Origin of the sequence: Bacillus sp. V3-13 (assembly GCF_002860165.1) — a bacterium.
Classification (GTDB): domain Bacteria; phylum Bacillota; class Bacilli; order Bacillales; family Cytobacillaceae; genus Bacillus_BJ.
Map to the genome: position 1 here is coordinate 1 of NZ_PGUZ01000028.1, position 57,671 is coordinate 57,671.

Genomic DNA, 57,671 nt, shown 5'->3' on the forward strand with positions numbered 1-57,671 from the left:
AAGGCTAGATGCGGCTCGATGGGTACAACTCGCAGTCCATTCATGGTAGCTTCGCTCGTTGCTTTACCACTGAGCTACTGCGGAATATTTATATCTGAATAAAGCTGAACTTCCATCATTATCGACTCTTACTATTATAAAAACCTCAAGCATATAAGTCAAGATGATTTTTCATATCTGTGGATAGTTAAAGGTTGCATCAGCTTAACGTTTCATTAAGGTAATGCAACCTCTTTCACTTTTATCAGTCTGCCTTTACATTTACCGCAAACGTATTTAGATGTGTTCACTGTCCGTTTCCGGTTATAAAGCTGTCCGCAATGTTTGCATTGGTATACAAGCATTTTACTGAACGTTTTCTTTTTAGGTTTTTCCGGCAGTGTGGAACAAAAACGGGGCGCATTTACTTGTTTAAGCAGGGTCTTGAAATCATAATCACGATGTCGGTAACCTTTACCCTCAAGGTGGAGATGATAATGGCAAAGCTCGTGCTTAATAATGCCAATTAACTCTTCCTTGCCGAGCTGTTCAAAATACTTCTTGTTGATTTCTATATTGTGGGAGTGAAGGAGATAGCGTCCGCCCGTTGAACGGAGACGCGGATTAAAAGTAGCCTTATGCCGAAAGAGCTTATGAAAAGATTGAATGGATATTTGCTCGACCAATCTTTGAAGTTCATCATTATTCATGGTGCGTCTCTCCTTTGGGTGAACATGACAACCTATTATAGCATACATTATATATACCTTTTGAAATGAAAATGATTAGGGAGGTATCATTATGCCGGCCTGGTTCCAGAATCAAATGAAAAAGGCATTTTATGAAAAAAATAGTTACCAAATTAAATTATTAAATCAATGTTGGTTTTTTTACCAAAAAAAACACTGCTCTTAACAGGCAGTGTTTTTTCAAGGGCGATCTACTCGGCAGGCGCAAGCATCGTCAGCGCCACCCTGCCTTTTTGTTTGTCGACACTGTCAACCCAAACCGTGACGACATCCCCAACAGAAACGACATCCAACGGGTGCTTCACAAACTGGCGGCGCAGCTTCGAAATGTGTACCAAACCATCCTGTTTGACCCCGATATCGACAAAAGCACCGAAATCGACGACATTTCTTACGGTTCCCTGAAGTTCAAGTCCGGGCTTTAAGTCTTCCAGCTTGAGAATATCCTGCTTTAACAGTGGTTTTGGCAATTCATCACGCGGATCCCGCTCCGGCCTTACCAAAGCTTCGACAATATCCTTTAAAGTGAGCTCGCCAATTTTCAATTCAGCGGCAGTTGCTTTAATATCCAAATGATTTAGAGATTCCTTTAACGCTTCTGTGCCGAGGTCTGTTGAGGTGAACCCAAGCATGCCTAACAACTTTTTAACTTCAGGATAACTTTCCGGATGGATTGCAGTCCGGTCAAGGGGCTCGCTCCCGTCAATAACCCGAAGGAAGCCGATTGCCTGCTCATATGTCTTGGCGCCAAGACGGGGTATGTTTTTCAACTGTTCCCGGCTCAAAAATTTACCTTCTTCATCACGTTTTTTAATTACATTGTTGGCGACCGTTTTCGATAAACCGGCGACATACTGCAACAGAGACGCTGATGCTGTATTCACATTGACGCCGACCTGATTTACTGCTGTTTCCACAACGAATGTGAGCGACTCAGATAATTTTTTCTGGGACACATCGTGCTGGTATTGGCCGACGCCGACTGATTTCGGATCAATCTTAACGAGCTCGGCTAAAGGATCCTGAAGCCTGCGGGCAATCGAAACTGCGCTTCTTTCTTCCACCTGGAAATCAGGAAATTCCTCTCTCGCAATATCTGATGCCGAATAAACACTTGCCCCTGCCTCATTGACAATTAAGTAGAAAATCTCTTCCTCAATCTCTTTGAGGACATCTGCAACAAATTGCTCTGTTTCCCGCGAAGCCGTTCCATTGCCGATTGCGACCATTTCGACGTTATATTGCTGGAGAAGCTTGATTACCTTCTCCTTTGCCTCTTTTGCTTTTGAAACGGGCGGATGCGGATAAATGACTCCTTTTTGCAAAACTTTTCCGGTCTCATCGACAACCGCCAGCTTACAGCCTGTCCGGTATGCAGGATCGACTCCAAGCACAACCTTTCCTTTTAATGGTGGCTGGAGCAACAGGTTGCGAAGATTTTCAGAAAAAATATGGATCGCCTGCTCCTCAGCCTTTTCTGTTAACTCATTGCGGATTTCACGTTCAATCGACGGTTGGATAAGCCGCTTGTAGCTATCTTCAATAGCTTCCTCTACGAGCTGAGCTGTAATTGAATCGCAGTTTTTTACCCATTTTTTCGTCAGGAAGCCAATGATTTTATCAGCGTCAGGCTTGATGGTCACGCGGATAATATCTTCCTTTTCACCACGGTTTAAGGCGAGTATGCGGTGCGGAACGATTTTGCTTACCGGTTCACTGTATTCATAATACATTTCATAAATGTTTTTTTCATCTTTATCTGCATCTTTTACGGCCGTTTCAATTAAGCCTCTCTGACTTGTTTCTCTGCGGATCCATTTTCTGCTGTCTGCATCATCAGAAACGATTTCAGCAATGATATCTTTTACACCGGCAATCGCTTCTTCAATCGTAAGAACTCCTTTTTCTTCGGATAAAAACTCATTTGCTTTTTCATCCACTGAACCTTCCTTTGGAAAAGCCATGATCCATTCGGCAAAAGGTTCCAACCCTTTTTCCTTCGCGACAGTCGCCTTTGTCCGCCGCTTCTGTTTATAAGGCCGGTATAAATCTTCGACTTCCTGCAGCTTGTTTGCCTTTTCGATTTGCGTTTTCAAATCATTCGTGAGCTTTCCCTGTTCATCAATTAAACGGATAACCTCTTCTTTTCGATGCTCCAAGTTTTGAATATATTGCCACCGATCCATAATATCGCGGATTTGCACTTCATCCAGTGCTCCTGTCTGTTCTTTTCGGTACCGGGCGATAAACGGGACCGTATTCCCTTCCTCCAATAAAGAAATGACACTGCCTACTTGTTTGCCAGTAATCTTTTGCTCCGCTGCAATCAAATTTATATATGTAACTTTTTTTTCAATTGTTGTCTCCAAACTTTAAGCCTCCCGCGAAAAACAAAGTGTTTTATCCCATTTTACAAAAAGTTTGCATGCTTTGCACGATTATACAAACAAAAAAGAGCTTACTGTGTTATTGAAGTAAGCTCCCGATTATAAAGGTAGTGTCATCGCTTGTGGTCATATATTTCGATTTAATTTCATTAGCGATAAGTTCGAGCGGAAGAAATCCTTTGAGCAAAGATTTTGCTCCCTGCAAATGTAAACCGTCAGAATGGATGAGAAATTTCGAGCTTGGCTCATAAAGAAACCGTTGAGTATGAAAGGACTGCGGTCTTCCTGATAAATAACCAGTTACCGGCAGGGGATATGTGAGCTTACCGGAGGGGGAATAGAGAAAAAACCGGATATTGCCTACGGAGCTGTATACAAATTCCCGTGTTTTAAAATAAACCTTGAATATCGAGACGGCAGCGCCTCTTTTTTGCAACAGCGCTTTATTGCAAAGATTCATAAGTGTTTCTACATCATCCCCATGATGTTGTTCTACCGCAGCTATAACAGCGGACGAAGCTTCAAATGCATGTTTCCCACTTCCGAGTCCATCTGCTACAACACAGATAAAATATTCTTCGGTTTCCTTATAGTAATAAGCATCTCCGCATTCCTGCCTGCCTTCTTTTGCGGTTTGGTGGGCTAAAATTTCGACCTTTTCTTTGGCTGAATTGTTCATGAAAGGCACTCCGAGTTATTCACCTCAGCATGGATGGCTTCTTGCAGTTTCTTGATGGCTCTCCTTTGCAAACGCGAGACATGCATCTGAGAAATTCCCAATTTGTCACCTGCATCCTTTTGGCTCATATTTTCCAAATACGTATATTGAATGATTTTCTTCTCACGATCGGTCAGCACATGCAACACTTTTTCCAGCACCATTCGCTGGTTAACCTTTTCGTAGCCTTCGTCAATATTTCCAACAATATCAAGTAAGGTGACCGTGCCACCGTCAGAATCCGCCTCGATTGAATGATCAACAGACAGGGCCTGGTAGCTTTTGCCCATTTCCATTGCTTCGAGCACTTCCTCTTCGGAAACCTCAAGTGCAGCAGCAATTTCTTCAACTTTAGGAGAGCGATGCAGCTCCGTCGTTAAATTCTCCACCGTTGTCTTGATTTTTGGGCCGAGTTCCTTGATTCTGCGCGGAACATGGACACTCCACGTTTTATCTCTTAAAAAACGTTTGATTTCGCCAATGATTGTCGGTACTGCAAAAGCTTCAAAGCTTTTCCCGAAAGTTTCATCATAGCGGCGGATCGCCCCAAGCAAGCCAATCATTCCGACTTGGAAAATATCTTCATGAAATGATCTGCCTTTTGAATACTTTCTTGCGATTGTTTCGACAAGGTTCTGATATTGAAGGACGAGCTGATTTTGCGCTTCTTCATCCTGATGCAGCTGATATGCTTTAATTAAGTCGTTCGTTTCTTGCTTGGATTGGTTAGGTTGAGAGTGTTTCTGCATCCATCTCCACCTGCTCTCCTTCCAGGTATTTGGTCATGAAGACCGTCACACCCTCTTTTTGATGGATTCGAACTTCATCCATCAATGTTTCGATAAGATAAAGGCCTAAGCCTCCTTCGCGCAAAAATTCAACAGAATCGGTTTGTCCGTATGGTCCAAGGCCTTCGCGGGCAGATTGGAAGTCAAAGCTTTTGCCGCTATCTGCAACCATCACTTCCAGGCGGTCAGGATACAAGCCGAAGCCGATTACAACCTCACCCTGTTCATTTTGCCTGTATGCATGTTGAACTGCATTCGTACATGCTTCACTCGTAGCAATCTTCAAGTCCTCAATCTCATCATAAGAAAACCCCAGTCTGCTGGCAATTCCAGATAGGGTTAACCGAATAACTCCGACAAATTCCGGTTTTGCAGGAATTTTCATTTCAATATAGTCAAACGGCTGATTCATTGCACTCCACCTTCTATCTCGCTGTTTATATCAATAATATCGGCAAGCCCCGTAATCTCAAACAGCCTTTTTAACCGTTCAGACAAGCCCACCAGTTGGAATTTCCCGCCATGCGAGCGGACATTCTTAAAGGCTCCGACAAACACACCTAAACCTGTACTATCCATATAGGAGACTTCGGAAAGGTCCACAAGCATTTCAATCCCCTTTTTCTCGGACATCGGGAATAGGGCTTCGCGGAGTTTAGGCGCAGTGTATGCATCAATTTCGCCGCTTACTTTTACTTCGACCACAGTTTCTTTTTCATTTACATCTATTGTTAAATTCATTTTTTTGACCCACCTCTTTATCTCAATTGCTCTTTTTGTTTACCCTTTTCTAAAAACATTAAACATCTCTTTTTAAAATGATTAACGTAAAGTCGTCACGCAATTGAAAATGCTGAAGCTTTTCAAGTTCCTTATATATATTATTTACAATCTCCTGAGCACTTAAGTGATGGTATTTCCTGATATACCCGATTAATGTTTCTCTTTCGATAAATCCCTCTTCTGTCCGGCACTCTGTTACTCCATCCGACATCAGGACAATCATATCTCCCGGCTTGACTGCCTTTTTGAATTGGGCGTATTTTGTACGCTTGTCTACTCCGAGCAGCAAACCCTTCGCTTCCAATTCAAAAAATGCATCCTGTTCCGAACAGTAATAAAAACCAGGCTCGTGACCGGCTGATGCATAATAAAAAATATTTTCGACCGGATTAAACATACCGTAAAACATCGTAATAAACATGCTTGGATCGACATTTTGCTCGACGACACGGTTGAGGTTTTCGAGAATCACGCTCGGCTCATTCCGATTTTCAGGCAAACTGTCCATCGCATATTTGATCATCGACATGCAGAGAGCGGCGGGAATTCCTTTTCCAATAACGTCTGCAATCGCAACGCTTATATAATCATTTTCATCCTGGACAAAATGATAGTAATCCCCATTCATGTGCCTGGCGGGCACACTAATTGCTCCAATATCCAGCCCGTCGATTTGCGGAACTTTTGTGCCAAGCAAGGTTTGCTGGACGTTAGCGGCAATTTCCATTTCCGACCTTAGTTCCTGCTGCATATGCCTTAATGTTTGATGTTCCCGGTAAGCTAAGCCATATCCGATCATCACTTCCAATAAAATATCAAACGAGTTCATGACATCGTTCGGAAGATCGGGATAAAGTTCAGTAAGAAGACCTTTATGAAGGCTGATAATTTCTTCCGGTGAAATTTTATGTTCAATCGTTTTCCGGCTGAATTTTTGACTTGCATATAATGCCTGTTCATTCTGTTCTTTTAAATAACTTTCTAATATTTCCCGGTACTTTGACTCCATCGAATCGCGAAAATCCATGATTTACCCCCTAACGGAGCCATTTTGTTGCTTTTATATCTGTTCCATTTCCTGGCGATGAATCGATATCAAATTCATCCATTAATCGCTTAACACCCGGCAGCCCGGCCCCCAGTCCGCCCGATGTTGAAAATCCATCTTCCATCACTTGGCGCAAATCACTTATCCCGGGTCCGCTATCCATCGCATGAATCAGCAGCCCTGGTTTTCCGCCATCATATATTTTTTCGATGCAAATTTGTCCTTGCCCGGCATATAAATAGATGTTCCTTGCCAGTTCGCTTATCGCCGTTGTAATTCTTGCCTGGTCAACTGTTCCGAACCCAAGCTCTTTTGCAACATTCCGCCCAAGCTGACGGGCTGCAACAATGTCCCACTCATTTATAATCTTAACGCAGGATTGGATTCCCATACAGTCAATCCCCCAGTTCCAGTTGCAATTTCTCCAACCCTTTTTCTAAATCTAAAGCTGTGAGGACATCATCCAACCCAATCCCCAATTCTATCAGCGTAATAGCAACGGCAGGTTGTATTCCGGTAATGACAACTTTTGCACCCATTAGCTTGGACATGCTAATGACATCTCCCAATACTTTTGCAATAAACGAATCGATAAAATCGATCGAAGTAAGGTCGATCACGACTCCGTTTGCGCTTGTTTCATGAATTTTATGAAGCAAATCCTCTTGGAATTGGAGTGCGGTTTGGTCATCCAACTCCCATTGGATGGAGACTAATAGACAATCATGCAATTTTAGAATAGGTATTCTCACTCTGCTCCCTCCACATTCACAATTTTGCGGTTTGTAATGGCTAATGCCGCTTCAATTCCCTTTTTCAAGGTGTTTTTCGTCGTAAATTGATTCAATTCAATTCCTAAATTCACAATGGTTTGGGCAATTTCCGGACGAATTCCGACAAGCATGCATTTGGCCCCGACTAAACGGACAGCATCTGCTGCCTGGATAATATGGTGCGCTACCATCGTATCAACCACCGGGACTCCTGTTATATCAATCAAAACCACTTCCGAACGGTGTTTAACAACGCCGCTCAACAGGTTTTCCATAATCTGCTTGGCCCGTTCTGTATCGATCGTACCGACGAGCGGCATCACCGTGATCTTTTCAAATACGGGAATTAACGGTGCAGATAGCTCTTGCAACGCTATTTTTTGCAGGGAAACGGTTCTTTCCCAGGTAGTGGAATACATGCTGACGATTTCATTTGTCATCGGTGTCAGCCATTTATCAAAATCGTAAACGATATCCATCTGATTTTCCCGGGTAATAAGGCCTGCTTCTTGCATTCCCTCAAAGACAATTTTCCCGAACGTCTGCAAACCTTTCGTTACAAACGTTAATGGCCAGCCCAACCGGACCACCTTTTCAGCAAAGTCAGACAGTTTTGCAATAAATTCTTCGTTGGAATCTTTTATATTAGATACAATCAAATCAATAAATTCGCGGCTTGTCCCAATAAACACCTGTTCGGACGCCACGCGCATAATGCGTTCATCGGCCTGTTCCTTTATTTCCTCGATCCAGTCCGTTAGGATTGCTTCTCTATTGGTTTGAATGTAATCAACAATTTGTTTGTTCATTAAACAGAACCCTCCCCAATTCTATCACAGAAAAATTAACCGTACCGATTTCTTATACACTGTAAAATAAATTTAAATTTGTAAACTAACTTCAATAATCCGTATCTGTATTCCTTACAACTATTTAATGATAACAAATCCTCTTCGTCAAATTAAATACTACAGGAATGAAGGGATTTCCTGCAAACAACAAACCTTTTAAGAACAAAAAAAGCAAGCTGTCCAAAACAGCCTGCTATGCAGAAAAATGAATCTTCACGATGATAAATAAACAGTATGGCGGCTGCCCCTCTGAACTTTCTTGCACATCAAGGAAGCGTTTACCCCCGCACGGGTCAACTTTTCACCGTGTCATCATTATGATAACTTTATACATTTAAAATTCCGTCCAGCGGCCAATAGTAATCCAATTAAAGTTATTTTCGGCAAGTAAACGAATGGAATCAAAGCCATAAGTTTTATAGGGAACCCAATATCTTCTGTTCATGCCGGATGATATGCGCAGTGGAGATTAAACAAGCAACAACTTTTGTTTTGGAGAAGTGATCTTTTGGAAGCACTCATTGTGTTCAGGAACGCTACTCTGCTTTCTTTTTTCAGTAAAAAAACGCCCTTTCACCAAAGAGCGTGCTTGCAGTTAAAATTCGATGAGACCCAAACTTATCTGCAAGGCTTCATCCACTTTTTCCATCATTTCGTCATCGAGATGTGTAATCTTATCGGTTAACCGCTGTTTATCAATAGTACGAATCTGTTCTAATAGGATGACCGAGTCGCGTTCAAAACCATATCGTTTCGCATCAATTTCAACGTGAGTAGGCAACTTTGCTTTTTGAATTTGTGCTGTGATTGCGGCTACAATGACTGTCGGACTAAACCGATTCCCGATGTCGTTTTGGATGACTAACACTGGACGGACTCCACCTTGTTCTGAACCAACAACTGGGGATAGGTCCGCAAAATATACGTCACCACGTTTGACAATCAAGGGATTACCCTCCGCTTACTAGACGTTCAACTGTGTGTTCTGCCTCATATTCTGCCTGGAATGCTTCAGATGCAATCGTCAAATTAATTTTGGCCATTTCCATATAGCCCCGTCTCATTGATTCACGAATTTGTCTCTTTTTTCGCTCACGCAAATACATTTTCGTAGCTTGGTAAATAAATTCGCTTCTGTTTACATTTTCTTGCTTAACAAATCCATCTAATTCGGTTAAAAGATGTTGCGGCAATTTTACCATGATTTCTGTTGTTGCGCCGGATTCTGACACAAACATACACCTCCACCATCGACTACACACCATTTTTAGTCTCTACTATTTCTAATATTATCACTATTCAAGGTCCATGCAAAGACTATTCAGCAATTCTTCTGTATTATCGTCCAAAAAAATCAACTTTTATGCATAAAAGCACACCGAATCCCTCCTTCCAGTGCAAAATAAGCAACTTAAAAGGTTTGTCATCGGTTATTTTTTTGCTTTTTAAAGGGATCGATCCCGCCACTCCTATACTATGTCAGCAAAGCATTGTTTATGGCTAACATTTTTCCGTTTTGTTTAAATATCCTCGGTACCCGGTTTGAAATCACGCAGAGAATTTCATAGTTGATCGTTTCGAGCTTGGAAGCAATCTCGTTTATGGAAATTGTTTCCGTTTTTTGCGAACCAATCAGGGTACACTTTGTTCCAGGCGGCACATAATCCGGCAGCTTGACCATGCATTGGTCCATACATATCCGCCCAACAATCGGCACCCTCCTGCCTTCCACCAGGACATCCTGGCCCTGAAGCTTTCGGATCCAGCCATCCGCATAACCGATCGGCAGCGTGCCGATCCATTCATCTTCTTCAGCTTCATATGTTGCACCATAGCTGACCTTTTCACCTTTACTGATTTTTTTAACATGGATAAGCCGCGAATATAATGAGAAAGCTTCCTTTAAAGAAATCGGCAGTTGAGGCTCAATTTCAAGCGACGGGGTTAACCCGTACATGGCGATGCCGACGCGCACAGCATTAAAATGAGCTTCCGGAAATCTCATCGATGCCGCACTGTTGCTGCTGTGGATATAGCGTGGACGGTTGTCCAGAACGCCAAGCAAATCATTGAAGCGTTCCAGCTGCTCCCTAAAATACGACAGGTCCAGCTCATCCGCTGTCGCAAAATGAGTATAAATACCTTCCATGCGAATTTGGCGGTTATTCGTGATCGCCGCTTCGAGTTTCTTAAGTTGATCCCTGGTGCCGACGCCAATTCTGTTCATCCCGGTATCCACTTTAACATGTACCGATACTTCCAAATCCGGTTTTAAAATGCCCGCAGCCTTGAGAAGCCACTCCTCTTGAAAAACAGTCAGGGTAAGATTTAACTCAGCTGCGACATTTATATCTTCCGGGCGGCTTGCACCGAGAATAAGGATCGGAGCTGTGATTCCTTTCCTCCTCAGTGCGATTGCTTCGTCCATAAAAGCGACAGCCAGCATCGATGCACCGGCGCGAAGGGCTGCTTCAGCGGTTTGAAAATCGCCATGTCCATAGGCGTTTGCCTTTACTACAGCAATCATTTCCACCTCGTCAGGCAGCAAATTTTTTATTGATTTCAGATTATCTTCAATATTGTTTAAATCTATCTCAACCCAGGTATCCCGATAAAAACTTCCTTCATATTCCACCTGCTCCACTTCCTCCTGAATCCGTTCAACGCTGTTTATTTATCTTTAAAAAGCTATATCCTTGATTATTATGCTCAAGCACCGCCGATGTCAAATGAAGAAATTACTATCCAGCCCGGTTCGCGGGTCGCGTTCCGCTTCTCGCAAGGCTTTTTAACCTCCAATCAGATTCCTTGAGACTTTTAAAAAACGCTCCAAATAGACATAAAGCAGGCTCCCGGTCGGAGCCTGCTTGAAGCATTGTTATTATTTGCTTACATTCCCTTGTACAGAACGGGCGATCATGACCATTTCTTCTTTTGTTAAATCGTTGGAAGCGACCATATAGTCGACTCCCTGATGAGTCCATGTCACCATATTGTCAGCCAAAGCTCCAATCGTAAACCCCAGATCGACCGGATCACCATTCATTGTCGTGGCCGAGGCTGTTGACTTCACCACTTCCGCCTTTTCTTGCACAAACGTGAACGACTTTTCTCCATCATAAGTTAAAACGACCCGCTTTCCATCCGCAGTTGCAATTTCCTTTTCATCTTTCAAACTGGCCCCAGGAATCTCTGCTGTTGGGTACTTTACTGTAAATTCGATGTCGTTCAGGTTGGCCATCACTGGCACCTCCAATTGGGCACCGGTCATATTTTTCTTCATGTCAAAGTCGTTTTTATCAAAAGTGGCATCGAACTTTACATTGGAAAACTCCACCGTTACTAATGCTTTCCGGTCAGGATCCATTACTTTGACACTGACAGGGGCCAAGTCTTTTTTGTTTAAGGTGATTTCTTGTAAAGGAAGCATCTTATTATTTTGGTACCGTGTCTTTGTTTCAAAGACATAACCGTCTTTCGTTGCTTTAAATTTTGCTTCATTGTCTTCAATTATGTCCGTAATTAATGATTCATATAAATAGGCCTGGCTGCTGTTTTGCGGCCATTCACTCTGGAAACGGAAGCTCTTGTTAAGAGCGGGAGTCAGGACAAATACTCCTTCTTCGTTTCGGAGAATCATCTGGCTTTGGTCCTTCTGGGCATTTTTTAGATTGACCCGGTAGAAATCAGGTTGTTTATGCCAAATTTGAACATCATACTCCTGCGGCTCCGTCCCCATTTGCAAGGTCATTTTTGCATCAGCCTTGTAGCCCTTCATTTCCTCAAGCTTGCCGTTCAGTTCCCGCACAACATCCTCCTGTGATTTTGAACCGCATGCAGATAAAACGAAAATGACCATTAGCCCGGCGAGAAGCAGCAACCATTTCTTCTTCATTTTTCCAACCCCTTTTGTCTCATTTCAAACACGGTTTACGGAGAGTAAAAGGATGATCAGACATTGGCGCCAGAAAGATTTCCCGATCTGTTGGAGTGATCCTTTAAAAGGGCTTACGCCAATGTTCCCGCCTTTTTGCCTTGTCTCTCCCGTTGCACACTATGAATATATGAGACAACCTTAATGAATATGCCGGGCCGGATGACAAGCTTTTAGTTTTCACAAAATTTTTTCTAAGACAACCTGGGCTACCGCATATTGGCGGCTATGGGAAATCGACAAATGCGCGTTCGTTTGGAAAGGCTTAATGAAAAACGGCTTTCCTTTCTCATCAACAGCCACCTCGATATCCAAAAAGGACAGATCTTTTCCGATTCCGGTTCCTGCCGCTTTCGCAAAAGCCTCCTTGGCTGCAAATCTTCCTGCCAAATATTCGATTCTTCTTTTAGAAGAAAGCCGTTCAAATTGCTTAATTTCGGCATTTGTCAAAACCCGCTCGATAAATTTCGGCTGGGAAGAGACGATTTCAGAGATCCGCTCCAGCTCGACAATATCCACTCCAATGCCTGAAATCACATTCATCATCCTTCTATTTCAAATTTTTATTGCATAAACAATAGTACAAATAATGGTTTTCCTCTATCGTTCCGGGATAGAATGTATGTATATCAATTCGGGGGGTTAATTATGTTTACGAGAACCGAAAGCTTTCGGGAGTTTATCCGATTTTACCCAGTTATCACCTTTATTCTCATTTTACATGCAGTACTGTATCTATTAACAGCTCTTCCTCTATTTCCCCGCATACTTTTATTTGAAAAATTGGCCGGAGTGAATCTGTTTATAGCTGAAGGACAATGGTGGCGCCTGTTTACACCTATGTTTATGCATGCCGGCTTTGCACACGTCCTTTTCAACAGCTTCTCCCTTGTATTATTTGGACCACCCCTCGAGCAAATGCTCGGCAAAATAAAGTTTATTCTTTTATACACGGTCAGCGGGATTCTTGCAAATATCGCCACCTTTATATTGATGCCTTTAACATATACACATGTTGGATCAAGCGGGGCGATTTTCGGGCTCTTCGGCTTTTATCTGGCGATGATCACATTTAGAAGACATATGCTTTCCCAGCAAAACGCCCAAATTATTTTAACTATTTCTATCATCGGAATCGTAATGACGTTTTTCCAGCCAAATATCAATATAACCGCACATCTTTTCGGACTTATAGCTGGATTTTTAATCGGGGCTTTCTCTTATTCCGGCTCAAAAGATATTTACAAGCAAGTGAGAGGCAACAGTTCATGGAGGCCACCGGGGAACCGAAAATCTTTCTGGCAGATGCTCCTTTGGGGCAGCGTTGTCTTGCTCGCTATTCTCGGGCTGGTTAATCGGTAAGCTTCAACAAGGAGAAAAGCACCCCTGTACGAGGTTTGACAGGGATGCTTTTATTTGCGTCTGCCTTTGTCTACTTTCAATCTGTTCCGGAATACCATTTATATATTTGAATTGCATCGTGTTTTTCGATGTCAACGACTTTTCCTCCGCCGGCACCGATTCCCGATATCACGAACGCTTCAACTGTTGCCAAGTCTTTTTTCTTTTGAAAATAGCTTTCTTGATTGCTTAAAGATTGGATTCTTGTTTTTTTCATATACACAGTATTTTTAACAAGCCCCCGGTATCTTAAGGCAAGCTGCTGATTCTCCAGATTCCATCCCGCATCTTTATACATTAACAATGACCAGATGGCTGCAGGAAAAAAGAGCAGCAGGGACAAATATCCCCAGGGATGGAAGAAGAAAGCCGGCACAACGGCGAATGGAAAAGCAATCAGCAATCCTCTCGTCACATATCTCGCTTTCGCCCTTTGCGGGGCCGGGACAAAGATTGCTTCAAGATGATAGTCGTTCAAAACATTTTGCAAAAGACCGGCGACCTTGTTTTTTCTAATGACCGGCAGCAATAAAACCTGCGATTCATCTCCTTTTTCGAATGATCCTCCGCCGCTTTCCAATGATACAGAAGCATAACCAAGTGACTGCCTGATCAGGTTCTCTCTAATTCTCACAGCCTGGATCCGCTTTAACGGAATCGTCGTCTGGCGCTTTTCCAAAAGGCCCCTTGAGATCACTAAATCATCGTTAATTCTTTTAACAGTAAAATCAGCATATTTAAACATCGTCCCAATTACGGCAAGCACCCAGGCAATGATAAACCCGATGAATATGAGCGTGCTTACAAAGACAATTCCGCTTTGAATAAATCTTTCAAAGCCCGCGAACAAGCGCCGATAAGGAATGATTTCATCAAATTGAAAAAAGAACGCAATCACGGCAGAAATGACTACCCCGACACCTCCGGAAGTAGAAGCAAGCAGGAGCAGTTCAGATGGAGTGATTTTATAAATGAGTTCTTCTTCCGTTTCATTCAGTTTGTCGACGGTGGTGCGGCGATTATTTTTCGCGGACATCAAAATCTGTTGAATGGCATCTGCTTCTGCCTTTGTAATCGCGGTTAAAACAGCCTCCGGTTCGTTCAAGCCCATTCCTCCCGCTGTTTCCACTTTTACTTTGACAAGCCCGAACGGACGATGGAAAATCCCTTCTGAATAATCAAGACTTTGAATTCGTTCAAAGGGAATATAGCGTTTTTTTCTAATGATGATTCCGTGTTCAATCCTCAATTCACCGTCTTCTACCCGGTAAGTAAACCTGAGCCAGGAAAGTACGCCCCCTGCCAAAACAAGCAGTACCGATCCAATTGAAATCAACCAGAAAACCAAATCAGCGTTTGTTCCATTTCCACCCAAGAAAACGAAAATGATAAATGGAACGATCAATTCCTTCAGATTCCTGGAAAAATTATGAAGTGTTGAAATCGGGTGCAGGCGTTTCGCTTCAAACATCTTCATCCGCCACCCTTGCCAGTTTTGAAATAAAGAAACGAAGCTCTTCCGCTTCTCCAACATCGACGGCAGGAATTTCATGAACCGTCGCGGCAGTTGAAATCGCCACTGTCGCCAGACCGTATTTTCTTAATAGGGGCCCCTGCCGGGTGTCGACATGCTGGACCCGAATCATCGGCACAAGCGTCCTCTTAATAATAAATATCCCTTGCCGGAGCTCAATCTCTTGCTCTCTAACCTCGTAGCGCCAACGCTTCCAGCGAAGGGAAGGAAACAAATAAATATTAAGATAGCTGTAACTGAGCATGACAATGACTGCTGCTCCAATAATCCAAATCGGCCAGGAAAAAATAAGCGATAAAATAATAAGAGCAACTCCAGCCAGGCTAACAAAAACAGACTGGATTGTACCTGAAAGTCTCCACACTTTCAACGCCTGTTCAGAAATTCTTGTTTGCGGTTCTAGTATCACGGCAGTATCCTCCTGCGTTTTCCTTTTATATCCCCTTTAAGTATACATGAACAGAATACATTTAAAGAAGATGCTGTTATTATTACGCAGAAGCTATGTTAAAAGTTTTATTAAAAAAAACACCAAATTCTCACGTCATTCGAAAGCTTGCCTCATTAATCGAAAACAAGCGGAATCCCGAGTTTTTCACACAGGTAAGGGGTGTCATCAAGCGTGAATGCGAAAAAAAGAGAGCAAATGCTCTCTTTTTAACGGTAACTTTTTGAATTGGTTGGCTGGCTGCTTCGCTTAGTGCCGGAACGCGGCTTATAAGGGGCTTTTCTTCGATTATTGGCATCATAACCCCTTTTATTATCATAGCCTCTGCCGCGGTCATTTGAACTGCGGTCTCTCCTCGGCGGGCGGGGAGCTTCTTCTGTCAGCTTAACTGGTGTCGTATCAGGTTCTTTCGTAATCATTTTCAATACAGCTGCTACAATAGTGGCAGCGTCCTGCTGTTCAAGCAATTGTTCCGCTGTTTGTTTATACGGCTGCAGGTTATTGTTTTCAATCGTTTGGAGAATTTTATCGACAGCAGCTTTCTGCTGGCCTTCAAACGCTTCATGTTGAGTTGGCGGCTTTAACAGTTCCATCCGCCGTTTTGTTGTTCTTTCGACAACTTTTAAATAATCTCTTTCACGGTAAGTAACAAATGTCATCGCCATTCCTGTTTTTCCAGCACGGCCGGTACGCCCAATCCGGTGGACATAACTTTCAGGATCCTGCGGAATGTCGAAATTATAGACATGAGTCACTCCAGAAATGTCCAGGCCGCGCGCGGCAACATCGGTGGCAACAAGAACATCGATTGAACCCTCTTTAAATTTGCGCAATACAGAAATGCGTTTCGCCTGGCTCAGATCGCCATGGATTCCTTCCGCCATATAGCCGCGAAGATTCAATGCTTCGGCAAGCTCATCAACGCGCCTCTTTGTCCTTCCAAATACAATCGCCAATTCAGGAGATTGGATATCAAGAAGCCTTGTCAAAACGTCAAACTTTGTCTTCTCTTGCACTTCTACATAATACTGCTCGATTAAAGGTACCGTTACCTCTTTTGCTTTAACGCGGACAACTTGCGGATCCTTCATGAATTTTTCAGCCATTCTCTGGATTGGGGCTGGCATCGTTGCCGAGAAGAGAAGCGTTTGCCGCTCTGTTGGAATTTGGCCGAGAATTGCTTCAATATCATCAATAAAGCCCATGTTCAGCATTTCGTCCGCCTCATCAAGAATCGCCATTTTTACATGATTAAGCCGCAATGTTTTACGGTTAATATGGTCTAAAATCCGGCCTGGTGTACCTACAATGATATGAGGGTTTTTCTTTAAGGCGCGGATTTGCCGGTTAATGTCCTGCCCGCCGTAAATCGCCAGTACGCGGGTTCTTTTCCCATAACCGATTTTATATAGCTCCTCAGAAACCTGGATGGCAAGTTCACGAGTTGGTGCAATGATAATTCCCTGGATGACGTCCTGGTCTTTATCGATTTTTTCAACTAAAGGAATTCCAAATGCAGCCGTTTTCCCGGTCCCTGTTTGGGCCTGGCCGATGATATCTTTGTTCTCAAGGCTCAACGGAATCGTCTGGGCTTGTATTGGTGTTGCTTCTTCAAATCCCATTTTCTGAACTGATTTCATTAATGCGGGGCTTAAACCTAAATCTTGAAACTTTGTCAATTTTCATTCTCCTTCTGTTCGCACAAAAATTATAAAAGGTTTGCATCTTTTCGGAGGGGCTCCTATAGCCAAGATTGCAACCAAATCCGACTCTTCAGCTAAATTCCGCAACTAGCTGGAGCGCCTGCCAGAGTAATATGTGAAGTGATGGCTGGTCGCTTAAATCACGCATCCCAGCAAAACACAAACCTGTTCACGGTGTTTCGCAAAAAAAGACATTCTCCATCAGGAGCATGTCCGCTTGAAAAAGAAATTTCTCTCTTAGGCACTTTGATGTTAATCTTAGCATTTAACTGCACTAAATGCAATGATATCGCATGCCTCAGCACAGGCTTCTTATTCATCATAGACAGTTAAATTTAATCAGATTACAGCTGCTGGTTCGTCTGCTTTTAAAAATTGGAACACTTCTGAAAAGAGCTGCTCTTTTTCATCGCAATGGCAAATTAAATGACCCGAGTTGCTGACGTATTTAATATCTTTATGATTCGTTCCAATTTTATCATATAAGTATCTGGCGCTCTTAACGGGGACAATTCCATCCGCTTCACCCTGGGCAATAAACGTTGGTATTTGGACTTGCTTAAGGAGAGGCCGTATGCTGGCAACCAGCCGCCGGAATTGAATCGTTGCCGATAGTGGCGTGCTGATAATTTTTTGCTTATACCTGAGAAACAACTCGTTTTCTGATAAGTTCCCCTTGACTGCATCCTTGACCATTATTCCTATATCGGAAGCAAGCTGTTTCGGGTTCACATAGTAAGCTGCCGCACTGAGCAGGACCAGCTTGGCGACTGGATAATGAACGGCCAGGTAACTTGCAATAATCCCGCCCATCGAAAAACCAATCACATAAACTTTATCACATTTCTTGAGCAGCATTTGCAATTCTTTTTCTGCATGTTCAATCCACTGCTTGTAATGAATACCCTTCAAGCTAAGGGTTTCTCCATGTCCCGGCAAGGTCGGAATGGAGAATTCCCAATCCGTCCTCTCCTGCAAATAGTTAACCAACGGTTCAATTTCAAAGGGAGAGCCGGTAAAACCATGAATGCATAAGCAGCCAATCATTTTGATCACCCGCCAGTACTTCAATAAAAGTTTCATATAAACATGACAGCCGAAAGAAGCCCTTCCCCCGGTCAAAAGCTTAAATTCGATAGGAAAGGATGATCCACTTTCTGACGATATCAAAACTCTTTCCCTATTCTTTACTCGTTTACACTTATCATACTAAAGAAAAAGAAATATATCAGTTTTGAGCAATGAAATTTCACCAAACCTCTTCGCTGAAATGGACAGCCGGTTGCGGATGAGATCCGATAATAATAAAAACCCGATTTCAATTCAACCGGGATTTTATTCATGTTTAGCATATGGATTTTAAGAACAAGAATGTCCATTCGAGCCTTTATCTTTAGCTTTTGAGCCAGCACTGCAATCATTTGGCATTCTCCTTACACCGGCTTTTGCAATCCGGTAACAACATCCTCGAGCTTCATTCCGCGCGAAGCTTTTACCAGGATCAATGTTTTCCTGTCCGTATACTTTTTTAATTCCTTAATCAGATCATTTTTATCATCAAAAGCAAATATCTTATCCGCCCCAATTGATTGACGGGCACCTTCGGCGATAAAGCGGCCTAAGGGGCCGTATGTAAACACATAGTCGATCTTTTCAGGATTCAGGCCTGCACCAATTTGCCGGTGAAATTCAATTTCGAGCGGTCCGAGCTCCAGCATATCGCCGAGAACGACGATCCTTTTTGAAAAGCCCTCCAAATCCGAAATAAGCTCAATCGCAGCCCTCATCGCTGTTGGGCTCGCATTATAGGCGTCATTAATGATTCTTTCTCCCTTGGCGCCTTCGACCAGTTCCATTCTCATCTGTGTCAGCTTCAGGCCTTGAAACCCTTTGTCCATTTTTTCGTAAGCAATCCCAAAAAAGCGGGCGGTCAGCATGACAGCGAGCGCATTGAGGACATTATGAACCCCGAGAACAGGCAGATGAATTTTTCCCTGAAATTGATTTACTGTAAATTGATTGCCTTGTTCACTCTGGATAATCTCAATAGGATAAAGATCATTTTCCGGCGATTTGCCAAACGTTCCAATCGTAAACTTTGCTTCATAACCTTTCAGCCGTTCCCGGAGAAGCGGTTCATCGCCGTAATAAACAATCAGCCCGCCATCCTGCAAACCTTTGACAATTTCGAGCTTTGCTTCGGCTATTCCTTCCCGTGATCCGAGATCCTGCAAATGGGCTTCCCCGATATTTGTAATCACTACGGCATCAGGCCGGGCAAGCTTTGTGAGTAATTCAATCTCACCTTTTGCACTCATGCCCATTTCGAGAACTGCCATTTCCGTTTCCGGTTTCAACTTCAGGACAGTCAAAGGCAAGCCGATATGGTTGTTAAAATTACCTTCTGTTTTTTGGACTTTATATTCGAGGGAGAGAACGCTTGCCATCATGTCCTTTGTCGTGGTTTTCCCATTGCTTCCCGTAATCCCGATGATTTTTGTTGATAACTCGTCCCGATAACTGCCGGCCAGCTCCTGTAAAGCAAGGAGTGTATCCTCGACGATAATAATCGGCAAATGGACGGGCGGGTTTGGTGCATCCTTTTGCCAGAAGGCGGCCCCTGCACCTTTATTGATTGCTTCCTCCACAAACCGGTGTCCATCGGCGTTTTCACCTTTAAAAGGAATAAACAAATTTCCTGTTTCTATCTTTCGCGAATCAATGCTGACCCCGTTAATTTCAGTATCTCCCCATTTCTGGAGATCAATTTCGGCCTTAATCATTTCTGAAAGCTGCCTGATCGTTTTTCGGATCATTATAGTCCTCCTGTTCCAAAACATGAAGGAACACGGCGTGAAGCGCCGTGTATCCCTTTGCTGCTAGAATGTATGCTTAATGTTCTGTTTTTCTGCATGCCTTTCTTCGGCCAGCTTAACAAGACGTTCAATCAGCTCCGGGTATTCAACCCCGGTATGCTTCCACAGTAAAGGAAACATGCTGAAAGGAGTAAATCCAGGCATCGTATTGACTTCATTGATATATGCTTTTCCGTCCTTTGTCAAGAAGAAGTCGGCCCGTACCAGTCCTGAGCAATCGAGCGCTTTAAACGATCTAATCGCCATTTCCTTAAGCTCACTGTATTCTTCTTTTGTAATATCCGCCGGGATAATCATCGCGGTATCGCCGTCTTCGTATTTTGCTTTATAGTCGTAAAAATCTTTCTTTGGCACAATTTCACCAGCAACTGAACATTCAGGCTCATCATTTCCAAGGACGCCGATTTCAATCTCCCTGGCGATAATCCCTTCTTCAACAATGATCTTCCTGTCAAATTGGAAGGCTTCCTTAACAGCAGCTGCCAGTTCATCGCGGTTGGACGCCTTGCTGATCCCAACGCTGGAACCGAGATTGGCCGGTTTCACGAAGCAGGGGTAGCCCAGTTCTTTTTCGATTCTGTCATATGCTGCTTCACTGGCCTTCTCCCATTCACTTCGGGTAAACCAGGCATACTTGACCTGGGCAAGCCCGGCTTGTGCAAATACATTCTTCATCATGATTTTATCCATACCGGCAGCGGAAGCAAGCACTCCGTTTCCTACATAAGGCAGATTTAAAAGTTCGAGCAAACCCTGGACCGTGCCGTCTTCTCCATTTGGTCCATGAAGAAGCGGGAAGATCACATCCAAAGTTTGATCCTGCCCCGAAGCACTGCCCTGAAACAACGCCGGAGCGAGTGAAGCTTGGGAAGCTTCATCACCTTGAGAGAATTGCAATGCTTTCACATCCCCGACAGGACCGCTTAATTGAGGCCCTTTCACCCATTTCCCTTCATCTGTTATGTAAATAGGATGGATATCGAATTTTTCCACATCAAGCGCTTTAATGACAGCAAGGGCTGTTTGCAGTGAAACTTTATGTTCAGCGGATTTTCCCCCGTATAATAGCCCAAGTTTTGTTTTCATAATCGAACCTCCAATAAGTCATTCACAAACATGATTTTATTTTAACATGTTCTTCTGCAAGAAAAGAGTCATACACAAATGTTTTCTGATGGAAATTTATCACCTTGTCATCTAAGTACATTTCTCTAACTAAAATAAAAAATGAACCATTTTTTGTGAGCAAGTCCCGTGTGCTTGAAAAAAGAGGGACATTCCGCAATCGTGTGCCCGGTTTATATTTTACAAAAATATATTAGCCCGGATAATCGCGAAAGAAATACTATTCTAATATTATATTAAATATACTTGAAACTTTCATATTTCAGAAAATACCCAATAATTTTATTTTTAATATTATAATATTTATTAGTTAACTTTTCGATTTATTCGCGTTGTTAGGAGGACAACATGAAAATTGACCGATCATAGCGGATCGATCTTTGCTTGTTGCTGTTGGAGGGACGATGTTACCGATCCTTTCTCGCCATCTGTTTCTATTACCTGAATATTCGCACTAAATGTACATTATGATAAAATGTAAATAAAAGGGGTGTGAAATCAATGATAGGCATTCTATTTATTTTTGTTCTGAGTGGCGGAGGGACTGGCCCTGTGAAGCCCGGCAACCATTCCAATTTGGAATAGGTGCTAAATCCAGCAAAACATTTTTTGTTTTGAAAGATGAGAGCGGGCGACCATACTATGATCAAACCTCTCTACTTTGGAGAGGTTTTTTGTGTTTTAGAACCTTTGTCAAAAAAATCACGTACTAGAAAGGAAATGAAATCATGGCGGTAATCAGCAGGGAAGATCCTCTATTAGCAAAAATGAAAGAAACCGGGCTCAATTTTACAACCGAAGAGTGGGAGAGGGAAGCTGAACGTGTGCTGGAACCAGGCCCGTTCGGTTATATCCAATCAGGTTCCAGCGGTGAAGAAACGCTGAAGAAAAATACGAGAGCTTTTGAAGAATACAGTATTTTGCCAAGAGTTTTAACCAATGTAGCAAATCCGGACTTTTCGATAGAATTGTTGAATCAAACTTTTCCTTCCCCTTTATTGTTTGCACCGGTTGGAATGCAAAAGATTGCACATCAGGATGGAGAACTGGCAGCGGCAAGAGCAGCGGGCTCATTAGGAATTCCCTATATTGCAAGCACTGTATCGAGCTATACTATGGAAGAGATTGCCGCAGCCAACCCGTTTAGCTCCAACTGGTTCCAGCTTTACTGGTCCAATAATCGGGATTTATCGTTGAGCATGGTGAAACGGGCTGAAAACGCCGGCTATCAAGCCCTGGTGGTTACAGTCGATACCGTCATGCTGGGCTGGCGGGAAAAAGACTTGCACAATAGCTATTCTCCGCTCAGACTCGGTTTTGGAAAAGCAAACTATATTTCTGACCCTATTTTTCAGGCTAAAGTAAATATTGAAGATAACGAACAAGTCGTGGGCGAAATTTTAAAACAAATTCTCCATCCTTCTTTTAACTGGGATGATCTGCAATGGCTAAAAACGCAAACAAGTCTGCCGATTGTTTTAAAAGGAGTCCTTCATCCTGACGATGCAGTTGAAGCAGTTAAAAGGGGCTTCGAGGGAATTATTGTTTCAAACCATGGCGGAAGGCAGCTGGATGGAGTCATCTCCGCGCTCGATGCATTGCCATTAATTCGCAGCGCTGTCCATGAAACATTCCCAGTTCTTTTTGATAGCGGCATCCGCCGGGGCACCGATATGGTCAAGGCGCTTGCGCTTGGTGCGAATGCTGTATTGCTTGGAAGGCCTTATGTATACGGGCTGGCGGTTGCAGGGGAACAAGGAGTTCAAAAGGTTGTTTCGAACTTACTCGATGAATTTAAAGTATCGGCAGGCCTGTCCGGGGCGAAGAACATAGCTGAACTCAAAAAAACCACTCTCATTCGGAATGTCGTTGATAATGCAAGAGATTGATAAAGTACTGGCGAGCGGGCATGCTTTGCTCGCTTTTCCTTTGCTCAAGTCATAAAACATGGCTTTGGCCAGCTGAAAGTATAATGTTTTTCTAATGAAAAAGGCTTTGACAACGCTATCGTGTTAATGCTAATTTAAAGAATAACGTGAGACTGACATAAAGAAAGCCTTACCAATATCCTAATGTTTTTTAAAGGGAGGGTGGAAAAAGAATGAATAAAGAAATTGTAAAATTTTTAAGAAAAAGCTATAACATGAACCAGCGCGACTTTGCAAAGCTCGTTAATTGCAGCTTCTCGCTTATTGCCCTGGTCGAAGTCGGCAAAAGAAGGGTTACAGAAGATCTCGAAAGTAAAATTAAAAATACCTTTGACCTTGATGAAGAACAATTGCAATCGATCGCAACGCTCGTCTCTGAATTCAGCAAAGGAATACCGCCGTTTTTTTAAAATGATTATCAGTGCTCCATCAAAAAAAGATGGACCTGTTAAATCCATCCCTTTTCTTCCGCAATTGAAATTGCCTCTATTCGATTTTTACACTCAAGCTTATTTAAAATTTCTGATATATAGTTCCGGACCGTACCGGATGATAAATATAACAGGCTTGAAATTTCCTTGGCTGTTTTCCCTTCTGCGACCAGCTTGAGTATTTCCCTTTCACGAGTCGTCAATGGATTTTCTGTTCGAACGCTTCCAAAAATCAATTCCGGAGAAAATTGCTTTTTCCCCTTCATAACATTGCGAATCGTATCAGCCAGTTCATCAACTGATCCATCCTTCAGCATATACCCGTCCACTTCAGCCTTCAACGCACGCTCAAAATAACCGGGACGGGCAAACGTTGTCAGGATGATAATTTTACATTGGGAGTTTCTCGCTTTTAACACCTCAGCTACTTCGAGACCGCTTTTTATCGGCATTTCTATATCCATCAGGCAAACATCCGGTTTCTGATCCAGGATTAATTGCAGTGCTTCATCGCCATTTGCCGCCTCGGCAACGACATCAATATCGTCTTCCAGTTCAAGAAGCGAACCGAGTGCGCCCCGCAGCATTCGTTGGTCTTCGGCAATGATAATGCGAATCATGAAACAACGTCCTCCTTTTGCGCTTTAACAATGACCGGCACCGTTATAACCAGCTTTGTGCCTCCGGAACACAGAATATTTAATGATCCGTCTATCAGGTTCAAGCGTTCGCACATTCCCTTTAATCCATTGCCATAGTTGTTTTTATCGAAAAGACCGATTCCGTCATCTTGCACCTCTAAGGCAATTTGCCCCTCTTCATGATTAAAAGTTACTGTACAATTATTGGCTTTACTGTGCTTTACCACATTTGTTACAGCCTCCCGCAAACACATGCTCAGGATATTTTGGGTTAGAAAGGGGACATTCGCCAAGCTTTTTTCCCCGTCTATCCGAAACGAGATTCCTGCTGCTTTTAGAATCATCTCCACTTCGATCAACTCTTCCGGAATGGTGGTAGCACGCATGTCGGATACCAATTCTCTGACTTGAGTTAAAGCGGAACGGGACGTCCTTTCCACTTCCTTTGCTTCGAGGCGGGCTCGTGCAGGGTCTTTTAAAATTAATTTATTTATAAGCTGGCTTTTTAACGTGATGAGAGATAGTGTATGGCCCAGTGTATCATGGAGGTCGCGGGCGATCCGCATCCGCTCCTCGCGCTTAATCAGCTCTGCAATTTGTTCATTTGCTTCATCAAGCTTTTTCTCAAGCTCAACCCTCGTATTCATTGAGCGGATTCCAAGCGGAGAAATCAGCATAATCACAATAAAAGGTACAAAGTATATCATTCCACTGAGTTCCATCTCTCGCAAATGAACCAAAAACGGAACTAGAATGGCTGCAGAAAACCAGCTTAAAGCAGTCACAAATCTCTTCTTGTCGGAATACCAGGCAATAAAATTGGCCGGAAAGAATCCCATGTACAGAAAGTTAAAATTATAAAAGATTGATAGATAGACAATAATCCCAATTTGCAAACCGAGCCATAAAGCAGAAGGTTCCTCACTCATAAAATACAGTTGTCGATATGTGACAAGAAACAGGAACAGCAGCACATAGCCAACTGCCATTTTTAAACCTGTCTCAGTTGCAACATAGAAGATCGGCATGCTCATATAAATCAGCAAGACGTATGGAAGTAATCCAAAACGCTTCGGAAACAACTGGAACTTTTGTTTATCTGTCACCATTCATTTTACACCGCCGCTTCTTGTTTTCTCCTGATATAACTAGATAGTATCATGAACAGGAAAAAATAACTGCCTAAAACAAGAATATTCATCCAATCCGGACTGCCTCCCCGGATGATCTGCCAGGCTCCATCACCAAAATGAAATGACGGGAGCCATAAACTAATATCCTGTATAAAGGAAGGCAGTGTTTCCATTGGCATCCACAACCCGCCCGAAATAGCCAGCCCCATATAAATGAGATTGCTCACTCCTGAAGCTGTATCCACCCTTCTCATCGTTCCCACAAGCGTACCCAATGCCAGAAACGGGAGAGAACCGGCAAGGATCCAAAAGCCGCTTGAAACCCATTCACCAACCGTAAGCGAAATTCCGTTCATAAGAGCACCCGAGAAGAAAATAATCATAATCGAGAAGAAATGAACCACAGTTTGGCCAATCATCTTTGCAAAGAAATAGGCAGTGAACGGCAGCGGTGTGAGCCGCATAAACGTTGTCCATCCCTTCGTCCGCTCTTCGACAAGGCGTATTCCCAGGGTCATAATACTTGAACCCATAACACTGAACACAGTCATCGACATTAGATAATGGGCCTGCCATAAAGCGGCATCAGGCAATCCTGTATTGAATACTTTAGTAAATAGCCCATAAAACAAAATCGGCATCAGCAATGACCAGAAAACAAAATAAGGGTTACGAAAAATCCTTAAAATCTCCGCTTTAATTTGCATCCACATTGCATTCATGAATTAACCTCCTTCATTTCTTCGGTCAGTTGCTCAAATGCTTCATCCAGTCGGCCACGGTGTATTTCGATATCCCTTACCTTTAAATCGTTCTCAAATAGTGCGGCTAGAACGCGATCCGTATTATTTGCCACAACAAAAACCCTCGCATTCTGACGGTAAATGTTTGTAACGTCCGGTAACTGGTGCAATTTCTCAAGAGACAGCTTCGTTTCCGCTTTGAAAGACACGGACTGTTTTGTCAGCCTCTCCTTAATTTCTGCTTGAGTTCCATCTGCAGCGATGGCTCCTTTATGGAATAAGATAATCCGCTCCGCAGCATCTTCCGCTTCCTGCAAATAGTGCGTCGTAAAGATAATGGTTTTGCCGCGTTCTTTCAGTAGTTTGACTGTATTCCAAAACAGCTTTCTCGACATGGTGTCCATTCCAACAGTCGGTTCATCAAAGAACAGCAGATCGGGATCCCCGGCAAGTGCCAGTGCAAAACTCAGCCTTCTTTTTTGCCCGCCTGAAAGCTTTTCAGCTCTCATATTCAGTTCCTGATCGCTTAGTCCTGTTAGCTCTGTCAATTCTTGTTGAGTAAGCGGGTGAAGATAATAGCTGCGGAATAAGCTAATCACTTCACGGACTTTTAAAGCATCAATGACACTGACTTCCTGAAGCATCGCGCCAATTCTTTCCCTCACTTTTTTATCCCTTGGATTACTTCCGAACAGTTCGGCCTTGCCGCTTGAAGGTTCCAGCAGCCCAAGCATCATTGAAATTGCCGTTGTCTTCCCTGCCCCATTTGGACCGAGAATCGCAACCACCTCACCCTTATTAATGGAAAAAGTCACATCATCTACTGCTTTTTTATCTTTAAATGTTTTTGTCACATTCGTTAAAGAAACGATTGTTTTCATTCCCCCACCTCCACATTTGTTAACTAAATTGTAGTCTGTAAAGAGGTGCTAGATTAGTGAATTCTGTCAGGAAAACAACATGACATTTGTCATGAAAATAAAAAAACACAGCCCAACAAGACTGTGGAGAGTTTACATGATTATGCTCTTTTTTCAGCAACAATAAACCGGTGTGAAGCAACCTCAATATAACCTATTCAAGCCATTTTTTCACAATTTTGATATGATTAAATTATCTTTTAATAGACGAGGGCGGGAACACAAGTGAACTGGAAAGAAATCGAACATCAAATGTACACATTATGTATGATGGTGAAAGGTGATAAGGTGCTGTTAATCAAAAGGCTGGAAGAGCGCGGATATCCTGGATTTGTTGCACCCGGAGGCAAAGTTGACTATCCGGAAAGCTTATCTGCAGCGGCGATACGCGAGGTTAAGGAAGAAACAGGTTTAACTGTTCGAAATATTACTTATAAAGGCCTCGATGAATATGTCAACCCCCAGGAAAATATCCGCCATATGGTTTTTAATTATTTGGCAGACGACGTTGAAGGAGAACTTCTCGATCATCCTCCTGAAGGAGAATTATATTGGTTTCATAGAGAAGAAGCCTTGCAGCTGCCGATGCAGAGCTGGTTTCGCCGGAAATTCCCGTTATTTTTTGAGAAAGGGACATTTGAAATCCATACGGTCTGGGATGCGCAAAACAATCGAGAGGCGAGTATTTTATAAAAAAAATTTAGGAGAGGTCATCCCTCTCCCGAAACTGCTTTTAAGCCTATAACACTTATGATAATCATGCCGATGAAAAGAATTCGCCGCCAGCTACTGGACTCCCACTAAAATAACCTCTGTCCTTCTAATGTTCTTTTCCAGTCCAAGTTTAGTCCGTCCACTTCTTTATCAGCCATGAGTTCACATTGCTTGCTAATTCTTCCTTGGTTTACACTTTTTAAAATTTTTCCATTTGCTTTAGCTGAATCGATTCCATGCTCCTCTCTCCCCTAGGTTGAAGTTCAAAACAGAGAAAGTTCGACTGTGACTACTAAAAATAAGAGTGCTTGTATGCTTGTGTACCTTTGTGCCTTTGTACCTGTCTTCATTTTTTAAATAGTTCATTCCATAAAACACAAAAAATCCGAGCTATTGCACATTGAACACAGGTGAGGCATTTGAACCTAACTTTTTTTAAAAGGCTACCCCATACCTATTGTTATCACAAAAAGCAAAATATTATATAGGTTTTATAAAATAATTCCCGAAATATTCTAAATTTTTTTTATAATTATTTTATGATTGAACGTAATCTTTTTTCTTGTTTACGTTTTTCGCTATTATTGTTAACAAATTTTCAAAATGTACAGGATTTCATTTTAGGATAAGTAAAATTGCAACCATTGCCTACTTTTACTCTCTTGGTATTGGTCTTTCACGTTCAGCCATATAAAAATGGAAAATAACTAGTAAATTTAAGTCGTAATACCTATTTTTCTATTTTATTTAATTGGTATAATTTATTTAATAGATAACTACCAGAAAATTTCCATCTAGAGTCTTCTTATCTATATGTTATAAGAAAGACCAAAAGCCGGAAGGTGTTATCGATGTAGACTCAAGAGAATTTCGTGTCAGGAAAAATTACTATATAAAAAAATTTAGGGAGGGTGTGAAAATGAGAAAGATATTATTTTCCTTGATTGCATTTTCGTTTTTTTCCACGCTATCACTAGTTCCTGTAAGCGCAGAAGAAACAGAAGCGTTCAACACTAAAATCGATAGACTGTCTACAGATACTTACATTGACAAAGAAGGGGATAAGGTATTAGAAAAGGTTTATTATAATAGTGAGGGTGATATAGTTGAAGTTTCAGTAGAAAAAGGAGAATATGCATATCCTGTGAGCAGAGGTATCTCCACTCAAGCGACTGGACCTTACTGGGCACACTCTCGAAGTACAGTTACGTCAAGAATAGAGGCTGGTTGGTATCAGCTCAGAATTTATGGTAATGGATTCTCAGATTCTTATACCAATAGCAGTAAAACTACAAAGAAAGCACTTAGTAGAATTAGTGTAAATACTAGCCTTATAATGAATGGGTCTGTAGAAGGTCAGAATTCCGACAGCAGAACAAATTCTTCTTTTGCAAATGCAAGTGCTGCACAACGAAGTTTTATGGTTCCTGACAGTCCACAATATTCTCGGAGTAGTCACGCTTATCATAATACTGGAACAAACAGTGTATACCACAGCACAGAAGCTAAACGAGGTTTTTAAATTACACAAGAAATACATTGACTTGCATAAGGACAAGTTGTTGACATCAATTGTTTACTAATATGATAGTTTTCAAATAATAAGACACTAAGTGTAAAAAAAAGCCATCGCATAACTAAATATTATCAAAATTTATTGAGAATGAAAGCCTTTTTTAAAGGCTTTCATTCTTTAAGAGGTGTTGATTTTGAATAAACTAATCATATTACTTATTGTCACATTCTTCTTAATATTAAGCGGATGTTTGAAAGAAGAATCAACCAGTGACAGGCATGACACTTATAAGTCTCACGAACAACCTATTGCTGAATTTGAAGAAGTTTATACACTGGGTCTGTATAACGAAGATGAATTTGAACATGAACGTACTTTTAAAATTAACAATGAATCATTTAAAAGAAGTGTCGTATTAGGAAATAAAACAGCAAAGGAGGGGTCATTTATTCTTTTAATTTTTAATCATGGTGAGCAAATAGATTTTAAGGTAGGGGATAGCCAAATCTCTGACAGTTATAATTTCGAAATAGGGTCAGGGGAATACATGGATCTAGAAGTTTCATTACTCGACCTTAAAGAAGGCTTTCACTCTATTACATACATTCTTCTAAAAGACCCTAAAAAGTTTCCAGACGATTATGAAACTTCTATGGAACTATCCGATTTGTATTCTATTAGGGTAAATTTATTAAAAAATATTGATAATATACCTACCGAAAGACCTGACTTATTCACAGAAGCGATAAAAAGCGAAAATAGAAGAGTTCATGGAGCTTTGTTAAGTAAAAGAGAAAATTTATACCAAGCTTTATATAAGAAAGTTATGGGTGAAAAAGATATTCCATACACTTTATTTTATGGGAATTCAAATTCTGAATCATTAGATTTATATCTTGTTGGTTTAGTAAATTTCAAGCAAACTCCACTTGGAAACAAAACGTATATTTACGACAAGCTAGAACCTAATGAGGAAAAATCAATTCCTTTAGAATTTAATACTCCACTAGAAGAAAAAAATAATTCTTTTCAAGTTTTAATGATTCCAACTCCTTTCGAAACTTTATCTCGAGAAGAACCTTTTCTTGTTCAAGATCCTTTAGCAAGCAATAGAGTGCTGCTTCTTGAGAAATAGTGATTGGCCATGTTAACTTCGAATAAATTCACATCTATTAAGGTGTCAGAAGGGACTCCATGTGTGCATTGGTTGGTACAGTTCCTAATGGAAAACAAGTTAAAAAAGCATGCCTATTGAAACTTAATATAGTCCGGGATATTACACATAAAATAGGACCTTGAAGTGCTCATAAACAAAATATAAGGAGAGGTCATCCCTCTCCCGAAACTGCTTTTAAGCCTATAACACTTACGATAATCATGCCGATAAAAAGAATACGCCGCCAATTCCTGGACTCTCCGAAAAATAACATCCCAAGCAACACACTGCCGGCAGCGCCAATACCTGTCCAGACGCCATAAGCCGTTCCGATCGGAAGCTCAAGCAATGCCTTTGATAATAAATAAAAGCTTGCAAAACCTGAGATCCCGCAAAGAATGCTATATTTGGTGCGGGTAAATCCATCAGAAAGCTTCATAAAGATGACGAAGCCTACTTCACCCAGTCCAGCAAACAACAAATAGATCCACGACATTATGAAACCCCCTCTGCTCTCTCATCTTTATCGTTCGAAGAAAGCTTCAAGCCGATAATTCCTCCAAGCAATAAGGAAATAAACATAACCTTCAGCCAGCCGGCCGGTTCACCCAAAAATACCATGCCAATCAGCGCTGTACCGGCCGCACCGATCCCTGTAAACACCGCATATGCCGTTCCAATCGGAATGGTTTTCATCGCTTTTGCGAATAAAATGAAGCTGACGATAATTAACATGATTGTCATAACGGTTGGAACCGGTTCGGTAAAACCCTTTGAGTATTTTAACCCGAACGCCCAGCCAATTTCGCTAAGTCCGGCGAGCAGTAAATAAAACCAAGCCATGATGTGATTCCTCTCTTGTCGTCAGGAATTTTTATGTTGCAGTATTCCATGCCAGAAAATCGTCCAAATCGAGTTTCTCCGTTTTTCATATTCATCCTGATCGTAATAATGGGATTCCATTAACAATCCATCAAGCATGCAATAAAACGTTGCGACCAAATCCTCCGCTTTCAGTGGGACAATTTCGCCTGCATTGATCGCTTTTGCAAAAAAATCTTTCAGCTGTTCACTCGCCCTATTTTCAAAACCGGCAAACTCCTCTCTCATTTTTTCTTTAAGATGATTGGGAGGAAGCAGGACGGCTCTTTTGAAAAACAGCTTTTCTTCTTTATGATCGTTAAGATTTGTCAATTCATGAAAGATCGTTCTTAGTATTTCCTCGGTTCGTTTATCTTTCTCTTCCGTTAAAACCTTTTCAATCGTCCGCATTTCACTGGACGCATGCTCGCGGTAAATGGTTAAGAACAAGTCTTCCTTTGAAGGAAAATGAGCATAAATAGACGGTGTCTTAATCCCAACCATTCTTGCTATTTCTGATAAAGCAGTACCCTCATATCCCTTTTCAGCAAACAATTGCAAGGCAGCCGCCTTTAGTTTGTTAGAAGTCATTGTTCCACCTTCCTAATTATCATTAGTTAGATTTTAACAACATCAAGTTTTCAAATCAACTGAAACAACTTTCCTAAGACTTATCGCTATCGAGTCATATTCACGAGGGATTGTGCAAAGCTTTTATTTCTAAAAATTCACAATACATACTATAATTTAGAAGTACAAACAGGGGGTGAAGGCATGAAATCATACTTATATATAGGAAGGAAAGTATCGATTAGGGAGATTACCGAAGAGGATATACCGGTGTTTTGGGAGTATATATATGGCACGGATAATCCTGAGTGGAAGAAATGGGATGCCCCCTATTTTCCGCTGGCACCGATGAGCCTTGAGGATTATCGCATCCACATGCGGATGGTTCTGGAGATAGATCCTTCGCCGAGAATGGCAATCGAAATTGATGGGAAGATTGCTGGCCAGGTTAGCTATTACTGGGAGGATAAGGACTCTCATTGGCTTGAAGCCGGGATTGTCGTTTACGATCCAAAGTATTGGAATGGCGGCTATGGAACGGAAGCGCTATCAATATGGGTGGAGCATTTATTTCAAGTTTTGCCTCTCGTTCGTGTAGGAATTACAACCTGGTCCGGAAATAAACGAATGATGCGTACCGCCGAAAAAATCGGGATGAAGTTGGAAGGACGCATGCGAAAATGCCGGTTCTATAACGGGGAATACTATGACTCAATCAGGATGGGAATTTTACGGGAAGAATGGGAAATAAGAAAAGCGTAAGCGCCTTGTCCAGCCCCGACAAGCGCTGGCCGACTAAGATCGCCACGTCCTGTGGCAACGTCGGCACTAGTACGTCCTGTACGTCGGACGGCCTGACGGTGAAGGCGTTCTTTGACTTCATTGGCAGGACCGAAGCGACTCGAGCTGTGAACATCATCGCTTGTGCCAAGCCATGATGTTCACAAGATACTCGAGGAAGCAAAGTCAGGGATGAAAACTGGCTAGGCGCTGGAGCTGGACATTGAAACGCCCAACAATGATAAGAAAATTTTTATACTTCCCTTAGTTAAAACAAGCATAGCCAGCTTCTTTAGGAGCTGGCGTTTATTTGATATATTCCTATTGTCGCAGATACATCCCGAAATTTGTGGAGGCTTAGATCCCGTTCCAGCTGTTGCGAAAATAAACTTTGTGCGAAGTGTCCCCTTCCAGTAAAACCTTAAAGCTGCTTTGTTCGAGCTTTTTTCATCCTCTCAGCTCTATCCTTGAGAATAAACCATCAGCCTTCTGGCGCAGTTTCTCTTCTCCGTTCTTGGCATAAGCAATTAAGAAGCAGGTTGATGGCCCTGATGATTTTTCCAAATCGAGATCGTTTTCACACACATACTTTTCTGCATCTAAAAAATTACGCAGTTCGTATAAAATCCCCTTCGAGCCAACAGGGATTACCTCTATTACTTCGTCCTGTTCGGTAAGCCATTTAAACAATTGAAGCGGGGCAATGAGCTCCGGCTGCCCGACAACCTCATCCCCAACCAGCGGCTGGCCTATTACTGCAAACCCGATATCATCCGAAAGCGAAAACTCCCGATCCGTTTTGTTAAGCATGCGCCCAATCACGATGATCCCCGTTGCAGATTGCAGAAGACTAAAATTGCTTTCTGTACTGCCGGAGATCGGAAGATGATCCAGTTCAAGCTCGCTTAGTCCTTGCCTAATACCGATGATCAGTTCATCCCAGGCGCTATCCCCACTAAAATTATGAATAATGACTGCCAAAGGAGTACCGCCAGCCGCGATGCATTCCATCGCGGCAACGCGAAAACCATAATAGGAAACAATCCCGTAAGGCACCTGGACGATGTCATGCTCCTTTAAACCGATTCCGCCGCTGTTATCACTTGCGACCACAAGAGACTCCCTTTCATTAAAGGGTAAAATGAGCGCATCCCTCACAGCCAGCTTCCTTCCAGCCATGCCACTCGCCCTTTCATGTCACTTCTCCTCTTTTCGCTTTCCCTCATGAAACACTTTTGCACTTCTGATATACTCAACATCGTTTACTCCGGATCGATAGTTCACGACCCTTGCCAGTGCAAAAAAGTAGTCGGATAAACGATTCAAATATTGCAGGGTAACCGGCGGCATATTCTCATCGGTTTTTGCCAGTTTGACAACAAGGCGTTCGGCCCGTCGTGTGACAGTACGGGCAATATGAATCGATGCGGAGGCTTTCGTGCCGCCCGGCAAAATAAATCTTTCAACCTTTGGTGCTTCTGCAATAAACTCATCAATCTTTTTCTCGAGGTACGCAACGGTTTCTTCGGTAAGTTTTAGCTGCCTCGTTTTCGAGATGTTGGCGAGATCGCCGCCGCAATCAAACAGCTCATGCTGAATCTTTTCGAGATCGCCCAACACATCGCTGAACAGCTTCCGGTCCAATTCAGCCATGGCCTGGCCCACATAGCAGTTTACCTCATCGATAGTCCCGTAAGCCTCCACCCGTATATCATCTTTATCAACACGGCCACCGATTAAGCTCGTTTGTCCTTTATCCCCTGTGCGTGTATAAATTCTCATCTTCATTCCCCCTTGTATATTTGAGCTGGTTTGAAATGCCGTACCAGATTAAATCAACCCTGCTTGAACACTTTGCGATATCCTGATAAACCCAGCCGGTTAAATCGCGCCACTGTCTCGCGCCAGGATCAGCCGGGACGACCCCTTTTGTAATGTCTGCTCCGATCACCACGAATGTTCTTGCTGGATGCCCCGCTTCCCATTCGCGCCAATTCTGCAATAATCTCCGCCATTCTTCCCGTGAAACATCGACACTGCTGTTAACATGGCTGGTTTTTATCCACTCTTCTATTCCTTCTAAAACAATGGTGCGCCCAAAAAGCAAATCGGGAAGGGAATTGCCTTTATAAGCCGATACCCATAGATGCTCCGATTCGTTTAAACTGTAAAATTTTTTTACCCACGCTGATTTTCCGTTAAAGGCACCGCCCGTAACAAAGTGCACCGTTCCCCACCTCCAAATGAGTTTACTGGCCATTCAAGCTGATAGCCTGATCCATGGGGAATTTCCCATTCCCAAAAATCTTTTTCTGCCGGGGCGTATGCCATCAGCAAATAACGGATCACCCCTCCGTGCGTAACCACGGCCGCACTTTTTTTACCATCAGCAAGCATTTTATTTTGCAATTGGACAAAGCCTTTTTCAATCCGTTCCGTAAACTGCCCGAAAGACTCCCCTTCCGGAGGCTGAACAGTGAACGGGCTTGCCAGCCATTGTTGATACTGTAAGTCTTTTTCCAGTTCGAAATGGTTTTTCCCTTCCCAGCCGCCAAAATGTATTTCGCGAAATTCGCTCATTTCCAGCAGACATTTTCCCGGAAATAAAATCCCGGCTGTTTCCTTGGTGCGTATGAGATCACTAGTGACGAGCAACTCATAATTTGGGATATTCTTGACCGCTTTAAGCTGCTCCACTCCCTCTTTGCACAACTGCGGGTTGGCCCAGCCACAATAGGCCCCTTTTTTGTTGGCTCCGGTTATACCATGACGTAACAGTGCAACAACCACACAAGCATCCATAGGAAAAACTCCATTCCTTCAACGGAAGCCCCGACCACATCCCCGGTGACTCCGCCAAACCATTTAATGATTTTGATCTTTCCATAAAAGCCTGCACAAACAGATAAAGTGAGCAGTATAACTACGGACAGCAGCGATTCCTCCGCAATTAGCCAGCTAATCGCTACCACAACCAATACATAGAGCAGGTAAGGCGATAAACTCTTCCTGTCCACCGCATTTGCAAAAAAACGGGCCATCCCGGCCTCTCTTGCCGGCGGCAGGGTAACCAAGTAACAGCCCATCAGGCTTTTGCTCAAAAATGGAATGATCACAACCATCCAGGCAACAACATTGATATCTGCATTGGCTGCCAACTCATAAAGGAACAAAAACTTCCCGGCCAGTAAAACGATCACGGATAACACGCCAAACGCACCTGTTCGCGGATCCTTCATAATTTCAAGGCGCTTATCTTGGTCCTGATAAGAAAAAAAAGCATCACTTGCATCGATCCAGCCATCGAGATGAATACCGCCAGTCAGCACAATCATCAGCAGCCAGACAACAAAAGCTGTTGCGAGAGCCGAAAGCGGCGTAAACTCCGCGAGTCCGAAAAAAGTCCCGCCAATGATCAATCCCTGAAAAAGTCCGAGCAATGGAAAGCTTTGCACCGCTTTTTGCAGATAATGGGCGTCCATCGGCAGCTTGCTGCGGATTGGAAGCGAAGTAAACAACTGCAGATTAAGCAGAAATCCTTTCAGCATGGCGAACCGCTCCCAACCATCATTTCTTTTAGCTTTTGCCAATCAAGGTGTGGAGCGAACCGGTTGGCCAACTCGTCATATTTCTGTTCCTTGAGCGTCTTCAGCATAACCGGTTTGCGCGTCTGCATTCCTTTCCGGCTCCGCAGCGTGTTCAGCCATTCACTGCGCCATTCATCATTATGAAACAGGTGGTGAAGGTATGTGCCGATGATCCTGCCGTTCAGCCCGCTTATTCCTTCCTCACGATCGTTTTCCAGAAGCAGAAACGGATTATACGATTTCCCGCTGTCAGGGAGCGTTTTCCCGAGATGGATCTCATAACCCTCAACCGAAATGTCGCGTTTTTCATAAAGCGTACCCGATGCCCTGACCGTAATCTTTTTTTCATAAAAAGTCGTCACAGCCGGGATTATGCTTAGTCCAGAGACAGTTTGGCCCGGTGTGCCGGTGTCTGATCCTTCCGCATCGATCAGCGTTCGGGACAGCATTTGGTAGCCACCGCACAGGCCAATCATCGTACCGCCATCTTGCAGATATTTTATGAGCAGCTGATCCAGTCCTTGTTTTCTTAAATAGGTTAAATCGTTGATCGTACTTTTTGTGCCGGGAATGATCACGGCATCAGGCCGTCCGAATGATGTGTTATTGTCAACCCAGCGGATCGCGACATCCTCTTCATATAAAAACGGTTCAATGTCACTGTAATTTGATAGATAGGGCAATCTTATGACAGCGATGTCGAGGCCCACTTTTCCTTGCAGTGAAAAACGATCCGCGAGCGACAGGGAATCCTCCCCTTCAATCATATGCTGGTCAAGATAGGGCAGGACGCCGAGAACGGGAAGGCCGGTTTGTTCTTCAATCCAGCTTACTCCATCTTTGAAAAGCGCGATATCACCGCGAAATTTATTAATGATAATCCCTTTTACCCGCGACCGTTCCCGGGGGGATAAAAGCGCGAGCGTACCGATAATGCTCGCAAAAACTCCGCCTCTATCAATATCCGAAATTAAGATAACCGGGACATCGGCCAGCTCGGCAACTTTCATATTCACAAGCTCTTTATCTTTTAAATTTACTTCAACCGGGCTGCCTGCTCCCTCCATGATGATAAGCTCGTAATCTTTTTCAAGCCTGGATAATGCTTCCTTGACCGTTGCTATTCCTTTTTCGTAAAAGGTGTCGCGATAGTCTTTTCCTGATAAAGTCTGCAACACTTCTCCCAGCAGAACCACCTCAGCCTGCTGGTCAGAGCGCGGCTTTAACAAAATCGGATTCATCCAGACTGCCGCTTCCGTTCCCGCTGCCTCGGCCTGGAGCCCCTGGGCGCGGCCGATTTCCTTGCCGTCCGCGGTCACGTATGAATTATTGGACATGTTTTGCGATTTAAAGGGAGCGACCCGGTGGCCTTCGCGGGCCAGCAGTCGGCAAATTGCTGTGACAATCAGGCTTTTGCCAACATCGGATGCTGTTCCTTGAAACATAATTCCGTTCATTGCAATTCTCCCTTCATCTCAACAGCGAGACCTGACTCAACCAAGTATGCGCTCCTTGCCTGATTGACAATCCACTGATGGAGCTCGCCAAGCATTTTACTGTATGTAAAAATAACTTCATTATCACGGACCGGCTCATTCAATATCTCATTGCTGACAATGATCATTGCTTTGCAACGGGCTGCGATCCCCATAATGCTTTCCACGATTGAAATTTTCACACGCTGACAATAACCGGAATCCCGCCATTCGTCCTGAAGCGAAAACAGTCTGTTATTAAGATGGGTTGTTAAACAATCAAAGAGGACTACCGAATTTGGCGTCAGCCCGGATGCTGCTTTTTCGAGTCCATCCGGGCATTCCAGCGTGATCCAGCTACGCCCGCTATCTGCTCTTTCCTGTTGATGGCGGGAGATCCTCCGTTTCATTTCCTCATCTTCCACCCGTCCTGATGCAAGATAAAATAGAGATGATCCAGCTTGCTCCGCAATCCTCACTGCTGTCTCCTCTGCAAACCGGCTCTTTCCACTTCTGACACCGCCTGTTATAAAGATGATAGAACTTGCCGCCATTCCTTCAATACCTCCATCAGCCTGTCGTTATCTCCAGTACTTTTGACCGCAAACCGGAGCCAGCGTCCTTGTAAACCTCTAAAATTGTATATATCGGGATTCAAAGTTTTACATAAAGAATGCGGATTAGAACCGTGCAATGGCATATTCACACGCTACACCTCCCAGCCATAGTAATAGCAAGAATAATAGAGATGCCCGCTTCATTAATGTAATAGACAATAAAATATGCCCATTTTCAAGCGGGAGGATTGGATCACCCATTTTTGCCCGGACGGAAACAATTCCTTTATAGTAGTTTGTTCCGCCAAGCTGGACACCGAGAATGGCCGCGCATGCCGCTTCACACCAGCCGCTGTTCGGGCTTGGATGCTTCTTTGCATCGCGGAAAAGGATTTTACACGCTTGCGTTCGGCTTGTTATTGCCGGTTTCATGCAAAGAATCATCATCAAGGAAGTAAGCCTGCTTGGCACCCAGTTGACGACATCATCAAGCCTGGCTGAAGCCCAACCAAACTCCCGGTACTTCTCATTGCGGTAGCCAACCATCGAATCGCACGTGTTGATTGCCCGATATGCTACAGAAAAAACAGCTCCGCCGAGCAAACCCCAAAACAACGGTGCAGTCACCCCATCACTTGTATTCTCCGCGACGGTTTCAACCGTTCCACGAACAATCTCCTCTTGGCTCAGCCCCTCTGTATCCCTGCCGACAATATAAGAGAGTTTCTTTCTTGCTTCATTAATTTCACCAGCTTTTAGAGGTTTATAAACTTCAAGAGCGGCTTCCTGCAAGCTCCTTTGCGCAATTGTCGCCGAAATTAATATCGCTTCCCATGCAATCCCGGCTGCCGGATGGATGCGATAAAAACAAATCACAGTTATTGCGGTTATCAACATGACGACGGTTAAGACGATTAAAACCATTCCGATCCCTTTCAGCTTTCGGAACTGCCCTTTATTCCATTTTCTCTCCACATATGCAATAAGAGACCCCATCCAGCGAACAGGATGCGGCCATCTTGGCGGATCTCCGACTAACCCATCAATGATAAACGCAATGGTAACGGCTGCGAGATGATGGAGAATCATCGTTTCAGCCTGCCCCGGTATTTTTGCAGTGCTTCAACAGTGCATTCGTAAACACCTTTGCCAACGAGCTTGCCGAGCGGAGTAATCGTCCCGCCGAATTCCTGGAGCTTTCCTCGCTGGGAAGCGGCGATCATGATGCTGTCGGTTGAAGTTCCGGTGGCGAGCGTTCCCGTTAACCGGTCATATACGTGCTCATTTTGCAGTCCTTTCACCTTCGCTTCTGTTGCGGTCATAAGTGACTGGATGAAAGCCTCTTCACTGAGGGTTCCGTTAACAAAAACCCAGGTGTTGATCGTGCCGGGCTGCACAGTTTGGTAACTGTGCTTTTCACTTTGCGCCGCATCAATCGCATTTCCCGCTCCCGCTGTCACGACGATAAATACGGACAGCCCGTCATCTTTAAAGAGGCGATAAGCAGCATCTGCCAGATGAACAGCCGTCATCATTCCGACCGTCTCGCCCGGCTCATAGCCATTTCTTTTCAAGAACTCTGCCATCTCCTGGCGATGGTCGCTACAGTGATAATCCTGGTTAACGTGTCTATTTACAAAGTATTGATACCAACCTGTTCCCGCTCCCGATACCCCTGAGGACATCGTCCTGAGCGGAACGGGTGCATGAAGCTCAATCATTTCTTCTGAAATTTTTAAAAAGCGTTCATCAATCTGGATGTGCACTTGCCGATCGGAATCCAGCTCGGGAACCATCAGCATCTGCGGTTTCGGAACCTTTGGATGCGGATGTTTTTTCACCGCGGTTCCGTAAACAGCCTGAATCCGTTCCTCCTGCAATACCTCGTTCGGGAGATCGTTAATGCTGACCTCTCCGTTATTTAATAAGAGCAGCCTGTCACAATACAGCCCCGCCAAATTTAAATCATGGAAGATCGAAATAACGGTTAAACCGTCGTCTTTTGCCATTTTCCTTAACAAGTCAAGCAAATCCTTTTGATAGGATAGGTCAAGATGATTGGTCGGTTCGTCGAGCAACAGTATTTCCGGCTGCTGGGCAAGCGCCTGGGCTAAATAAACGCGCTGGCGCTCCCCGCCGGATAGTTCAGAAAGATGGTGATGCTGAAATGAGGCGACACCAGTTTGTTTCATTACTTGTTGAACAATCGCTTCGTCCTCTTCGTTCCAGGTTTGAAACCAGCCTTGCTGGTGGGCATATCGGCCAAGCGAGACCGTTTCTTTCACGGAATAAGCAAACACTTCTGAAGAATGCTGGGGCAGAACGGCCACCGTCTTTGCGAGTTCCCGCGTCGCATAACTTTTAATCGGTTTGTCTTTGATAAGAATGCTTCCGCTTTTAAACTCGATGATTCCGCTTATCATCTTGAGTAATGTCGTCTTGCCGCTGCCATTCGGGCCAAGGATCCCAAACACCTCGCCCCTGTTTACTTTAAAAGAAACATTTCGTAAAATCAGGGCCCCCGAGTAGCCTCCAGACAGATTTTCGATCGTCAGCATGTTCTACCCACTTCTTTCTTTTCTTCTTCTCATCAAAATTGCAGCAAAGACAGGAGCACCAATTAAAGCGGTGATGACACCGATCGGCAGCTCTGTAGGCGAGATAATCGTTCTTGACACAAGATCAGCCAGAATTAAAAAACCGCTTCCGGTGATCATTGACAACGGCAGCAAATGCTTATGGTCCGGCCCCCACAAAAGCCTTGTTAAGTGGGGAACAACAAGGCCGACAAAGCCGATCGTTCCGGAAACCGATACTGCAGCCCCGGTTAAAATAGAACCCGCTGCCAGAACGATTTGCTTTCGCCTTTGTACATTTACGCCCAAATGCTGTGCTCTTTCCTCTCCAAACGACATGGCATTCAGCTCTTTTGCATTCATGATCAGCAAAAGTGCTCCAACGATAAAAAACGGCAGGAAGATCATAATGTAATCCCAGCCCCGCATTGAGACACTTCCAAGCAGCCAGCCAATGATTTGCCGAAGCTCCTCTCCTGTTAATGCAATCATTAAAGAAATGAGTGCTCCTAAAAAAGAACTAAAGATAATTCCCGTTAAAATGATCGTTTCCACTCTCATCGACCGGTCTATTTTTCTCGCAAAAAACAAGACGGCAAATATCGTTACAAAGGAGGCGAGAATACTAAAAACAGGCAGTGTAAACATCCCGGCAAATGGGATGGTAATTTGAAAGAAAAGCACGACAACCGCGCCAACTGAAGCTCCGGATGAAACGCCAAGTGTATAAGGATCCGCAAGCGGATTCCGTAACAAGCCTTGAAAGGCGGCTCCTGCAATCGCAAGAGACGCCCCAACAAGCCCGGCGAGAATCACTCTCGGCAGCCGGATATTTATGACAATATTTGTGTACATCGGTTCTATTGTCCCGCCTATCGGTACGTGGAAAACGTTCACAGCAATGATTTGGATGATTTGGGTGACAGGAACCGAAACGGTCCCGGCCGATATTCCCATCAGGATTGCAAAAAACAGAAACAATCCTGCTAAAACATAAGCAGCTGTGCGATTATTCTCCAAAAACGTCCGGATAAATGGCCTTTGCAATTTCCTCTACTCCTTCGGCAAGACGAGGGCCTGAACGGGTTACCATGTCAGAGTTTAAATCCACTATTTGTTGATTTTGGACGGCTTTCACATCCTGCCAGCCATCCCGTCCCATGACCGTCGCGACCGGATCCCCGGTATATGCGCCATGTGTGGTTAAAACGACATCCGGATTTTTTTCAATAACGGCTTCCTGATCGATCTCAGCCCAGCCTTCCAAATCACCAAAAGCATTCTTTGCATTGACGATTGTAAGCATTTCGTCCATAAATGTATTTTTGCCGGTCGTAAAAATCGGATCTGAAGATACCTCAATGTAAACTGTTTTCCGGTCGGCTTCCGGAATATCAGCTGCTTTTTCCTTTATCTGGTTGATTCGGTCTTTCATATCTTTGATAATCCGGTCTGCTTCATCGGACTCTCCGGTTGCCGTCCCGATCATTTCAATGGAATCGTATACTTTATCGAAGCTTGTCGCGTCATTCACAACCAAAACCGCAATACCTGCATCTTTTAACTGCTGCAATCCTGTTTCACTGTTATGGGCACTTGAAGCGTGTGCGAGGACGAGATCAGGATCCAGGGAGACTATTTTTTCAACATTAAACTCCATACCGCCAATCTTTTCCTTTGATACTGCCTCTTCGGGATAATTGTCATAATCAGAAACGCCGACAATTTCATCTCCTAAACCTAATTCGAACGCAATTTCCGTGTTGCTCGGCATAAGCGAAACGATTTTTTCAGGCTTTGCCTCTATTGTTACTTCTTCTCCGAGGGCATCTTTAATCGTGACCGGAAAAGCAGCCGTTTCTGATTGATTCGTTTGTTCCTCTCCGCTGTTTGTTGAATCCGGAGCGGCTTTCTCTGTGTCTCCACAAGCAGCTAACAAACCAACCGCAAGCAGTAGTGCAAATAATAGTGAATATAGTTTTTTCATGTTCTTTCCCCCCACCAAAATATGATAAAACCTCCACGAACAAAAAGCGGCTTGTCCGGTTTACTGGACGAAAAATAAAAAAGCACCTCCACGAGAATGCGGAGATGCTGTAAGGGCTTTGCAAGCATAACAGTTCCAAACTGGCTAAACCTTCACACACCTCCCTATCCTCGTAGGTTTTCACGGTGCAGATACTCAGGCAGGTCTCCTGGCTCATGGTCATCACTTGCTGCATCCTTCCCATACAATTTCTGTACAGTGGCTTATTGCAGCTTGCTACCATTTACAGTGGCGGGACCGCGTTGGAATTTTCACCAACTTCCCTTTTAAGTCTTCCTTAGGAAAGACACCTGAGTCTGTGCGTATGTATTTAATTTTCCGTCAGATTGATTATACACCATCCCTCTGACACAAAAGCAAGCTTTATCTTCTTGTGGCCTTGATAAAATGGAACAGGATATTCACTAATTCGTCAAAACCTGCCATTCTTTCTGTTTTTTATCATAAATCAGTTTTGCATCTGATCGTTGTCTGCGCACTTGCTGATAATGGTCATACATATCATCCATGTTCGCATAATCGCCGAGCACCCATATCGGAATTTCGATTCTGCTCCTGCTTTGGACAGCGTCCTTCACGGAAAATAATGCCCCTTCCTTTATATAGCTTGACAGGGAAAACAACAGTTCTTTCGTTACCGGCGGATACGAACGCTTTTTCTTTATGCCGAGAAGTGTTTTCTCCATTTTTAAATGCGACAGTTTTAGCGCGGTTACATTGCCAAGCATATCGTAAAAATCGTTGATATTCCGGTAATAAATTTTATTAAACCAGCCGTCCTCATGCGCTAAATACACAAACTGGTTGCCAAGATGGCTATAAAAAGGGCGCTTCAAATGCTGCTTTAAATGGCCTAAATAAAGCAACTCCGCGATTTCCTGGCCGGATAATTCATCCAAAGCATCTATTTCATCAAAGTCAAGCCAGCAAAAGTCGCCGTAGCTATAGACATCATCCTTGATCAATTGGCCAAGCCGCTCCTTTGGAACATACTCAAGAAACGTGTGCATATTAAAATCGCCATCATCAAATCGATGCTTCAGCAATAACAAATGATTCAATGGTTCTGACAAGGATATAGCGAATTCATAAAACTCAATCCCGGACGACATCACATATTGGCTTCCCGTATTCAGGTGTACATAGATGAGATCCCGAAATTCCTGATTATGCTTTTTCAATGGCGAAACCTCCGCGCAAGTAATAATCAAACCGCAAATACCAGCTTATAAGAAATAGACAGCTTCAAGGAAACTGTCTATTTTTAACCAAATTAATCGTATCCTTATCATTTTAGCAAAAATTTTCAATAATATCTCTTTTAAAAACCCATCTTTTTATTAGACCTTATTTTCTGAAAAATAGTTTCACTTTTTTGCTGAATTTCTAAAAACTATTTGCCGTTACATGGAAACTTAATGCAAAAATATATCGTCTATATTATATACGGGGCTTACAGAAAATTTTACCGTGCCAACGATATTTATAAATAACGAGGTTAAAAATGAATAAAAACCAGGTAAATTTTGATGCCAATTTATTATTTATTATATTCTTATTTATGATCATTAGCTGTTTATCGATTTATAGTTCACAAAAATACTTGCCATATCCCGATAATTTCGCCATGAAGCAAGTTGTCTGGTATGTGGCCGGATTAGTTATATCGACTGCCGTTTACTTTTTTGATTTCGAGCAAATTAAAAAAATATCCGTCTATTTATATTTATTTGGAGTCATGCTTCTTTCTATTTTAATTGTGGCTCCGGAAAGTATTGCTCCAGTCACGAAAGGTGCCAAATCGTGGTTTTATTTTGAAGGGATTGGTACTATTCAGCCGTCTGAATTTATGAAGGTGTTTCTGATCGTCTACTTAGCAAAACTGATTACAATGCATAATGAAAAGTTTTTGGAGCGGACCATCCGCACCGACCTTGTCCTCATCTGCAAAATCGTCGCAGCCACTCTGCTGCCGCTCGTGCTGATTTTGATGCAGCCTGATGCCGGTACAGCAATGGTGATCTGCATCATCATGGTTGGGATGTTGTTGGTGTCCGGAATTCATTGGATAATCATTGCTGCCATGGCATTATTATCGTTCATAGTGCTCGGGGCCCTTGTTTATGTTTATGTAAAGGCGCCGGATCTTTTATTGCTTTTCCTCGATCCTTACCAGCTAAACCGGATTGAATCCTGGCTCGATCCTTTTAAATACCGGGAAGGAATCGGCTACCAACTGGCAAATTCGATCCTGGCAATAGGTTCCGGAACGATGTATGGGAAAGGCTTCGACAACGCCCAGGTTGTTGTACCGGAAGCGCATTCTGATTTTATCTTTACGATTATTGGCGAAGAGTTTGGCTTCCTCGGCACAAGCATTGTCGTCGGCTTGTACTTTATTTTAATTTACCGAATTATCATTATTGCCCTGCAAAATAAAGGAGTATTTGAATGCCTGATCGCCGCAGGTGTCATTTCAATGCTCACCTTTCATATTTTCGAAAATATTGGAATGGTGATCGGGCTCGTACCGATTACGGGAATCCCTTTGCCATTGCTTAGCTACGGGGGCAGCTCCATTCTCGGCTCTTTATTGGCGCTAAGCCTCGTCTTAAACATCTCGGCGAAAACAAAGAAGTATATGTTTGGGAATAATCAATGATTTGTTTTGATTAACGGCGACGGCTCATTTAAGGAGAGACTTTATGGATAGAAAGAAATATATGATTAAAATATTCTTAATCATATCGCTTCCTTTTTTTACTTTTATCTATTTAAATATGGGTTTGGGCCCCTTCCTTTCTCTCATAGCAGGATTATCTTTAGTTATTGTCCTAGCTTTGTTTTTTTCTCCCAAGGCACCTGATAGGATGTAAGCCAAACAAAATATGGTTCTGATGCTTCTTGCACCAGAACCATGTTTCTTTTTTGTTAGGCCTCAATCTTCTTAAAAAACTGCGGCAAGTGCTCTTTATGTGCTTCCATCATTTCGTCCATTATCTGCCGGCCAATCCTGTCAGAAGGAGTCAGCGGATTTATCGTCATCGCCAGCAGGACTGTATTATAGTCCCCAGTGACCGCTGCTTCCGCAGCAACTCTCTCAAATGACTTAATCTGCTGAACAAGCCCGCGGACCGGGACGGGCAGGTCTTCCATCACAAGTGGTTTAGGACCGTCCTTTGTAATGACACAGCTTACTTCTACTGCAGATTCATTCGGAATGCTGGCAATGGCTCCATTGTTCCTTGTATTCACAGGCTGAATATCTCGTTTATCATTGTAAATGGACGTGATCAAGCGAACTGCAGCATCTGAATAATAGGCACCGCCCCGCTTTTCAAGTTGTGGCGGTTTAATATCCAAATTCGGATCTTTATAAAGCTCGAACAATTCTTTTTCAAGTTTTTGGACTACTTCAGCGCGAGTTCCTTCTTTTTCGGCATTTTCAAGATCTTTATCAATCATTTCTTTTGTTTTGTAATAGTACATATGATATGGACAAGTTAATACATTTAATGCTTTAATGAATCCCGGTTCCCAGCCCAATCCTTGAATATTCTTGACGAAGCTGCTGTTATTCGGATCTGTCAACAGATCAATGACTTTATCCTTCACACTCTCTCCGTCGAGATAAACATCCAATCCATACACCATATGATTCAAGCCGGCAAAATCTATGCGTATTCGTGAATGGTCCACATCAAGCAATTTGGCAATTCCCATCTCCATCCCGATTGGGACATTGCACAGGCCGACGATTTTTTTAATGTTGGAATAGCGCAGCACTGCTTCTGTTACCATGCCTGCCGGATTCGTAAAGTTAATCAGCCAAGCGTTTGGACATAACTCTTCCATGTCCCGGCAAATATCCAAGATGACCGGAATTGTCCGCAACCCCTTGAATAATCCGCCCGGGCCGTTCGTTTCCTGGCCGAGCACACCGTATTTCATTGGAATTCTTTCATCTTTTGCACGTGCTTGCAGCAAACCAACACGGAACTGGGTTGTAACGAAATCCGCATCTTTTAAAGCTTCCCGGCGGTCAAGCGTTAAGAAGATTTCAATTGGCAGACCCGCTTTTCTGACCATGCGCCTGGCGAGATTGCCGACGATCTCCAGCTTTTCCTTACCTGCTTCAATATCGACCAACCAAAGTTCACTTACAGGAAATTCATCATACCTTTTAATAAAACCCTCTACAAGCTCCGGTGTATAGCTTGAACCCCCGCCAATGGTTGCGATTTTTATACCTTTTTTCATGTTCTTATACCTCCACTTAATTTGAAATTCTCTCTAACTTAATCATTTCATATAAGTCTACAAATTCAGCGGCTAAATCTTTCAATGTAATAGCATTCATTAAGTGATCCTGGGCGTGAACCATCAGCAGCGAAACTGTCGCCTGTTCTCCTTTCACTTCGCCCTGAATTAACGATGTTTGAAATTTATGTGCCTCATTTAATGCATTTGCAGATTCCAGCAATTTTGCCCGCGCCCCATCGAAATCCCCCTGTTTGGCAGCTGTGATAGCTTCCATCGCTGAGCTTTTCCCATTTCCTCCATGGAGGATAATTTGAAAAATAATTCCCTCTAGTTCTTCCAATGCTTTCACCTCCGATGTCAAAGGAACTCATTGATATGAGATTGATAGTCCTTTACCCCTCCCTCCATTTTCATCATGAAAACCTTGTTCATGCTGGCGATCATTCTTTCATGGTGTGCAGTTGCTCATGCTTATTTCGTTACGTCTTGATGGTTTAAGCTTATTGTAAAAACGCTTACATTTACACTTATGCTTTTTCCTTTAAGAAACGGAAAAAGTTAATCCCTGATATTTGACGAACATATTCAAGGAAGGTAAAGTGAATCATAGCACAATGCAGAAACGATAAATCTGGAGGTTTTTCCATGAATTCATATTTGTTATTGGCGCTTGCGATCATTTCTGAGCTGTTTGGCACTTCGATGTTGAAAGCATCTGAAGGGTTTACACGAATACTGCCCAGCATTGGCGTCATTTTAGGCTTCGGTGTAGCTTTTTTCTCCCTGTCGCTCTCGCTAAAAACGATCCCATTGAGCATTGCATATGCTATTTGGTCGGGAGTTGGAACCGCCGCAACCGCAGTTATTGGAGTATTGATCTGGAAAGAAAAGATCAGTTTTAATATGGTTGCAGGAATTGTCCTGATCATAGTTGGAGTTGTTTTGCTCAATTTAAAAGCGCCACTGCATGAAACGTTTCAGGAACAGGGGCCAGGTAACGAGCAGAATTCTCAGTAAAAAAGGCAGATTCATGAATAAATTCTGCCCGCAATTCATTTTGGATGTCAGTCTATTTTCCTAGTATCCGTTCATAGAGGTCAACAAATTCCGCAGCTAATTCCTTGATCGTCATGGCATTCATTAAATGATCCTGGGCATGGACCATTAAAAGTGAAACTTCACTCTTGACACCACTCATCTCTCCCTGGATTAAAGATGTTTGGATATGGTGGGCTGCGTTTAAAGCCTCGCCCGCCAGCTGCAGCTTTTCTCTTGCTTTTTCACGATCCCCTTGTTTCGCTGCAGCTATCGCTTCGATTGCCTCACTTCTCGCATTTCCACCATGAAGAATCATTTCAAAGATGATTTGTTCTTTATTTTCCAATAGCTTCTCCTCTCTATACAAAGGACTGGGTAAACTCTTTGTAGGTAACCAATTCAACGCCCTTTTTTGCGACAGCGCTGCGGACATTGTTGTCTGTTAATATAGCCAGTTCACGGACTCTTTGAAGAGCATAGGAACTTCCGGTTAACAGCGGTTCGTCAATATATGCGGGATGGCACATTAGTTCAGCGCTTTCAAAAGAAAGGGATTTATCAATTAGCTCAATTAAGTACTCCGCGGTTAAACGATCTCCATAAAAATCCGGTATAAAATGCTGAACTGTCTGCAATTCAGTATTGCTGCGATGTTGAGAGTCAGCCGACACCTTTCGGACCGGAAGACGATATTTTTCGGCAAGCTTGCTGACAATCGGAAATATCTTTTCGTGACCATGAAGATGATGGTGGCTATCAAGATGTGTCGGGTTGAGACCGAACGAAAGGAATTTCTCAATTTGGCTCGTATATTCTTTTTCAATATCCATCAGTTCAGCAAACTCAATCAAAGCATTAGCGCGATGAAATTCTCCCTTTTCATTGATAAGAGAAAGGACATTATCATTCACTGGCCGGCCACAATCCAGGACGAGATGAATTCCTACCCCGAGATTCGGGTTTTCTAATGCAAGTTCTGCGGCATGCCGGGCGCCGGGCATATTGGCCATCAAAGTGGCTGAAGTAACAATGCCATTTTGATATGCCTCGATAATCCCGAGATTAATCCCTTTTGAATAGCCAAAGTCATCTGCATTGATAATCAGTTTAGTCATTTTCTCCTCCTATGCATTTATTACTTTATTTTCGCCGTTGCCAACCGGCACAGCATCATGCTCTTCAGCAAATTTTTGCTTATCCCACATCCTGAAAAACGGGTAATAAATAGCAAATGCAATAACAAAGTTGACGAGTTGAATGACGATTCCGGAAATTTTTCCGCCTGTTGCCAAATACCCTCCGATAAATGGCGGCATTGTCCAAGGAACGGCAATCCCCGCCGGCTTGGCAACCAGCCCGGTTTTCATGGCGATATAAGTGACAATGACAGTGGCCAGCGGTGTTAAAATAAATGGGACAATCATGATTGGATTCATAACGACCGGCATTCCGAACGTGATCGGCTCGTTTATGTTGAAAATACCCGGTCCAAGCGCCAAGCGCCCGAGCTGCTTCATTTGCTGGCTTTTCGCGAGGAAAACCATTGAAAGCACGAGTGCAAATGTTGCTCCGCTTCCGCCCATGTGAATAAAAATATCGAAAAACTGTGATGTAAATATATTTGGAACCTCTTCACCTGCTTGAAACGCGATACGGTTTTGGTCCATTGCCGATAACCAGATGGGAGACATAACCCCGCCTACAATAGTAGCACCATGCAATCCTGTTGACCATAGTAAATGAATTAAAAAGGCGGCAACAAGGCTGCCAATCAGACTTCCGCCCAATACGCCCAGCGGTTTCCCCAAAAGAACCCCGACAATATTATGCAGGCTTGCAAAATCGGTTTGTTCTACTGCTAAGCGCAAGATCCAGACAAGTGCGATAATAATAAAGCCCGGAATAAGGGCAACAAACGATTTGCTGACAGCCGGCGGGACGCCATCAGGCATTTTGAAAACGATATTTCTTTGAATAATCCACCGATAAATCTCTGTAGAAAGGATGGCAATCAACATTGCCACAAACAGTCCTTTACTGCCCATTAGCGCAGAAGGAATAGCCCCTCCTACCATAACAGCTTCAGTTGCACCTTCAGGAGTGAATGAAATTTCATAAGGTGTTGCCAATAAAAAGGCAGCCACTGAAATTGCCCCTGCTGATAAAGCATCCACATCATATTTTTCCGCAAGTCTGTAGGCGATTCCAAAGGCAGCGATGAGCGCCATAATATCAAATGTAGCCCCTACCGGATAAGTCAGTTTTGTCAGCCATGCCTCTCCAAACGTTCGCACCATGAAATCTGCATACCCAGGGATCGGCAGGTAACCTAAAATTAAAAACACCGAACCGACAATGATTAAAGGCATACTTAAAATTAATCCGTCGCGCAATGCTTGCAGATGCCGCTGGCCTGCTATGCGTGCTGCTGTTGGCATAACCTTGTTTTCTAGGATACTATTAAATTTGCTCACAGGGTTCACGCTCCTATTTAGAAACTAATTGTTTGGCAAACTTTAAAACCTCAGCGCCATTACACGTACCGTAATGAACAGTATTAATAACATCGACTGGAATGCCCTTTTCATCCCCCAGCTTTTTAAACGCAGGAAGCAGATAACGAACCTGCGGGCCGACAAGCAAGACATCGGCCTGATCAATATGGTTTTTGACCGCATCTCCCGGCACTGCCCAAATTTTACAATCCTCACCTTGTTCTGCTGCACTTTTTTCCATTTTGGTTACTAAAAGACTTGTAGACATACCTGCTGCACAACATAATAAAATGTTCAAAAAAATGACCCCCTTTATGTGATGAAAAGTATAATTCTTTCATAGTCCAATCTTATTATGAAAACGTTTTCATATACACACATTGTTTTTCCTTTGAATAACGGAAATCATTGTTTACTTGCTCCAATATCTACAAGTCTCTTTTTTGAAAAAAAAAGCCACCAATCCTCCAATTAAACGCCTGCCCGGAGGTGGTGGTTTTCCAAATTATCTTCTACTGGCAAATACACTCGTAAACTCTTTATAGGTTCTGCATCTTATCAATTGTTGGACAATGCTTGCATCGTCAACTACTTTTCCAAGCAAATGATACATTTCCTGCAAATCTGAACTGCTGTTCTTTTCGACACTCAATAAACAAACAAATTGAACACGCTTATCTTCCCAGATAATCGGCTTTTGCAAAGTACAGATTGACCAGAAGGTTTTATCTGTTTGCGGCACCATTGGATGCGGAATCGCTACAAAATTGCCGAAGCAAGTCGGGGATAAAGCTTCTCTTGCAAAAACCGATTGAATAAATTCGTCATCCACTAATCCGAGTGATTTCAGCTTTTCTCCCAAAAAGTTCAGAACTTCTTCACGCGTTTCAAATTTTTCTTGTAAAAATACCAGTTCTTCCCTTGTGTATTCAAACATTATTTTTGGGCTATCGTTCATGGCCATTTCAATTTTCTGAAAATCATCGCCGCCAAGAATCGTGTTGACCTCTATGACGGGTATAGGCAAGATATCACGGATCGGAATCGTACTGACAATAAAATCAAGCGTATGAAACGGAACCTCGTTTAACTTGTAGTACTCGGTTGTTCCGACTACTTCCAATGATGAACCAAACCTGGACTGAAGCTTATAATATAATAGTCTTGCACTCCCCAGCCCGGATGCACATACAATCATGCACCTTTTCAACTGGTTGTTTACCTTTCTCCGTTCTATAGCTGCACCGATATGAAGGGCAAGATAGGCAATCTCATTCTCATGAACGTCTATCCCTGTTTCGTCCTTTAAAACCATCCCGGCGAGAATTCCTGCTTCAAATGCGACCGGGTAATTCGATTTTATCGCATCAAGCATTGGATTTCGCAGATTCATGCCATATCTATAGCGGTTAATCGCCGGTTTTAAGTGCAGGCTTAATCCGACAATAAGTTCTTTGTCTTGTTTAATTCCAAGCATAAGTTCGCTTTCAATCTTATCGAGCATCTTCATTGTAAGATCATAGATGTTTTTATCAATAAAGCTTTGAATCTCTTTGTCACCTATATTCGGATTGGCAATGATTTTTGTGCCCATTAAATGAATTGCAACATAAGCGATTTCCGTTTCCGGGAACACTACCTGCAGCGCTGTCTCGATCTTTTTAACAATCTCTTTGGCAACCTCATATTCTTTCTGCTTCATGATGTCCATAAATTCCTCAGGATAGATTGATACATAATTGCCATTTCGTATCCGCAGGCATGCAATCGCAATGTGGATAATAAGATTGTTTAAGCCGATATCCGATAAGGTGATTTTGTTTTGTTTTATCTCATCAAGGATCATGTTTCGAACCGCGGCCATTTCTTCATTAGGCAGAATCGAACCGGGAACATTCATCATATCCTGTTCAGTTTCTCTCCGCCCAAAAATATATTCTGACATACAAAAGCGCAGCTTTACTTCTTCTCCCCTTAATTTCACACCATAATTAGGGCGTTTTTCCAGGACAATCCCGTAGGCCTGCAATATTTTCTTCACTTCGCGAAGATCATTTTGAACAGTTGACCGGCTGATGTACAATTCATCCGCTAACTCATCAAGCTTTACAAATGTCTCCGAAAGCAACAGGCGCTTGATTAAATAGTGGATTCTGTCTTCCGGCAAGGTTGGAATATTTTCTTTAGGGGAATTGTTCTGAAACACTTCTTTTAACAGCTTTAGAAAACGCTGGTCATCGTAAATTTTGAGCTCATACCCGCTCCCCCGCAATGATTTGATTCTTGCCCCATTCGCTGATAACAGCTTGTCCAGCTCTTTCATATCGTTTCTAACGGTTCTTGACGTTACTTGAATCACATTAGCTAAATATTCGCTCGTTAATGAATTCCGGGCTGCCATAAGTTGACGCAATATACTGCTCAACCGGGCATTAAGCATTTTGGCCCCCTCCGTCCAATTCACCTGAGTGATTTTCAACCTGTTTGTGAAAAATCTTGCTGAGTTTCCTGAAAATCATCTGCTGTTTTTTCCTATATTATACTGCATCCTTCACTCCAGTTTTCAGCTTTACCAATGAATTCATAAAAAAGAATCCGATAAATAACGCCAATATTCCAAGGCCGTTCATGTTTTTACTATAAACATGTTTTAAATTATAACTATATTTTATTTATAATAATTATAATTTAGTATTGATTTTAATGTGAGTATAGGATAAAATGAAAATAAGCCAAATTTAGGAGGGAAATATACATGACATTACAAAAACTATTAAACACACAAATTGCAAATTGGAATATTCTTTATACAAAATTGCACCGTTTTCACTGGTATGTAAAAGGACCATTATTTTTCACCCTTCATGAAAAGTTCGAAGAGCTTTACAAAGAAGCAGCCCTTGTTGTGGACGAAACCGCTGAACGGTTGCTGGCGATTGGCGGAGAGCCGATTGCTACCATGAAGGAATATTTGGAAACAGCCACTTTGCAAGAAACAACCGGCGAAACAACAGCGAATGAAATGGTAAAATCACTAATTGAAGATTACAGAAAAATAAATGAAGGCTTACAGGAGGTAGCCGCCCTGGCCGAAGAACAAAATGATATCATCACCAATGATCTGGCTGTCGGCCTGATCGAAAAAATTGATAAACATATTTGGATGTTAAATGCATACTTAGGAGAATAATAAATAAGTGCCGAAATTCGGCACTTATTTTTTTGAAAGTAGCTATTTCTAATAAATGGATTTTTGTAATATGATGGTGTTAAAAAAATGTGGCGTGATTAAAAGTTGAAAAATGATCCCGGCTGGAATGTTATTTAAGCAGGCTTAATGAATTGAAAATAATGTTTTAAAACGGTCAACTCGGAAGGGGTTTGTTCATAAACCTCTCCGTCCATATCGGCATCCATTCTCTTTTCTGTTTCAATCTTTATTTTACTTCCTCTTGAAAGGAGAAATTCTGTCGCTATTTCTTCATTGATTTGCGTTAAATCCAGGGTGAAAAGTTCTTTTAGTAATGTTAAGCTCGCATTTTTTACAATAATGATGTCTGCAAGGCCGTCATCAAAGCTGATATTTTGAAAAGGAAGCCGGTTCGTTCCAATAAATTGTCCGTTGGCAACAAGGATCATGATGGCCTCACCAGCGATAGTTTCTCCATCACAGGATATTGTATAGCGAAAAGGTTCCATTTTATTGATTGTCCGGATTGCACTTAAATAATAGCTGATTTTTCCCAACCGCTCTTTTTCCGCCTCACTAATATTATTGGATGTTTCCGTCACTAGTCCGATTCCCCAGAAATTAACCAAGTAATGATCATCAGCCTTGATGGCATCAACCGGTACAACGACACCGTTCATCAATGCCTCGGCCGCTTTTCGGATATTTTGGGGAATTTCCATCATTCGGCTTATATCATTACATGTTCCTCCAGGCAATACAGCGATTGCCGGCTTGTTTTGTAATTCGGCCAGTCCATTAATACATTCATGAACCGTTCCATCTCCGCCCAAAATAAACAGCACGTCCTGCCCGGCTCCATAGTTTTTACAGATGTCAGCAAGATGTCCTTGTTCTGCTGATTTCATTACCATAAACTGCTCAATTTCCGCAGCTAATATAGGGAGGCAGGCTTCTAAATTTGCTTGAATCCCTTGCTGACCCGCATGCGCATTGTAAACAAGCATAGCTTTTTTTATTTTCTCCATGCCCGCACTCCCTTTTCAGTAAAGTAAAATCGAATATATATAAAATCAATGCCCATTAATAGAAAAAAATAAACCATGTTACAGAAGGGTTAAGATTCCCTGGTTTTTTGAATTCAGATGGAAATAAGGGTAATCTCTCTCTCGCTAAATCCCCCTCCACAAACTAAACACAAAAGAGGACAGACCATGATGGCCTGCCCGTTTCTATTGAGAAATGATTACTCGTCAACTGCTTTGTTGACTTCCAATTTTGCTGGCTGAGATTTTTTTACTTCAATATATATAATGTGATGTCCGTCAAGTTCTTTCACGATAAAATCGTACCCGTCCGCCTGCATGACATCACCCTGCTCAACATCAAACTTTTGTGTCAAAATCCAGCCGCCCAATGTGTCGACATCTTCTTCAGGTATGGAAATGCCAAGCATGTCGTTGACATCCCCGATTAACACTTTGGCGTCAAAAATATAGTGCTGGTTGTTGATTTTCCGTACAAGCGGAATTTCATCGGCGTCGAATTCGTCACGAATTTCGCCGACAATTTCCTCAAGAATATCTTCAACCGTAACGAGTCCCGCTGTTCCGCCATATTCATCAAGAAGGACTGCCATGTGGGTGCGTTCCTTTTGCATCTTCAGGAGTAAATCGTGAATTGGAATGTTCTCTATCACCCGAATGACAGGTTTAATATATCTTTCAATCTCAAATTCACTTTTTACAAATAAGCTTGCCGTCAGGAGCTCTTTAATATTGATGATTCCGATGATGTTATCCTTGTCGCCGTCGATAACCGGATATCTTGTAAATTTTTCATCACGTATGATCGCGAGAATTTCATCAATGGATGCATCTTTATCAAGGCTAACAATCTCTGTTCTTGGAACCATTATTTCCTTGGCAATTCGGTCATCGAATTCGAAAATTTTATTCACATACTTAAATTCAGATTGATTGATTTCGCCTTTCTTGTAGCTTTCGGAAAGTATGAGGCGAAGCTCTTCTTCACTGTGGGCAACATCATGCTCGGAAGCAGGCTTTAAGCCAAATATTCCTACCAGCAGCCGGGCAGAACCGTTCAGAGCCCAGATGAAAGGATACATCACGCGATAGAAAAGAATCAACGGTCTTGAAAAATAAAGAGAAACAGCTTCTGCTTTCTGGATGGCAACCGTTTTTGGGGCAAGTTCCCCGACCACAACATGCAAAAACGTTACTGAAGCGAATGCAATCGCAAAAGATAAGATATGTGACACCGATTCGTTTACGCCGTATTTTTCAAACAGAGGAAGCAAGAGCCTTTCGACTGTTGGCTCGCCCAGCCATCCTAAACCTAAAGCGGTAATCGTAATGCCAAGCTGGCAGGCTGATAAATATTCATCCAGGGCGCCGATGACCCTTTTAGCAGCTATCGCATTTTTATTTCCTTCTATAACAAGCTGGTCAATTCTCGTAGTTCGGATTTTTACAATAGCAAATTCCGCTGCAACGAAAAAGGCGGTCAAAGCTATCAGGATTGCGACGAGTATCAGGTTAACTGTTATCAATCAAGTGCCTTACTCAATGAACGAGTAAGACCCACACCTCCCTTTGGGTGAATAAATTATTTTTTCTTTAGTTCGTAGCTGGTTTGGGAAAAAGCTTTAAAAAACCCCCTTCACCAAAACCATCACGAGATGGTTGTAATTCAAATGATATAAAAAATAAACGAATGCGGCAATTCATATGTGTCCGTGGCACAGAAATGCCGTTTTTATTAAAGAACACTTTTATACAAAAACTACCCTCTATTTTTTAAATTAATCGCAAACTGGACGTTTTTTATAAATCCAGGCAAAAAAAGCCTGATGTGTAGGTCCACAACAGGCTGCTTTAAAATATATTCATTACAATTAGTCATTTTTTTGTGTTCCCGGAATGATGCATCCATCTGGTCCGCAATCATCTTTTGTTCGCATTTTTTCTTCGGCACGTTCTTTTTCAAGTTGCGTTTTCTGCCATTCGATATCTATGACAGGTGTGAATTTTTCAGGGAAGCGGATGTACCAGCGCTGTTTGCGAATCAAAAAATTATCGGGATCCAGCTGGAGCGCTTCATCAAGCTCCTTTAACGCCTCATCATGTTTTCCGGCACTTGCATAGGCCATTCCAAGCTTGAATTTCGTTTGGGCAAGGCTTAGTTCAAGCTCGTTCAGCTGTTTACGGTGCACATAGTACGTATCCTTTAGCTCAATCGATTCGACCTGATTATGGATTAGTTTTTCAACGGCTAATATATGCTCCTCGTTTGTGACATGGAAGCCTTCCTTGATCAGACGAATGGTGCCGTCATAGTCGACAAAAATTCCATTCGGGACAATCTTAAAGCCAAAAAGGTTCGATAACTGATTTTCGCTATCGACGACTGTTTGAAAAGAGGTATTTTCAGTATACCGCCTCACGACCTCAGGTCCTTGAATATCAACAGCAACAGAAAGAAATTCAAAGCCGTTGTCCTGATGCTTTTCATAAAATTGCTGCCAGCCTGGCAGCTGCTCTCTGCATCTTCACCAGGAAGCCCACATAAAGATTAGCGTCTTTTTGCCTTGTAACTCCTTTAGTGAAAACGGGTTCCCGCTCATATCCGTTAAAGAAAGATCAGGTAATTTTTCAAGCAGCATTTTCAGCAACCTCCCTTTTTATTCAAAGGTACTGAAATGTCCGGCAGAAAGCAAATAATTAGTCTGTGCTTTATTTTTCATAAAAACGGAGCAGGTCTCCGTAAATGATTTGGTCTGAATACTCAAGCTCCTGTTTTGCCTGTTCGATGAACGGTTCACAGCTTACTTTTTCGATTACTTGACCTGTGACCTTCTGATAGCAGCTGCCTCCTGTAAAAATAAAATCGTTCGATATAAAGCTTCCATCGCGGAGAACTGTAAATTGATC

The 57,671-nt window shown here is 42.8% G+C and carries 63 protein-coding genes and 2 riboswitches (1 of these 65 running past the window's edge); of the genes, 11 read left to right on the plus strand and 52 right to left on the minus strand.

Annotated features, from left to right (window positions below; genetic code table 11):
• Positions 1–215: 215 nt before the first annotated feature.
• The gene (locus CU633_RS10925; protein ID WP_101660365.1) at positions 216–689 is read right to left on the minus strand and encodes a SprT family protein; all 474 of its coding nucleotides are present in this window, start codon (positions 687–689) and stop codon (positions 216–218) included.
• Positions 690–780: 91 nt separating this feature from the next.
• Here CU633_RS10925 and cmpA point away from each other — a divergent pair, with 91 nt between their 5' ends.
• Positions 781–894, plus strand: coding sequence for a cortex morphogenetic protein CmpA (cmpA, locus tag CU633_RS10930; protein ID WP_101575378.1), 114 nt, complete (start codon positions 781–783; stop codon positions 892–894).
• A gap of 25 nt (positions 895–919) precedes the next feature.
• On the opposite strand, the gene CU633_RS10935 is transcribed toward cmpA, so the two are convergent.
• The 14 genes from CU633_RS10935 to acpS all read right to left on the minus strand — a co-directional run bounded on the left by CU633_RS10935 (position 920) and on the right by acpS (position 12,547).
• Positions 920–3,085, minus strand: a complete 2,166-nt coding sequence (locus tag CU633_RS10935) for a Tex family protein (protein ID WP_374703364.1) — start codon at positions 3,083–3,085, stop codon at positions 920–922.
• A gap of 109 nt (positions 3,086–3,194) precedes the next feature.
• The gene (locus tag CU633_RS10940) at positions 3,195–3,794 is read right to left on the minus strand and encodes a PP2C family serine/threonine-protein phosphatase (protein ID WP_101660369.1); all 600 of its coding nucleotides are present in this window, start codon (positions 3,792–3,794) and stop codon (positions 3,195–3,197) included.
• Positions 3,791–4,582, minus strand: a complete 792-nt coding sequence (gene sigB, locus CU633_RS10945) for an RNA polymerase sigma factor SigB (RefSeq protein ID WP_101660371.1) — start codon at positions 4,580–4,582, stop codon at positions 3,791–3,793. The genes CU633_RS10940 and sigB overlap by 4 nt, the downstream gene beginning before the upstream one ends.
• A complete protein-coding gene (rsbW, locus tag CU633_RS10950; RefSeq protein WP_101660374.1) occupies positions 4,560–5,033 on the minus strand; it encodes an anti-sigma B factor RsbW in 474 nt (157 codons plus the stop codon). Before rsbW ends, sigB begins: the two co-directional genes overlap by 23 nt.
• Complete coding sequence (locus tag CU633_RS10955) at positions 5,030–5,362, minus strand: anti-sigma factor antagonist (protein ID WP_101660376.1); 333 nt, start codon at positions 5,360–5,362, stop codon at positions 5,030–5,032. The genes rsbW and CU633_RS10955 overlap by 4 nt, the downstream gene beginning before the upstream one ends.
• 58 nt (positions 5,363–5,420) lie before the next feature.
• A complete protein-coding gene (locus CU633_RS10960; protein WP_101660378.1) occupies positions 5,421–6,431 on the minus strand; it encodes a PP2C family protein-serine/threonine phosphatase in 1,011 nt (336 codons plus the stop codon).
• A gap of 10 nt (positions 6,432–6,441) precedes the next feature.
• Positions 6,442–6,843 (minus strand): anti-sigma regulatory factor, encoded by a 402-nt coding sequence (locus CU633_RS10965; protein ID WP_101660380.1) that lies wholly within the window; start codon positions 6,841–6,843, stop codon positions 6,442–6,444.
• 4 nt (positions 6,844–6,847) lie between these two features.
• Complete coding sequence (locus CU633_RS10970) at positions 6,848–7,204, minus strand: STAS domain-containing protein (RefSeq protein ID WP_101575386.1); 357 nt, start codon at positions 7,202–7,204, stop codon at positions 6,848–6,850.
• On the minus strand, positions 7,201–8,034 hold the full coding sequence (locus CU633_RS10975; RefSeq protein WP_101660382.1) for an RsbT co-antagonist protein RsbRA: 834 nt from the start codon (positions 8,032–8,034) through the stop codon (positions 7,201–7,203). The genes CU633_RS10970 and CU633_RS10975 overlap by 4 nt, the downstream gene beginning before the upstream one ends.
• Positions 8,035–8,671: 637 nt before the next feature.
• Positions 8,672–9,022, minus strand: coding sequence for a type II toxin-antitoxin system endoribonuclease NdoA (gene ndoA / locus CU633_RS10980; RefSeq protein WP_009795787.1), 351 nt, complete (start codon positions 9,020–9,022; stop codon positions 8,672–8,674).
• A gap of 4 nt (positions 9,023–9,026) precedes the next feature.
• Positions 9,027–9,308, minus strand: a complete 282-nt coding sequence (locus tag CU633_RS10985) for a CopG family ribbon-helix-helix protein (RefSeq protein WP_101660523.1) — start codon at positions 9,306–9,308, stop codon at positions 9,027–9,029.
• Positions 9,309–9,550: 242 nt separating this feature from the next.
• Positions 9,551–10,711, minus strand: a complete 1,161-nt coding sequence (alr, locus tag CU633_RS10990) for an alanine racemase (protein WP_101660384.1) — start codon at positions 10,709–10,711, stop codon at positions 9,551–9,553.
• A gap of 246 nt (positions 10,712–10,957) precedes the next feature.
• Positions 10,958–11,971, minus strand: coding sequence for a LolA family protein (locus CU633_RS10995; RefSeq protein ID WP_101660386.1), 1,014 nt, complete (start codon positions 11,969–11,971; stop codon positions 10,958–10,960).
• Positions 11,972–12,190: 219 nt separating this feature from the next.
• Positions 12,191–12,547, minus strand: coding sequence for a holo-ACP synthase (gene acpS, locus CU633_RS11000; protein ID WP_101660388.1), 357 nt, complete (start codon positions 12,545–12,547; stop codon positions 12,191–12,193).
• A gap of 111 nt (positions 12,548–12,658) precedes the next feature.
• Between acpS and CU633_RS11005 the strand changes: the two genes are divergently transcribed.
• Positions 12,659–13,372 (plus strand): rhomboid family intramembrane serine protease, encoded by a 714-nt coding sequence (locus CU633_RS11005; RefSeq protein WP_101660390.1) that lies wholly within the window; start codon positions 12,659–12,661, stop codon positions 13,370–13,372.
• A 76-nt stretch (positions 13,373–13,448) separates the two neighbouring features.
• Here the strand turns inward: CU633_RS11005 and CU633_RS11010 are convergent, their stop codons facing one another.
• The 6 genes from CU633_RS11010 to CU633_RS11040 form a co-directional block, all read right to left on the minus strand.
• Entirely contained in the window at positions 13,449–14,882 is a 1,434-nt protein-coding gene (locus CU633_RS11010) for a PH domain-containing protein (protein ID WP_101660392.1), read from the minus strand.
• Positions 14,875–15,354 (minus strand): PH domain-containing protein, encoded by a 480-nt coding sequence (locus tag CU633_RS11015; protein WP_101660394.1) that lies wholly within the window; start codon positions 15,352–15,354, stop codon positions 14,875–14,877. Before CU633_RS11015 ends, CU633_RS11010 begins: the two co-directional genes overlap by 8 nt.
• A gap of 248 nt (positions 15,355–15,602) precedes the next feature.
• Entirely contained in the window at positions 15,603–17,072 is a 1,470-nt protein-coding gene (locus CU633_RS11020) for a DEAD/DEAH box helicase (protein WP_101660396.1), read from the minus strand.
• 363 nt (positions 17,073–17,435) lie between these two features.
• Positions 17,436–18,143 carry an alpha/beta hydrolase gene (locus tag CU633_RS11025; protein WP_101660525.1) on the minus strand — a complete coding sequence of 236 codons (708 nt, stop codon included), beginning with the start codon at positions 18,141–18,143 and terminating at the stop codon, positions 17,436–17,438.
• A gap of 386 nt (positions 18,144–18,529) precedes the next feature.
• Positions 18,530–19,912, minus strand: coding sequence for a UDP-N-acetylmuramoyl-tripeptide--D-alanyl-D-alanine ligase (locus CU633_RS11035; protein ID WP_101660400.1), 1,383 nt, complete (start codon positions 19,910–19,912; stop codon positions 18,530–18,532).
• 63 nt (positions 19,913–19,975) lie between these two features.
• The gene (locus tag CU633_RS11040; RefSeq protein WP_101660402.1) at positions 19,976–21,058 is read right to left on the minus strand and encodes a D-alanine--D-alanine ligase; all 1,083 of its coding nucleotides are present in this window, start codon (positions 21,056–21,058) and stop codon (positions 19,976–19,978) included.
• Between the two features lie 559 nt (positions 21,059–21,617).
• Positions 21,618–21,725, plus strand: a riboswitch (SAM riboswitch).
• 100 nt (positions 21,726–21,825) lie between these two features.
• Here CU633_RS11040 and CU633_RS11045 point away from each other — a divergent pair.
• Positions 21,826–22,986 carry an alpha-hydroxy-acid oxidizing protein gene (locus CU633_RS11045; RefSeq protein WP_101660404.1) on the plus strand — a complete coding sequence of 387 codons (1,161 nt, stop codon included), beginning with the start codon at positions 21,826–21,828 and terminating at the stop codon, positions 22,984–22,986.
• 212 nt (positions 22,987–23,198) lie between these two features.
• Positions 23,199–23,435: a helix-turn-helix domain-containing protein gene (locus tag CU633_RS11050; RefSeq protein ID WP_101660406.1), complete on the plus strand. Its 237-nt coding sequence runs from the start codon at positions 23,199–23,201 to the stop codon at positions 23,433–23,435.
• A 38-nt stretch (positions 23,436–23,473) separates the two neighbouring features.
• Here the strand turns inward: CU633_RS11050 and CU633_RS11055 are convergent, their stop codons facing one another.
• From CU633_RS11055 to CU633_RS11070, 4 genes are read right to left on the minus strand one after another with little or no spacing between them, the layout of a single operon-like run.
• Entirely contained in the window at positions 23,474–24,076 is a 603-nt protein-coding gene (locus CU633_RS11055; protein ID WP_101660408.1) for a response regulator transcription factor, read from the minus strand.
• Positions 24,073–25,206, minus strand: a complete 1,134-nt coding sequence (locus CU633_RS11060; protein WP_101660410.1) for a sensor histidine kinase — start codon at positions 25,204–25,206, stop codon at positions 24,073–24,075. The genes CU633_RS11055 and CU633_RS11060 overlap by 4 nt, the downstream gene beginning before the upstream one ends.
• Before the next feature lie 5 nt (positions 25,207–25,211).
• Complete coding sequence (locus tag CU633_RS11065; RefSeq protein ID WP_101660413.1) at positions 25,212–25,952, minus strand: ABC transporter permease; 741 nt, start codon at positions 25,950–25,952, stop codon at positions 25,212–25,214.
• Positions 25,949–26,854 (minus strand): ABC transporter ATP-binding protein, encoded by a 906-nt coding sequence (locus tag CU633_RS11070; protein WP_101660414.1) that lies wholly within the window; start codon positions 26,852–26,854, stop codon positions 25,949–25,951. Before CU633_RS11070 ends, CU633_RS11065 begins: the two co-directional genes overlap by 4 nt.
• A 291-nt stretch (positions 26,855–27,145) precedes the next feature.
• On the opposite strand from CU633_RS11070, the gene CU633_RS11075 reads away from it, so the two are divergent.
• From CU633_RS11075 to CU633_RS11085, 3 genes are all read left to right on the plus strand, one after another.
• Positions 27,146–27,586 (plus strand): 8-oxo-dGTP diphosphatase, encoded by a 441-nt coding sequence (locus CU633_RS11075; protein ID WP_101660527.1) that lies wholly within the window; start codon positions 27,146–27,148, stop codon positions 27,584–27,586.
• A gap of 940 nt (positions 27,587–28,526) precedes the next feature.
• Entirely contained in the window at positions 28,527–29,129 is a 603-nt protein-coding gene (locus tag CU633_RS22845; RefSeq protein WP_180954937.1) for a hypothetical protein, read from the plus strand.
• Positions 29,130–29,316: 187 nt separating this feature from the next.
• Positions 29,317–30,258: a hypothetical protein gene (locus tag CU633_RS11085; protein ID WP_101660415.1), complete on the plus strand. Its 942-nt coding sequence runs from the start codon at positions 29,317–29,319 to the stop codon at positions 30,256–30,258.
• 193 nt (positions 30,259–30,451) lie between these two features.
• Here CU633_RS11085 and CU633_RS11090 read toward each other — a convergent pair whose 3' ends face one another.
• Genes CU633_RS11090 through CU633_RS11100 form a run of 3 tightly spaced genes read right to left on the minus strand, consistent with a single transcriptional unit; the run spans position 30,452 to position 31,731 of the window.
• Positions 30,452–30,775, minus strand: a complete 324-nt coding sequence (locus CU633_RS11090) for a DMT family transporter (RefSeq protein WP_101660416.1) — start codon at positions 30,773–30,775, stop codon at positions 30,452–30,454.
• Positions 30,775–31,122 (minus strand): DMT family transporter, encoded by a 348-nt coding sequence (locus CU633_RS11095; RefSeq protein ID WP_101660417.1) that lies wholly within the window; start codon positions 31,120–31,122, stop codon positions 30,775–30,777. Before CU633_RS11095 ends, CU633_RS11090 begins: the two co-directional genes overlap by 1 nt.
• A 21-nt stretch (positions 31,123–31,143) precedes the next feature.
• Positions 31,144–31,731 (minus strand): TetR/AcrR family transcriptional regulator, encoded by a 588-nt coding sequence (locus CU633_RS11100; protein ID WP_101660418.1) that lies wholly within the window; start codon positions 31,729–31,731, stop codon positions 31,144–31,146.
• A 183-nt stretch (positions 31,732–31,914) separates the two neighbouring features.
• Here CU633_RS11100 and CU633_RS11105 point away from each other — a divergent pair, with 183 nt between their 5' ends.
• Positions 31,915–32,472 (plus strand): GNAT family N-acetyltransferase, encoded by a 558-nt coding sequence (locus tag CU633_RS11105; RefSeq protein ID WP_101660419.1) that lies wholly within the window; start codon positions 31,915–31,917, stop codon positions 32,470–32,472.
• Positions 32,473–32,937: 465 nt separating this feature from the next.
• Here the strand turns inward: CU633_RS11105 and CU633_RS11110 are convergent, their stop codons facing one another.
• The 12 genes from CU633_RS11110 to CU633_RS11165 all read right to left on the minus strand — a co-directional run bounded on the left by CU633_RS11110 (position 32,938) and on the right by CU633_RS11165 (position 43,913).
• A complete protein-coding gene (locus CU633_RS11110) occupies positions 32,938–33,669 on the minus strand; it encodes an ATP-binding protein (protein ID WP_257958657.1) in 732 nt (243 codons plus the stop codon).
• 18 nt (positions 33,670–33,687) lie between these two features.
• Entirely contained in the window at positions 33,688–34,272 is a 585-nt protein-coding gene (locus CU633_RS11115; protein WP_101660420.1) for a cob(I)yrinic acid a,c-diamide adenosyltransferase, read from the minus strand.
• Entirely contained in the window at positions 34,244–34,717 is a 474-nt protein-coding gene (locus CU633_RS11120; RefSeq protein WP_101660421.1) for a bifunctional adenosylcobinamide kinase/adenosylcobinamide-phosphate guanylyltransferase, read from the minus strand. Before CU633_RS11120 ends, CU633_RS11115 begins: the two co-directional genes overlap by 29 nt.
• Complete coding sequence (locus CU633_RS11125) at positions 34,669–35,292, minus strand: histidine phosphatase family protein (RefSeq protein WP_101660422.1); 624 nt, start codon at positions 35,290–35,292, stop codon at positions 34,669–34,671. The genes CU633_RS11120 and CU633_RS11125 overlap by 49 nt, the downstream gene beginning before the upstream one ends.
• On the minus strand, positions 35,250–36,038 hold the full coding sequence (cobS, locus tag CU633_RS11130; RefSeq protein ID WP_101660432.1) for an adenosylcobinamide-GDP ribazoletransferase: 789 nt from the start codon (positions 36,036–36,038) through the stop codon (positions 35,250–35,252). Before cobS ends, CU633_RS11125 begins: the two co-directional genes overlap by 43 nt.
• On the minus strand, positions 36,032–37,534 hold the full coding sequence (locus CU633_RS11135) for a cobyric acid synthase (RefSeq protein ID WP_101660434.1): 1,503 nt from the start codon (positions 37,532–37,534) through the stop codon (positions 36,032–36,034). The genes cobS and CU633_RS11135 overlap by 7 nt, the downstream gene beginning before the upstream one ends.
• Entirely contained in the window at positions 37,531–38,106 is a 576-nt protein-coding gene (locus tag CU633_RS11140) for a bifunctional adenosylcobinamide kinase/adenosylcobinamide-phosphate guanylyltransferase (protein ID WP_257958658.1), read from the minus strand. Before CU633_RS11140 ends, CU633_RS11135 begins: the two co-directional genes overlap by 4 nt.
• Positions 38,107–38,232: 126 nt before the next feature.
• Positions 38,233–39,198, minus strand: coding sequence for an adenosylcobinamide-phosphate synthase CbiB (gene cbiB, locus CU633_RS11145; RefSeq protein ID WP_101660436.1), 966 nt, complete (start codon positions 39,196–39,198; stop codon positions 38,233–38,235).
• The gene (locus CU633_RS11150) at positions 39,195–40,667 is read right to left on the minus strand and encodes a heme ABC transporter ATP-binding protein (RefSeq protein ID WP_101660438.1); all 1,473 of its coding nucleotides are present in this window, start codon (positions 40,665–40,667) and stop codon (positions 39,195–39,197) included. Before CU633_RS11150 ends, cbiB begins: the two co-directional genes overlap by 4 nt.
• A 3-nt stretch (positions 40,668–40,670) precedes the next feature.
• Positions 40,671–41,732, minus strand: coding sequence for a FecCD family ABC transporter permease (locus CU633_RS11155; RefSeq protein ID WP_101660440.1), 1,062 nt, complete (start codon positions 41,730–41,732; stop codon positions 40,671–40,673).
• The gene (locus tag CU633_RS11160) at positions 41,695–42,672 is read right to left on the minus strand and encodes an ABC transporter substrate-binding protein (protein WP_101660442.1); all 978 of its coding nucleotides are present in this window, start codon (positions 42,670–42,672) and stop codon (positions 41,695–41,697) included. The genes CU633_RS11155 and CU633_RS11160 overlap by 38 nt, the downstream gene beginning before the upstream one ends.
• Positions 42,673–42,853: 181 nt before the next feature.
• Positions 42,854–43,041: riboswitch (cobalamin riboswitch) on the minus strand.
• A gap of 95 nt (positions 43,042–43,136) precedes the next feature.
• Entirely contained in the window at positions 43,137–43,913 is a 777-nt protein-coding gene (locus tag CU633_RS11165) for a hypothetical protein (RefSeq protein ID WP_101660444.1), read from the minus strand.
• Positions 43,914–44,236: 323 nt separating this feature from the next.
• On the opposite strand from CU633_RS11165, the gene CU633_RS11170 reads away from it, so the two are divergent.
• Positions 44,237–45,394: an FtsW/RodA/SpoVE family cell cycle protein gene (locus CU633_RS11170; RefSeq protein ID WP_101660454.1), complete on the plus strand. Its 1,158-nt coding sequence runs from the start codon at positions 44,237–44,239 to the stop codon at positions 45,392–45,394.
• A 269-nt stretch (positions 45,395–45,663) separates the two neighbouring features.
• Here CU633_RS11170 and CU633_RS11175 read toward each other — a convergent pair whose 3' ends face one another.
• The gene (locus CU633_RS11175) at positions 45,664–46,992 is read right to left on the minus strand and encodes a 6-phospho-beta-glucosidase (RefSeq protein ID WP_101660455.1); all 1,329 of its coding nucleotides are present in this window, start codon (positions 46,990–46,992) and stop codon (positions 45,664–45,666) included.
• Positions 46,993–47,008: 16 nt separating this feature from the next.
• Positions 47,009–47,335, minus strand: a complete 327-nt coding sequence (locus CU633_RS11180) for a PTS lactose/cellobiose transporter subunit IIA (RefSeq protein ID WP_101660456.1) — start codon at positions 47,333–47,335, stop codon at positions 47,009–47,011.
• Positions 47,336–47,640: 305 nt separating this feature from the next.
• On the opposite strand from CU633_RS11180, the gene CU633_RS11185 reads away from it, so the two are divergent.
• Positions 47,641–48,012, plus strand: a complete 372-nt coding sequence (locus CU633_RS11185; RefSeq protein WP_101660462.1) for a DMT family transporter — start codon at positions 47,641–47,643, stop codon at positions 48,010–48,012.
• 52 nt (positions 48,013–48,064) lie between these two features.
• On the opposite strand, the gene CU633_RS11190 is transcribed toward CU633_RS11185, so the two are convergent.
• From CU633_RS11190 to CU633_RS11210, 5 genes are all read right to left on the minus strand, one after another.
• Positions 48,065–48,379, minus strand: coding sequence for a PTS lactose/cellobiose transporter subunit IIA (locus tag CU633_RS11190; protein WP_257958659.1), 315 nt, complete (start codon positions 48,377–48,379; stop codon positions 48,065–48,067).
• A gap of 13 nt (positions 48,380–48,392) precedes the next feature.
• The gene (gene chbG, locus CU633_RS11195; RefSeq protein ID WP_101660466.1) at positions 48,393–49,148 is read right to left on the minus strand and encodes a chitin disaccharide deacetylase; all 756 of its coding nucleotides are present in this window, start codon (positions 49,146–49,148) and stop codon (positions 48,393–48,395) included.
• A 9-nt stretch (positions 49,149–49,157) separates the two neighbouring features.
• Entirely contained in the window at positions 49,158–50,507 is a 1,350-nt protein-coding gene (gene celB / locus CU633_RS11200) for a PTS cellobiose transporter subunit IIC (protein ID WP_101660468.1), read from the minus strand.
• Positions 50,508–50,520: 13 nt separating this feature from the next.
• A complete protein-coding gene (locus CU633_RS11205) occupies positions 50,521–50,826 on the minus strand; it encodes a PTS sugar transporter subunit IIB (protein WP_101660469.1) in 306 nt (101 codons plus the stop codon).
• Between the two features lie 207 nt (positions 50,827–51,033).
• A complete protein-coding gene (locus tag CU633_RS11210; protein WP_101660471.1) occupies positions 51,034–52,968 on the minus strand; it encodes a BglG family transcription antiterminator in 1,935 nt (644 codons plus the stop codon).
• A gap of 315 nt (positions 52,969–53,283) precedes the next feature.
• Between CU633_RS11210 and CU633_RS11215 the strand changes: the two genes are divergently transcribed.
• Positions 53,284–53,718, plus strand: coding sequence for a Dps family protein (locus CU633_RS11215; RefSeq protein ID WP_101660473.1), 435 nt, complete (start codon positions 53,284–53,286; stop codon positions 53,716–53,718).
• Between the two features lie 134 nt (positions 53,719–53,852).
• Here CU633_RS11215 and CU633_RS11220 read toward each other — a convergent pair whose 3' ends face one another.
• The 5 genes from CU633_RS11220 to CU633_RS11240 all read right to left on the minus strand — a co-directional run.
• The gene (locus CU633_RS11220; protein WP_101660475.1) at positions 53,853–54,746 is read right to left on the minus strand and encodes a diacylglycerol/lipid kinase family protein; all 894 of its coding nucleotides are present in this window, start codon (positions 54,744–54,746) and stop codon (positions 53,853–53,855) included.
• Positions 54,747–54,964: 218 nt separating this feature from the next.
• Positions 54,965–56,290 (minus strand): hemolysin family protein, encoded by a 1,326-nt coding sequence (locus CU633_RS11225; RefSeq protein WP_101660477.1) that lies wholly within the window; start codon positions 56,288–56,290, stop codon positions 54,965–54,967.
• A gap of 345 nt (positions 56,291–56,635) precedes the next feature.
• Positions 56,636–57,184, minus strand: a complete 549-nt coding sequence (locus CU633_RS11230) for a tetratricopeptide repeat protein (protein ID WP_308314742.1) — start codon at positions 57,182–57,184, stop codon at positions 56,636–56,638.
• 105 nt (positions 57,185–57,289) lie between these two features.
• Entirely contained in the window at positions 57,290–57,403 is a 114-nt protein-coding gene (locus CU633_RS23630) for a TlpA family protein disulfide reductase (protein ID WP_101660481.1), read from the minus strand.
• A gap of 70 nt (positions 57,404–57,473) precedes the next feature.
• Positions 57,474–57,671 carry the 3' end of an LTA synthase family protein gene (locus CU633_RS11240; RefSeq protein WP_101660531.1) on the minus strand. Its footprint extends 1,626 nt past the window's final position, so 198 of the gene's 1,824 nt are visible here — the last part of the coding sequence; its start codon lies beyond the right edge, outside the window — the gene reads right to left on this strand; the stop codon is at positions 57,474–57,476.

What these genes read in the sequence shown, in the direction of transcription:
- CU633_RS10925 (WP_101660365.1), bottom strand. Translation starts at nt 689, where the DNA reads ATGAATAATGATGAACTTCAAAGATTGGTCGAGCAAATATCCATTCAA.
- cmpA (WP_101575378.1), top strand. Translation starts at nt 781, where the DNA reads ATGCCGGCCTGGTTCCAGAATCAAATGAAAAAGGCATTTTATGAAAAA.
- CU633_RS10940 (WP_101660369.1), bottom strand. Translation starts at nt 3,794, where the DNA reads ATGAACAATTCAGCCAAAGAAAAGGTCGAAATTTTAGCCCACCAAACC.
- sigB (WP_101660371.1), bottom strand. Translation starts at nt 4,582, where the DNA reads ATGCAGAAACACTCTCAACCTAACCAATCCAAGCAAGAAACGAACGAC.
- rsbW (WP_101660374.1), bottom strand. Translation starts at nt 5,033, where the DNA reads ATGAATCAGCCGTTTGACTATATTGAAATGAAAATTCCTGCAAAACCG.
- CU633_RS10955 (WP_101660376.1), bottom strand. Translation starts at nt 5,362, where the DNA reads ATGAATTTAACAATAGATGTAAATGAAAAAGAAACTGTGGTCGAAGTA.
- CU633_RS10960 (WP_101660378.1), bottom strand. Translation starts at nt 6,431, where the DNA reads ATGGATTTTCGCGATTCGATGGAGTCAAAGTACCGGGAAATATTAGAA.
- CU633_RS10965 (WP_101660380.1), bottom strand. Translation starts at nt 6,843, where the DNA reads ATGGGAATCCAATCCTGCGTTAAGATTATAAATGAGTGGGACATTGTT.
- CU633_RS10975 (WP_101660382.1), bottom strand. Translation starts at nt 8,034, where the DNA reads ATGAACAAACAAATTGTTGATTACATTCAAACCAATAGAGAAGCAATC.
- CU633_RS10995 (WP_101660386.1), bottom strand. Translation starts at nt 11,971, where the DNA reads ATGAAGAAGAAATGGTTGCTGCTTCTCGCCGGGCTAATGGTCATTTTC.
- CU633_RS11005 (WP_101660390.1), top strand. Translation starts at nt 12,659, where the DNA reads ATGTTTACGAGAACCGAAAGCTTTCGGGAGTTTATCCGATTTTACCCA.
- CU633_RS11010 (WP_101660392.1), bottom strand. Translation starts at nt 14,882, where the DNA reads ATGTTTGAAGCGAAACGCCTGCACCCGATTTCAACACTTCATAATTTT.
- CU633_RS11025 (WP_101660525.1), bottom strand. Translation starts at nt 18,143, where the DNA reads ATGATTGGCTGCTTATGCATTCATGGTTTTACCGGCTCTCCCTTTGAA.
- CU633_RS11035 (WP_101660400.1), bottom strand. Translation starts at nt 19,912, where the DNA reads ATGATCCGAAAAACGATCAGGCAGCTTTCAGAAATGATTAAGGCCGAA.
- CU633_RS11040 (WP_101660402.1), bottom strand. Translation starts at nt 21,058, where the DNA reads ATGAAAACAAAACTTGGGCTATTATACGGGGGAAAATCCGCTGAACAT.
- CU633_RS11045 (WP_101660404.1), top strand. Translation starts at nt 21,826, where the DNA reads ATGGCGGTAATCAGCAGGGAAGATCCTCTATTAGCAAAAATGAAAGAA.
- CU633_RS11050 (WP_101660406.1), top strand. Translation starts at nt 23,199, where the DNA reads ATGAATAAAGAAATTGTAAAATTTTTAAGAAAAAGCTATAACATGAAC.
- CU633_RS11055 (WP_101660408.1), bottom strand. Translation starts at nt 24,076, where the DNA reads ATGATTCGCATTATCATTGCCGAAGACCAACGAATGCTGCGGGGCGCA.
- CU633_RS11060 (WP_101660410.1), bottom strand. Translation starts at nt 25,206, where the DNA reads ATGGTGACAGATAAACAAAAGTTCCAGTTGTTTCCGAAGCGTTTTGGA.
- CU633_RS11065 (WP_101660413.1), bottom strand. Translation starts at nt 25,952, where the DNA reads ATGAATGCAATGTGGATGCAAATTAAAGCGGAGATTTTAAGGATTTTT.
- CU633_RS11070 (WP_101660414.1), bottom strand. Translation starts at nt 26,854, where the DNA reads ATGAAAACAATCGTTTCTTTAACGAATGTGACAAAAACATTTAAAGAT.
- CU633_RS11075 (WP_101660527.1), top strand. Translation starts at nt 27,146, where the DNA reads ATGTACACATTATGTATGATGGTGAAAGGTGATAAGGTGCTGTTAATC.
- CU633_RS22845 (WP_180954937.1), top strand. Translation starts at nt 28,527, where the DNA reads ATGAGAAAGATATTATTTTCCTTGATTGCATTTTCGTTTTTTTCCACG.
- CU633_RS11090 (WP_101660416.1), bottom strand. Translation starts at nt 30,775, where the DNA reads ATGTCGTGGATCTATTTGTTGTTTGCTGGACTGGGTGAAGTAGGCTTC.
- CU633_RS11095 (WP_101660417.1), bottom strand. Translation starts at nt 31,122, where the DNA reads ATGGCTTGGTTTTATTTACTGCTCGCCGGACTTAGCGAAATTGGCTGG.
- CU633_RS11100 (WP_101660418.1), bottom strand. Translation starts at nt 31,731, where the DNA reads ATGACTTCTAACAAACTAAAGGCGGCTGCCTTGCAATTGTTTGCTGAA.
- CU633_RS11105 (WP_101660419.1), top strand. Translation starts at nt 31,915, where the DNA reads ATGAAATCATACTTATATATAGGAAGGAAAGTATCGATTAGGGAGATT.
- CU633_RS11110 (WP_257958657.1), bottom strand. Translation starts at nt 33,669, where the DNA reads ATGGCTGGAAGGAAGCTGGCTGTGAGGGATGCGCTCATTTTACCCTTT.
- CU633_RS11115 (WP_101660420.1), bottom strand. Translation starts at nt 34,272, where the DNA reads ATGAGAATTTATACACGCACAGGGGATAAAGGACAAACGAGCTTAATC.
- CU633_RS11125 (WP_101660422.1), bottom strand. Translation starts at nt 35,292, where the DNA reads ATGGATGCTTGTGTGGTTGTTGCACTGTTACGTCATGGTATAACCGGA.
- cobS (WP_101660432.1), bottom strand. Translation starts at nt 36,038, where the DNA reads ATGCTGAAAGGATTTCTGCTTAATCTGCAGTTGTTTACTTCGCTTCCA.
- CU633_RS11135 (WP_101660434.1), bottom strand. Translation starts at nt 37,534, where the DNA reads ATGAACGGAATTATGTTTCAAGGAACAGCATCCGATGTTGGCAAAAGC.
- CU633_RS11140 (WP_257958658.1), bottom strand. Translation starts at nt 38,106, where the DNA reads ATGGCGGCAAGTTCTATCATCTTTATAACAGGCGGTGTCAGAAGTGGA.
- cbiB (WP_101660436.1), bottom strand. Translation starts at nt 39,198, where the DNA reads ATGATTCTCCATCATCTCGCAGCCGTTACCATTGCGTTTATCATTGAT.
- CU633_RS11150 (WP_101660438.1), bottom strand. Translation starts at nt 40,667, where the DNA reads ATGCTGACGATCGAAAATCTGTCTGGAGGCTACTCGGGGGCCCTGATT.
- CU633_RS11160 (WP_101660442.1), bottom strand. Translation starts at nt 42,672, where the DNA reads ATGAAAAAACTATATTCACTATTATTTGCACTACTGCTTGCGGTTGGT.
- CU633_RS11170 (WP_101660454.1), top strand. Translation starts at nt 44,237, where the DNA reads ATGAATAAAAACCAGGTAAATTTTGATGCCAATTTATTATTTATTATA.
- CU633_RS11175 (WP_101660455.1), bottom strand. Translation starts at nt 46,992, where the DNA reads ATGAAAAAAGGTATAAAAATCGCAACCATTGGCGGGGGTTCAAGCTAT.
- CU633_RS11185 (WP_101660462.1), top strand. Translation starts at nt 47,641, where the DNA reads ATGAATTCATATTTGTTATTGGCGCTTGCGATCATTTCTGAGCTGTTT.
- chbG (WP_101660466.1), bottom strand. Translation starts at nt 49,148, where the DNA reads ATGACTAAACTGATTATCAATGCAGATGACTTTGGCTATTCAAAAGGG.
- CU633_RS11210 (WP_101660471.1), bottom strand. Translation starts at nt 52,968, where the DNA reads ATGCTTAATGCCCGGTTGAGCAGTATATTGCGTCAACTTATGGCAGCC.
- CU633_RS11215 (WP_101660473.1), top strand. Translation starts at nt 53,284, where the DNA reads ATGACATTACAAAAACTATTAAACACACAAATTGCAAATTGGAATATT.
- CU633_RS11220 (WP_101660475.1), bottom strand. Translation starts at nt 54,746, where the DNA reads ATGGAGAAAATAAAAAAAGCTATGCTTGTTTACAATGCGCATGCGGGT.
- CU633_RS23630 (WP_101660481.1), bottom strand. Translation starts at nt 57,403, where the DNA reads ATGCTGCTTGAAAAATTACCTGATCTTTCTTTAACGGATATGAGCGGG.